Raw genomic sequence first — 57671 nt, 5'->3', positions numbered from 1 at the left:
CAATGTTAGGACTCGTAATACTTTTAATGAATGTCCACCAATTGTAAAGAAATCATCATGCACTCCAACTTTTGAAATTCCTAATACTTCCGCCCAAGCGTTCGCTATTTGTTTTTCTGCTTTATTAGAAGGTGCAACATATTCTTGTAGACGAACCGGTTCATACTTTTCTTCTAACTGAGCTAACTTCTTAACATCAATCTTTTTATTAGGTGTAAGTGGTAATTCATTAATATAAATTAGTTTAGATGGCACCATATAATCTGGTAATTGCTCTTGTAACTGATAAACTAATTCTGGTATTTCTTTTTTATTTAAAGTTGTATAGAACGCGATTAAATATTGGCTACCTTCCTTACTCTTCTTAGCAAAAACAGCATTTTCTTTTATATTATGATTTTGAGAAATTTTACTTTGGATTTCTCCTAGTTCAATACGATGTCCTCTAATTTTTACTTGATCATCTTTCCGATGTAAAAACTCTATATTTCCATCCTCTAGCAACTTAACGATATCACCCGTTTTATATATATTAACTATAGGATTAAAAGGGTTCGGAATAAAAGCTTCAATTGTTTTATTAGGCTTATTAAAATACCCTTTTGCTAATCCTACTGAATCTATATATAATTCACCAGGTACACCTATTGGACAAAGATTCATATTCTCATCCAAAATCATAACTTGATAATTAGAACATGGTTTACCAATGGGAATACTCGCAACATCCTCATTTAACTGACTAGGTATTTTATAAGTTGTCGTCACTACTGTACATTCTGTCGGTCCGTATACATTATGAATTTCAACATTTGTACCTATTCTTTCTCTCCACAATTTAATAACCTCTACAGGCAACATTTCACCGCCAATCGCAATTCTTTTTAGGGAAGCTAGCTTATATATATCTTCTTCTGCTAAATAAGTTGCTACTTGTCGAACAAAAATTGTTGCTAATGCCAAGATCGAAGTTGCTTTCACTTTATAGATTGCATGTGCAAATGCTTCTACAGACAATCGCTCTTCCTCTAATAATACATACAAGTTTCCTCCGCAGAATAAAGAAGCAAATGACTCCCATACAGAAGCATCGAAACTAAAGGAAGGAAATTGGGCAAATACATCCTCTTCTGTCAATTCATATTGCTTTTGCATCCAAGTGTACAGATTAACAACGCCTCTATGTGCTAACATCGTTCCCTTTGGATTCCCTGTTGAACCAGATGTATAAATCATATAAGCTACATCATCACAATGAATAGACAACTTTACATCTATATCTTCACAAGTTTCACTATCATACATTGAAACTGTTTGAACCCCATCACATGTTATAGGCGTCTCTTTCATCAATATAACTTTCGCTTGGCTATCTTGAATAATGTACTGTATTCTACTTTCCGGATAATCTGGATCAATCGGAACATACGCTGCACCAGCTTTTAATATAGCTACCATACTTACTACTGTGTCTATGCTACGTTTCATAAATATTCCAACATAGTCTCCTAATTGGACGCCGTTTTTAATTAACATATGAGCTATTTGATTACTTTTTTTATTTAGCTCCTCATAAGTTAAAGTACCTTCCCTTGAAGATAAAGCTATACGATTTGGAAATTGAGTAACAGTATTATAGAACATATCGACGATACTTTTCTCAGGATATACTGCTGTCGTATCATTCACTTGACTATAAAGTGCCATCTCGGCCTCTGTAATAACATTAAAATTATTTATATATTTATTCGTATTTTGTGATGTATCGATTAAAACACCTTGTATTTGTTGTACATAACGAGTAATCGTTGTCTCTTTCCAATTAACACTATTAAATATTATTTCTACGCTTTGCATATTTTTACTAAATACAAATTGTAATGTATTCGTGTCTTGTAGCTCATAATATGTTTCACCAATAATAATAGGTGACATTTCATATAATGTATTACCGTTTTGAAACTCTTCTATTTCTTCCTCATTCATTTCTTTAATTTGTTCCAGTTGCTCTTCAATCTGTAAATTCAAACTTTCATAGGAGAGAAAATTAGAAATTTCAATAGTAATCGGAAATAAACTTCCTCTTACATGATAAAGCACGACAATATGTTTTTCTTTAGAAATATGATATAACCACGTTGCAGTCGCTCCTATTAAATCTACAATGTGAGTCAAATTTGGAAATAGTTCAGTTTTTCTTTTTACCCCAAATTCTGTTCCTTGCACATCTTTAGGTATTTTAATACTTCCTTCTACTTTTCCTAAAAATTCTTTTACCATCTCATTATAAGAAATTGCTAATTTCATATTTATGTAAATTCCTCTCTCAAATATAATAAAGGTGTGAAAATTCACACCTTTTTCATCCCTTATTAACGGGCAAATTAGTTCAATTCATAATCAAAGGGGGGGATCCCCCTTTGATTATAATTGATCTTTCTTCTTATTCACTTTTAAACTCACCAATTAGCTCTTGTAATTCCTGAGAAAGCCAACTTAAAGAAGTCGCTAATTCTGCAATATCTTGTACTGATATTTCTTGCTCTTTCATGCTTTCTTCAACATTACTACTGCTGCTGGCATAAGTATTTGCAATATGTGATAATTCATTTACGACTTGAACAATATTCTGGCTATTTTGTAAAATGTCACTCGAATTACCAGAGACAGCTTTTACTTGATCTGTAACAGATTGCGCTGATTTTGAAATTTTTTCAAAGAAATCTCCACTACTTTGAACAAGTGAAATTCCAGTTTCTACTTCTTTTGAACCTTTTTGCATTGAAACTACAGCATCTTCTGTCTCAGCTTGTGTTTCACCAATTAATTTCGCTATATCTTTTGCAGACGCTTCAGTTTGTTCTGCTAATTTTCGTACTTCATCAGCAACAACTGCAAACCCTCTTCCAGCTGCTCCAGCACGTGAAGCCTCAATAGAAGCATTTAAAGCTAATAAATTTGTTTGATTTGAAATACCTGTAATTACAGTTACGATATCACTAATTTCTTTTGACCTTGTTTCTAACGAATAAATGATGGAAGATAAATCCTGTACTGCATTTTGGATTAAACTCATTTGATTAATAATTTGTCCAATCACTTCATTACCTTCAATTGAATGTTGCTCCATACCTTCAGAAGCAACCGCAACTTGTTTTGCAGCCCCAGTTATCTCTTCTACCTTATCTTCCATTCCATGTACAATTCCTAAACATTGTTGTACTGAAGTTTTTTGAGACTGTGCCCCTACTCTTAAACCTTCAATAGAACTTGCAATCTCTTGAACTGCCATACTGTTTTCCTCTGTACTCGCCGACAATTCTTGTGAAGAAGAAGAAACTTGCTCAGCAGTTTGCCTTACTTTATCTATAATCCCTTTAAATTTTTCAATCGTGTTATTGAAATAAACATTAATAATTCCAATATCATCTGGTCTTTCTTTTAATTTAATACTTAAATCACCTTCACCAATTTTACGTAATCCTTCTCGTAAATCTTTTAATGGAGCTAGCGAGTGACGCACGATAAAGAATTGAGTAATAGTCGCAATTGCTAATGAAATAATGATAAAGAGTAAGCCCTGTATCATAAACTTCTCTTTTGTAATAGGAACAATGGAAGCATCTAAGTCAGCCGCAATAATTGCAACAATATTGTTTTCTCCATCTGTAATTGGTTCTAATATTGTCACCCACGAACCTATTTCATCTTCATATACTTCTGTCATTTGGGCCTTTTTCGTATCAATGACCTTATCGTATGCCTTCATCCAATGAGCGGGTTGTTCATAATAATCTCCCGGCTTTATAGGGAATGCATTTGTTAACTCTGTAGTCAAACCAACGAGTTGTAATTCTCGCTTTTCATTCGGCTTTGCTCCTGTAACATACGTTTGTCCAACACTTTTCAATTCTTTTGACACTTCATCTAATTTCTCTGTTAACTTTTCTTTTTTCACTTTTTCGGCTGTAGGATCTTTCGCCATGTCTCTAACTAATTCTACATCCAATTTTTTCAACACTATTTCTCCTGTTTCAATAGACTGTCTTTCAAATAAAGACATCATACTATTTTGAAACATGTTGAAACTTAACGCGCCCATACTTCCAACAAGTGTCAAAATAACTAATACGGTTAATAAGACGTTCTTTTGAAGGAACGATAACTTATGCCAATATTTTTTCATTAATATCCACCTTCCTTAATGATTCTAAACAAAAAAACAAAATATATGAATATTTTGTTTAAAGATGTTTCTCAATATGTTCGAGAATAAAAAAAAGCCAATGTAAACGCATTGGCCAAGACCAACCCTATCCGTCCGGTAACTGGCTAGCATAGCCTTTCGACCTTAGCTCCTGTAGTTTTGCGTCCTCATGTTTCCATCAGTTTGCCTTTCTCGCTGAACGAGTTGAACGATATGGGAGTTCTATGAGAATCATATATTCTCTATCAAAGGTTACAACATATAAATCAAAATGTCTACTTATTTAGAGATATAAATACAAATTTTTAACGAATTGCTTTTTCGAAATAATTTCAAAAAGTACGTGAATGTTACTTTTTTTGTGTTATATAATAAAAAATGTATAAATAACAAGGATTTCTTCGGGTATTTATTTAATTTTCATTCAAATTAAACTATTCGAATATATCTTAACTAATGAATTTCGGAGGTAGTTTATCATGTTTTGGCTACAATTTCTTACCTTGTTACTCTGTATTTTTATTGGTGCACGCCTAGGCGGAGTTGGTTTAGGAGTAATGGGTGGAGTTGGTATGGCAATACTCGTTTTTGTCTTCCACTTACAACCGACCGCGCCTCCTATCGATGTAATGCTTATGATTTTGGCAGTAATTACAGCCGCTGGTGCTTTGCAAGCTGCTGGAGGAATGGACTATCTTGTTCACCTAGCTGAAAAAGCATTACGAAAAAATCCAAAGCGTATTACTTTTTTTGCTCCAATTGTTACTTATTTATTCACACTATGTGCAGGTACTGGTCACGTTGCCTATTCTGTACTTCCTGTTATTGCAGAAGTCTCTCGTGAATCAGGGATTAGACCGGAACGCCCAATGTCGATTGCCGTAATCGCTTCTCAACAAGCAATTACAGCTAGTCCAATTTCAGCTGCCACAGTTGCTCTTTTAGCAATGTTAGCTGACTATAAAATCACTTTATTAGATATTTTAAAAGTGAGTATTCCTTCTACTTTCATTGCTTGTATGTTAGCAGCATTCGTTGCTAGTAAGATGGGAAAAGAATTAAATGAAGACCCTGAATACTTAAAACGATTAAACGAAGGAATGATTCCTAAGCTTGAAGAGAAAAAAGAATTTGTAGGTGTAAAGGGCGCAAAATTATCAGTTATCCTTTTCCTTGTAGGAACCTTCCTTGTTGTACTTCTTGGTTCATTTGAAGCACTTCGTCCAGGATGGATAGTTGATGGGAAGTTAGCTCGTCTTTCCATGCCGAACACAATTGAGATGGTTATGTTAACTATCGCGGCTCTTATTATTATTTTCTGTAAACCAAATGTAGAAAGCATTGTGTCTGGTAACGTCTTTAAAGCAGGTACAACAGCAGTTGTTGCTATTTTCGGTATCGCTTGGATGGGAGATACTTTCTTTAATGGAAACTTAAATATGATTCAAGGATCTATTCAGCATTTAGTAACAAGTGCACCTTGGCTATTTGCCATCGCACTATTCATTCTATCTATTTTACTGTACAGCCAAGCAGCAACAGTACGTGCCTTAATGCCACTTGGACTATCCCTTGGTATTCCACCAGCACTACTGATTGCAATGTTCCCTGCAGTAAACGGATATTTCTTCATTCCAAACTATGGAACAATCGTTGCTGCCATTAACTTTGACCGTACCGGTACAACAGGTATTGGTAAATACGTATTAAATCATAGCTTTATGATTCCAGGCTTAATTGCAACATTTACTTCTATCGGAATTGGAATGCTCTTAATTTCAATTATGTTTTAAAGAAAAAGCACAAACCTTTATTTAAAAAGGTTTGTGCTTTTTTACAGGCTGTGGAGAAAGTCTGTTTTTGTGTCTGAACCTCTTTTTATGTGTCAACACTGATAAAAAGAGGTAAAGGAGAGATTTTTTATGATGGGTGCTTTAAAAAATCATCGTGATGAACGTGTATCTGTTTCTGTAGAAGAGTTGGTTCCACAAGATCATTTCCTTCGTGCGATCGAAGCGACAATTAGTTTTGATTTTATTGAAGAGAAGTTACGCCCTTATTACTGTGAAAACAATGGACGTCCGTCAATCCATCCTATCGTTTTATTTAAAATGATGTTTATTGGATATTTTTACGGTATTCGTTCGGAGCGTCAATTGGAAAAAGAGATTAAAACGAATATCGCCTACCGTTGGTTTTTAGGGTTTTCTCTATCAGATACTATTCCGGATCATTCTACAATCAGTTGGAATCGTCGTACTCGCTTTATTCATACAAATATTTTCGAAGAAATTTTTGATGAGATCGTGAGGCAAGCGACAGAGCACCGGATGGTGGGAGGACGTGCGCTGATGACAGATTCTACGCACATTAAGGCCAATGCTAATAAAAATAAGTTTGTACATAAATATAAAAAAGAAAAGGCAAAGTTTTATATAGATGAATTAGAAGCTGCGGTAATTGAAGATCGTGAGGTACACGAAAAAAAGAATTAAAACCCAGAAAGGAAAGTGATACTCCCACTAAAAAAACTCGTATAAGTACTACGGATCCAGATAGTGGATTTTTAATGAGAGATGGAAAACCGAACGGTTTTCATTTCTTAGACCATCGTACGACTGATGCGAAGTACAATATTATTACAGATACTTATGTAACGGCTGGAAATATGGCAGATTCCGAGCCATATTTAGCGCGTCTACAAGCTCAAATTGATAAATTCGGATTTAAAGTGGAAGCTGTAGCTCTTGATGCAGGCTATTTTACAGGGTATATCTGTAAGAAATTATCGGAGAGAAATATATTTATGGTGATGGGGTATCGCCGATTTGGAAAACGAAATAAAGAAGTACCAAAAAGCCAATTTAAATATGTAGAAGAAATGAATGCATTTGCTTGTCCGATGGGGTGTATTTTAGAGTATGCGACAACGGATCGTGAAGGATATCGTCACTATAAATCCAACCCAGAAGACTGCGCTGTTTGTCCGCTACGTGAGGTATGTTTTTCAAAGAAACAAAAACAAAAAGTTATCACTCATCATATATGGGAGAAATATAAGGATATCGCTAGAAAAAACAAACTAACAGTTACAGGGAAAAAGTTGTACAAAGTACGCTGTTCAACTATAGAGCGAAGCTTTGCGGATGCCAAAGAACTACATGGCTATCGATATGCTCGATTTCGGGGGCTGAAGTCTGTCCAAATGCAGGCTTATCTCACCGCAACTTGTCAAAACATGAAAAAAATAGCCCTCCATCTGACCAAAAAAGGTCTGGTGGAGGGCTATTTTTTTGAAACTCTATTATTTTATGTTGTTTTTATTCGCTAAAATCAAAATGATTCCAGAGTGTGGGGAACCCTAAAGGGTTTCCCAACACTCTGAGAAAAAGCACAAACCTTTATTTAAAAAGGTTTGTGCTTTTTTAATCAAACGTTTGTTTAAATTTTTTGGGCAGTCTACTTCTCGATGTAGCACTTAAAATACTACATGTCCTTTTCTACAAACTTCTCTTTACTTCTTCAGCTAATTTTCTCGTACTTTCATATGCAGATTCAGCTAAACTAATTGCTGAAACAACTGAAATACCATCCGCACCCGCTTCTATAACTGCCGCTGTATTTTCAATTGTAATCCCACCAATACCAACGATTGGCACTGTAATTCCTTGTTCTCTAAAATAAGCTAATCCTTTCGTTCCTTGAACCGCTTTCGTATCTTTTTTCGTACTCGTTGGGAAAATAGGTCCAACGCCTAAATAATCTGCTCCGTTTTCGATTGCAAAGCGTGCTTCTTCAATTGTATGAGCAGATACGCCGATAATTTTATCTCCCATTTTTTCACGAACAGATGTAATTCCTTCATCATCTTGTCCTACATGAACACCATCTGCATCTAATTCAATGGCTAATTCTACATCATCATTTACAATGAAAGGAACACTATATTCCTTACAAAGCGTCTGCAATTCTTTTGCAAAGCGCACTCTATCTTCTCCGATTAAAGAACCTTCCCCCTTCTCGCGAAACTGAAAAATTGTCACTCCACCATCTAACGCTTCTTTCAATACAGCTAGAGGATCCCTCGTGCAGTTATTACTTCCCATAATAAAATACACTTGTAATAACTTAGACATCTTCTTTGTTTCAATGCGCATCATGTGTTTCATCCCCCTTACTCTAACTCCTCAATCTTTCCATACTTCTCAATATCACCAGCAGTAGTATTCGCTAACTGATTTAAAAATTCAATTTGGAAACTACCAGGTCCCTTTTCCACGGTCTTAGCAGCTGCCAGTTCCGAAGCTACACCATAAAACGTTAATGCTGCTACTGCTGCTTTTACATAATCTTTTTCCACTGCTACAAATGCTCCTATTACAGACGTTAGTAAACAACCTGTTCCCGTAACTTTCGTTAAAATAGGGTGACCGTTTCGAATAAGAACAGTTCTCTCTCCATCTGTAACAACATCTTCTTTTCCAGTAATAACCGCAACTGTATTTAATTCGTCTGCTGCCTGCCTTGCAATACCTACAACATTGCCATTTCCAGTACCAGCGTCTACCCCTTTAATTTCCCATTTCTCATTAATAACGTTTGCTATTTCAGCCGCATTGCCGCGGATAATTGCTAAATCTATTTCAGCCGGAATATGTCTCGCAACTTCTGTTCGATACGAAGTTGCTCCTGCACCAACTGGATCAAATAGTACTGGCACATTGTTCACATTTGCTGATTTACCAGCAAGTAACATCGCTTCTACTTCCTCAGGACGAAGTGTTCCCATATTTAATACTAACGCTCCAGCAATGCTCGCCATTTCTGCTACTTCTTCTTTTGCATACGCCATTACAGGCGATGCCCCAAGTGCCAACAAACCGTTAGCAGTAAAATTTGTTACAACAACATTTGTAATATTATGAACGAGTGGATTAGATTCTCTCACCAAATCCACTACTTTACTAATTTCTTTCATATTCATCCTTTTCATCTCCTAACTATAATGATGGGAGATACACAAAAAGACACTTTGCGCGTACGCAAAGTGCCTGAACATGTGCTTTTACACTCTCCCTACGCTGGCATTATCCAACAGGTTCAAATGGTCAATGACGGACTAGTAGCCATACTCTCAGTTTGTATCCACAAACTCCCATGTGTTTCTTATTCATCTACTTCAAAGTCTACTCTTATTCTAGTAAAATAACAAGTTCTTTACTTTTCTATTTAATATAGAAGCAACTGATAAAGTGAAACTTTAATCAGTTGGGATTTTGTTCACTCCATTAAAAACAGCTCAAATATGGAGCGAAACTGAATCTCAAGAAGATGTATGCTATATTTAACTTATGGAAATTTGAAAGGATGTTTTTAATATGTCAAAAAGCGTTGTAATCGCTGAAAAACCTTCCGTTGCACGAGATATCGCTCGTGTACTGAAGTGTGATACAAAAGGAAACGGCTATCTTGAGGGTAATAAATATATTGTAACTTGGGCTTTAGGTCATCTCGTTACATTAGCAGATCCAGAAAGTTATGATGTGAAATATAAAAAGTGGAATTTAGAAGATTTACCGATGCTACCTGAGCGTTTGAAATTAACGGTTATTAAACAAACTGGTAAACAATTTAATGCTGTAAAAAGTCAGCTACTTAGAAAAGATGTAAATGAAATTATTGTAGCAACAGACGCTGGACGTGAAGGGGAATTAGTCGCACGCTGGATTATCGATAAAGTTAAGCTAAATAAACCAATCAAACGTTTATGGATTTCTTCTGTAACCGATAAAGCAATTAAAGATGGTTTTGCAAATTTAAAACCAGGTAAGGCATATGACAATTTATATGCTTCAGCAGTTGCGCGTTCAGAAGCTGACTGGTATATCGGTCTTAATGCAACTCGCGCTTTAACAACTCGCTTTAATGCTCAGTTAAATTGTGGCCGTGTACAAACGCCTACTGTCGCTATGATTGCTAGTCGTGAGGATGAAATAAAGAACTTCAAAGCTCAAACTTACTACGGCATCGAAGCTCAAACAATGGAGAAGCTCAAACTTACTTGGCAAGATGCAAATGGCAATAGCCGTAGTTTTAATAAAGAAAAAATCGATGGTATTGTAAAAAGTTTAGATAAACATAATGCTACTGTTGTGGAAATTGATAAGAAACAGAAGAAGTCATTCTCTCCTGGTCTTTACGATTTAACTGAATTGCAACGTGATGCAAATAAAAAGTTCGGTTACTCTGCTAAAGAAACATTAAATATTATGCAAAAATTGTATGAACAGCATAAAGTACTAACGTACCCTCGTACAGATTCACGCTACATTTCATCTGATATCGTTGGAACACTTCCAGAACGTCTAAAAGCATGTGGTGTTGGAGAATACCGTCCCTTCGCACATAAAGTATTACAAAAGCCTATCAAACCTAACAAATCATTTGTTGATGATAGTAAAGTAAGCGATCATCATGCGATTATTCCAACAGAAGGATACGTTAACTTCTCAGCATTCACAGATAAAGAACGCAAAATTTATGATTTAGTTGTAAAACGTTTCTTAGCTGTTTTATTCCCAGCATTCGAATACGAGCAACTAACATTACGTACCAAAGTTGGTAGTGAAACGTTCATTGCACGCGGAAAAACGATTTTACATGCTGGTTGGAAGGAAGTATACGAAAATCGATTTGAAGACGATGATGTAACTGATGACGTAAAAGAGCAGCTTCTGCCTCACATTGAAAAGGGCGATACATTAACTGTAAAGTTACTTATGCAAACATCAGGCCAAACGAAAGCACCTGCACGCTTTAATGAAGCAACTTTACTTTCAGCAATGGAGAATCCTACAAAATATATGGATACGCAAAATAAACAACTTGCTGATACGTTAAAATCGACTGGTGGATTAGGTACTGTAGCGACACGTGCTGATATTATCGACAAGCTATTCAATTCGTTCTTAATTGAAAAACGTGGCAAAGATATTCATATTACTTCAAAAGGCCGTCAGTTACTTGATTTAGTACCAGAAGAGTTAAAATCCCCTACACTAACTGGTGAATGGGAACAAAAACTTGAGGCTATCGCAAAAGGTAAGCTGAAAAAAGAAGTATTCATTTCTGAAATGAAGAACTATACGAAAGAAATTGTTTCTGAAATTAAATCGAGTGATAAAAAATATAAACATGACAACATTTCAACGAAGTCTTGTCCAGATTGCGGTAAACCAATGCTAGAAGTAAACGGCAAAAAGGGAAAAATGCTCGTATGCCAAGATCGTGAATGTGGTCATCGTAAAAATGTATCTCGTACAACAAACGCTCGCTGTCCACAATGTAAGAAGAAACTAGAATTACGTGGTGAAGGTGCAGGCCAAATTTTCGCATGTAAATGTGGCTATCGTGAGAAATTATCAACATTCCAAGAGCGACGTAAAAAAGAATCTGGAAACAAAGCCGATAAACGCGACGTTCAAAAATATATGAAACAACAGAGAAAAGAAGAAGAACCATTAAATAACCCGTTCGCAGACGCATTAAAAAAATTAAAATTTGATTAAACAAAAAGGTTCCTACCTCTATCGGTAGGAACCTTTTATTTTAGTGAATGATTTTACTTCCTTTTGCATTCTCAACAAATTTTTCACTTGATTTGTTAATTGGTGTTTTCAGTAATAACGCAGCAACAATCATAACTACTACGAAAGCACTTAACACAAGTAAATCTCGCGTTACGATATCCCATAGCATTCCGCCTACTGTTTCACGAATTGCACTAATTGCATATGTGAACGGTAAGAACGGATAAATTGCTTGGAAGAACGCTGGTGTCATTTGGATTGGGAATGTTCCGCCCGATCCTGCTACTTGTAGTACAAGTAAAATGATCGCCATCGATTTCCCAACGTTTCCGAAAATAGAAACGAGTGAGTATACGATACAAACGAAGACTCCACCAATAAATAAACTAAATAACACAAACCAGAACTTATCGACTACGTACGTACCGAGTAAGAATATATCTCCCATCGATACGATAAACGCTTGTGAAAGACCTATCGTTAAGAATGTTAATAAACGTCCGAAGTAAATTTCATGGCTCTTATAATTCGCGCCCTCTTCGTGTACTTCTACTGTTAATAATGAAACCATTAATAATGCGCCTACCCATAATGCAAGCACTGTATAGAATGGTGACATTGCTGAACCGTAGTTCGGCATCGCAAATAATTTATTCTCTTTTAAATTTACTGGATTCGCAAAGTAATCACTTTGCTTTTCAACATCATTTTTCAATAAACGTATGATGTCTTTTAAATCCTCTTCAGATTCAAAATCACGAATTTTATCTGCTAATTCTTTAATCTTTTTCTCAGTAGCTGGCATTTCAGCTTTAATGTCTGCTAATTTCTTTTTACCATCTACTAAGCCTGTTGATGAATCTTCTAGTAATTTTTTAACATCTGGAAGCTTTTTGTCTGCCTCTTTTAAAATTTGAGATGTGTTTTTAGACATCTCTTTTGTGCGAGCAATTGCTGCATTGAAATTTGGAGTGATTTCTGAGTCATATTTAGCTAAAATGTCACCAATTTGACCCGAAACACTTTTAGACACTTGATTAATACTTTCAATAACATCAGCTGCTGGTTTTTGACCTTTATTAATAGCGTCAATTCCTTTATCAGTTAACTCCATTCCTTTTTGCAAACCATCTTTTGCTTTATTTAACTTAGAAATTGTACCATTAAGGTTTTTATCACTATTCACATCAGCTAACACTTTATTTGTACTTTCCAGAACTGGAATCATGTCATTAACTAAATTCCAACTTGCTTTAAACTGCCCATTTAATTCATTTAAGGCTACTTTTGTAGAATCTAAGCCGTTAACACCTTTATTACTTAAATCTTCTTTTGCCTTTTCAAGACTGGTTTTTAGTTTTGCATAATCCGCTACAGCCTGATCATAGTTCTCTCTACCATTGTTTAATATCTCATTAGCCTTATTTATATCTTGATTTAAATTGCCTCTAAGCTGCTGAGCATCTTCTTTTACATTGTCAGCCTTATTTTTCAATTGCTCAGCTGTGCTTACTGCTTTTTCAAAATCTGCTACAAACGTCGCATTATAATCTGCTTCTGCTTGATTTACCAAGTTATTTATTGCATCTAACTTTTTATTAGCAGCATCTCTGACATCTTGTTTCACTTCTTGCCCTGTACCAATAATATTAGCGATATCTTTAACGCCGCCATTTGCATTTTCTATAGCTGATTTAAGATTCGTTAATTTATCTATTCGTTTTTGGAAGAAGTCTTTTCCAGAATCAGTTGGTGCAAATTCCTTAAATTTAGTAAAGACATCAATTAAATATGAAACACTATCTGCACGACCTTGAAGATTTTCAGAAACCTTATTAAGGTCTTGTTTTGCTTTTTCTGGATCAAAATTACCATTTTGCAATCCGTTTATAACGCCTTGTGCATAAGTTGTTCCGACACGTATTGAACTAAAAACATTATTTACAGTTTGATTAATATTTTTAGCAATATTTTTATATCCCTCGCCATTCACTTGCGGTAACTCTGGAAGTGTTGGTATTTGCGGAATGGTTATATTCGGTAAGTCTGGGAACTTGGATGGATCTGGAAGTGCCAGATTGAAATCCAATGATGGATTCTTTAAGAAATCCGTAATTGCCGCGGCACCATCTAAACCTTTTTGCATTACCATTAAATTATTCTTAATAGTTCCCGGAGCGCGATTCAATGTTTCATCATTTCTCGCAAAGAATTTATCTAAATTCCCTAACGCTTCTTGCCCATCATTCATAACACTCTCTACAACTGGCAACTCTTTTTGCGCTACTTTCACAACATCTTCTGCTCGAGTTGCATCATCTAATGCCTTATCCATAAGTGTATTCATTTCTGGGAACTGCGCTTCTAACTTAAATACAAGATCTTTTACTTTTTCGATACTTGGTAAGTTTGTTTCTAAATCGATTCCAAGGTCATTGAAAATTTTAAAAATCTCACCGTTTGCTGTTTTTACAAAGTTTTTACTAATTTCTTCTGTAATACCTGATGCACCTTTTGCTGTAATCTTCGGTGCAATCGCGTTTACTTTTTCATTCACATAGTAATCCAGTTCTGGTTTTTTAGGATTTTCATCCAGAACAGTTGCAATTTTTTCAGAGAAGTCTTTTGGAATCGTAATACTTGCATAATAATCCCCACGCTCAACTCCGTAAATTGCTTGTTTTTCATCTACAAATTTCCAGCCAAGATTTTTGTTTTTCTTAAGGGAGTCTACAATCTCTTTCCCGATATTAATATCTTTCCCTCTTAAATTAGAACCTGCATCTTGGTTAGAAACTGCAATGGGAACCTCTTTTGTATTTCCATACGGATCCCAAGAAGCTTTAATGTTAAACCATGCATATAACGATGGTAAAATCATTAATCCTAAAACAATAACAATTGCAGCCCAATGTTTGGCTACATTCCGTAAATCTGTCTTATAAATACGCCAAATTTGTTTCATAGAAGTTATCACCTAATTATATATTTTTCCTTCTTTAGAAAATGATACATGCATTTTGCAATTATATCACTTTCTACATCGTGTATTAACCAAAAACGTACTATTTTTTCCCATTAACTTTCACTTACTTTATTATATAACGAAGTGAGTCAAAGTATGAATACAAAATGACCAAATCGGTTTTACATTCAATAATAACAAATATATATGAAATGTCATAAAAAATACAAGTATTTTCTCTTGGAAATACTTGTATTCCTAAAAAAATCCTCACAGCTTTTATTCACTGTGAGGATTTCTTCTATTATATATCCAATTGCACCTCTACACCGAAATGATCTGAAATTACATTTCTGTTTGTACCATTAAAAACAACTTTTGAAGAATGAACTTTTTTACTTTGGTTACACAATATTAGATCGATTCGCAAATTATGTTTATTTTCATCCCAACCAGCAATCACGCCTTGGACAGTCGTTCCTTCATCCTTCTCTATTGCTAATTCATATGTGTCATACAACCCTTTTTGCATCATATACTCATAACCTTCGCCTTCCAACCGAGCATTGTTATTAAAATCCCCCATTAAGAAGGCGAGCTTATTGCTATCTACACGCTCCATCAAACGATCGACTTGACCTTTGAATGACTCTTCTTCATCATTCCACCAACCGAGATGGCAAGAGTAAAACGTTATATCCTTACCATTATAAGCAATTGTTGTACTTACAATTTTACGCGTTTTCCAATACGTTGTATCCTCGTTTTCTGAAATGAAGAACGTATCTTCTTTTATAATATTATGCTTCGTTATAATCGCTAATCCTTCTTCGTACACGTCATAACCAATATGAGAGAAACCCCAAGTAATATTGTAATCTTTTACATGTAGCGCTTTTAACTCTTCTAATAGTAAAAGTCCAAAATTATCTTCTTTCTTGTTACCGCATACATTTTCAGCTTGTATGGACTGACTTACTTCTTGCAATGCGATGACATCGTACTCTTCTTCTTGAATTACTTTAGCAAGGTATTGTATCTTTTCTATTTGATTCTCTTCTTGCCAAGAATGACAGTTTAAAGTTAGCAATTTCATATTATTACGCACCTAACATATCTTGAATGTCTGACTTTAATACGTCAGCTTTCGGACCATATACCGCTTGTACACCTTTATCTTTTACAATAAGCCCTAAAGCACCATTTTGTTTCCACTGTGCTTCTGGTGCAACAACATCTAAATCTTTTACTGTTACACGTAAGCGTGTCATACAAGCATCTACGTCAGCAATATTTTCTTTTCCACCTAATAAATCGATAACTTTTGTTGCTAATGAACCGTCTTGTACATTTCCTGTTCCTTCTGATGCCTCATCTTCATTATCAATATAGTTACCTGCACGCCCTGGTGTTGGTAAGTTGAATTTTTTAATTAAGAAATTAAATAGTGTAAAGTTAAGACCGAAGAACAATAATGAAACAATAACAAAGTTGATTAAGTCTCTTGTTAAACCTGCGTTAACCATCATTGGTGTACGAGTAATTAACTCAATAAATCCAAATGCGTGAACACGTAAGTTAATTAAATCAGCTAGCGCGAATGCAAGTCCTGTTGTAATAGCATATACAACATATAATACTGGAGCAATAAACATGAACATGAATTCAATTGGTTCTGTTACACCTGTTAAGAATACTGCTAATGCTGCTGATAAAAACATTGGTTTATATTTTGCACGCTTTTCTTTATCAACGTTACGGAACATCGCAAATGCAATACCCATTAACGCTGCTGTTGAGCCGATAACTTGTCCAGCTTTGAAACGAGCTGGTACAACGTTATTTAATAAATCGTTATATGCCTTCGTATCTCCATTTGCTAATAAATTATTTAAATCTGTAATCCATGCAAGCCATAATGGATCTTGTCCTGCTACAACTTGTCCAACTTTTGAACCAGTTAGCATCGTATATGTTCCGCCTAGCTCTGTATAGTTCATCGGAATCGTTAACATATGGTGTAAACCAAATGGTAATAATAAACGCTCTAACGTTCCATATACAAACGGTGCAACAACTGGTGCACTATCTTTTGAAGCTGCAATCCAGCGACCAAATTCATTTAACCCACTTTGGATGAATGGCCATAGAAGTGATAATACAATTGCAGTAACTGTAGACCAAAGAATTACAACGAATGGTACAAATCGTTTTCCATTAAAGAATGCTAATGCCTGTGGCAGTTTATTATAGTTATAATATTTGTTATATAGATTAGCTCCTAAGAAACCTGTGATAATCCCCACGAAAACTCCCATGTTTAATGCTGGTGCACCAAGTACAGAAGTAAAGTAATCTTTTACAAGTAAATCTCCTGCTATTACTGAAGAAACTGTCGCTTTTGAATCCGCTAACATTTGAGCGTTTACTCCAAATATAGCTCCTGTAATTCGGTTTGTTAAGACGAATGCTAATAGCGCTGCAAATGCACCACCTGCACGATCCTTCGCCCAAGATCCCCCAATTGCTACTGCGAATAAGATGTGTAGATTTGTAATGATTGCCCAACCGATGTCTTCCATTACGCGAGCGATTGTATGAACTGCGTTAACATCCCCAGCAGACATCCCAATTAACTTACCGATGGAAATCATTAAACCAGCTGCTGGCATTACAGCTACAACAACTAATAAAGCTTTCCCGAACTTTTGCCAAAAATCAAAAGACGTAATTTTCATCTGTTCTTCCTCCCCTTTATTTATAAAAACATAATGATTTAAATTATAATTTCTGTCCCTTTCATGAAAACGATTCCTTATATCACTTTTCTCTCCCTTTACGCAACCGTTTTCATAAATCTATTTTAATAAAAGCGTTTTCACATTGCAATAGAAATTTATTTTTTTTCATAAAAAAAGATGCTCAAAGAGCATCCTTTTTTATTACGAAATGCGATAAACCCTTGTTTCATAAGGTTTTAAAGCAATTGTTGTTACTTCTTCATGTTCCGCAACTTCATAGTTATTTAAAAGCAAACGTTTGCGTTCTAGTGCAAATAAATCCTCATTATACACTGCTTCCTCTTTTGAGATATTACTAATTACAATGACTTTTTCATCCTGTAACGTACGTGTATATGCATAAATTTGTGGATCGTCTTCTAAAAGTAAATCGTACGTACCATAGTTCAGTACATCGTGCTCTTTTTTCAGGGCAATCATTTTCTTATAGAAATTGAAAATAGACTTTTCTTCATTTTTTTGCTTTTCAACATTAATTTCTTTGTAATTTGGATTCATGCTAAACCAAGGTGTACTTGTTGTGAAACCAGCATTCATCTCATCATTCCACTGCATAGGTGTACGTGAATTATCGCGGCAAGAAGCCCATATAATCTCCATCATATCTTGATGTGGTACACCCTCTGCAATTTTCTCGCGATATAAATTTTTAATTGCTACATCATCGTAATCTTCAATATTTGGTAACTGAACATTTGTCATACCAATTTCTTGTCCTTGATAAATAAACGGTGTACCGTGCATAAAGAAATACATCGCTCCTAGAGCTGTTGCACTTTCACGCCAATATTGTTTATCATCTCCCCACGTTGAAACGATACGTGGTTTATCGTGATTCTCAATATATAAAGCGTTCCATCCTTTATTTTCTAATCCTTTTTGCCATTTCGTTAATACTTTTTTCAATCCTACAACATCAAGGTCTTTCTTCTTCTCTGCATCCCATAAACTTAAATGTTCAAACTGGAATACCATATTGAACTTACCTTGCTCTTCTCCAACCCAAAGCTCAGCATCTTCAACCTTAACGCCATTTGCTTCACCAACAGTCATAATATCGTACTTAGAGAATGTATTTTCTTTTAGCTCTTCTAATAAAGGTTGAATACCTTTCACATTCATATGTTTATCAAAAGATGGCACATATTTTAACTCTTTTGGATTGGGCATATCCTTGAGGCCTTCTTCTTTTTTAATATGACTGATCGCATCAACACGGAAACCATCAATACCTTTATCAAGCCACCAATTAACCGTATCATATAGTACTTCGCGAACTTCTTTATTCTCCCAGTTTAAATCTGGTTGTTTACGTGAGAATAAATGTAAATAATATTGTTCTGTTTCTTCATCATATTCCCATGCCGAACCATTAAAAATACTTTCCCAATTGTTTGGCTCCGCACCATCTTTACCATCATGCCAAATATACCAATCACGCTTCGGATTATCTTTAGATGAACGTGATTCAATAAACCATGGATGTTCATCACTCGTATGATTAATAACTAAATCAATAATAAGCTTCATATCACGCTTATGAACTTCATCTAGTAAAGCATCAAAGTCTGCCATTGTACCAAACTCATCCATAATATCTTGATAATCACTAATATCATAACCATTATCATCATTAGGTGACTTATACATTGGACAAATCCAAATTACATCTATACCTAAATCTTTTAAATAATCCAGTTTTGCAATAATACCTTGTAAATCTCCAATACCATCACCATTTGAATCCATAAAGCTTCGTGGATAAATTTGATAAGCAACTGCTTCTTTCCACCATGTCTTATTCATAGTCCTTCTCTCCTTTTGCATCCCATCGGAATTTTTATGCAAACGTTTTCGTAACACTATCATAACAAAATATGAACAGTTTGCAACTGTTTTCATTGAACTCTATGTAGATTCTTTATTCTTATGCTTTATTTATTTCTCACAAAGGTAAATCTCATTCTTCACCTCTCCTTGTCCACGCGTATTACAGACATTTTTCATATATTAATAAAAATCTCTGATTATTTTAGAAAGGAGTAATAAATTGAAGCAAACAAAATTAACAGGTCGTATCGTTGTTCCCGCAGATTCTGACTACGACGTAGCCCGAATGAATTTAAATTTAAGTATTCCAAAACTCCCTTGTATTATTGTTTTTTGTCAAAATAACAAGGATGTCTGTAACGCCTTAAGATGGGCACGTGAACGTCATATACCATTTCGGTTAAGAAGTGGACGTCATAGCTATGAAAATTTTTCTCTTTTAAATAGAGGACTTATTATTGATGTGAGTGAAATGCATCGCATTACTGTTAATACAGAGAAATTAACAGCAACAATTGAGGCTGGTGCAAATCTTGGCACTGTTTATAAAGAACTTTGGAATTACGGTGTTACAATTCCTGCTGGTACAAGTGCAAGCGTTGGCATTGTTGGATTAACACTTGGTGGTGGCATCGGTATGCTTTCGCGCTTATTGGGATTAACATGTGATCAATTAATGGAAGTGGAAATGGTACAAGCGTGCGGAAAATTTGGTGCAAAACTCATTCGTGCAAACGAACAAGAAAATTCTAACCTTTTTTGGGCGTGCCGTGGTGGTGGCGGTGGAAACTTCGGAATTGTTACTTTCTTAACTTTTCGAGTCCACCCTATAAAAAATGTATCAATTTTCTCAATCACATGGGAATGGGAAGACTTTATTGATGCATTTCAAGCGTGGCAAAACTGGGCACCTCATGTAGATGAACGTCTCACTTCATCGATCGAATTATTCGCCAAACAACGAAATAAAATCGAAGCACAAGGCGAGTTTGTCGGTTCTCCCTCTGAACTCTATTCCCTATTATCCCCTCTTCTTGAAACTGGTAGCCCCTCTCTCTTTATAGAAGAAGTTCCTTATATAAAGGCTGTTGAATTTTTTAATGGCGGTAACATCCCTGAAAATTTCAAGCGCTCTGGTTCCTATGTCTATAAACCTATTCCCCTTAAAGGCATTCAAATCATGCAATACTTTCTTTCTCATGCCCCAAATAAAGATGCTAGTATTTGGCATCAATCGCTCATAGGTGCTGTTGAAAATATTTCGCCGAATGAAACGGCTTATTTTCATCGTAAAGCAATTATTGCTCAAGAATACATTACCTCTTGGAAATGCGATGATGAAGAAAATCGAAATATACGCTGGGTTAAAGATTTACGAGAAAGCTTAGATCCTTATACACTAGGTGACTATGTGAACTGGCCCGATATCGACATTAAAAATTGGGAAACTAGTTATTATGGCTCTAACTTTCACAGATTGCGTAAAGTAAAAACCATGTATGATCCTTGTAATGTTTTTCATTTTCAACAAAGTATTCCTCCTTTTCATACGTGAAAAAAGGGGATAACATAAAAAAAATCACCCAATATACAGTTACCTCGCAGTATGTTGGATGATTCAAGTTGATTTTCTATATCGTTTCAAATCCTTGCTCCTACTCTTAAACTTTTACTTACAGATTAATTGTATTTCGTATCATTTTCATGCAATGAATGTAATTTAATATTTGGTACTTTATCTTTTTCAATACCTCTATTATAAGAAACAGGAACTTGAAATTCGAATTGCTTTGTCTCATGTTTTTGTAAATAGACTGGTTTCGGTACTGGATAGCTTTTTGAATTCTCGTTTGCATTATCATATAAAACAACTTTTAATGCTTGTGAATGATTACGATAATTTTTTAAAGTAACAATGCACTTCTGTTGGATATTCTCTCCATTTTTCTCCATTCTACACTGGCTATCTTCTTTTTTATATTCTATTGCTTCTACCCCTGTTTTTCCTGCGTAGTACCATGTTTTATTCAATGTCTGGAGGATTGTATTTAAAATAAACGGCATCATTAAAATCAAAATACTAATGCCTACTACTTTTATCTTATTCATTTTTCTAAATGTACTAGACTCCTTTTTTCCTAGCCATTTTAAAAATAATATAAATGCAATTACATGTAGTATGAAAAAAACAATCCATATATTTGAGACTTTATAATCCATATAAACATACGTATGTATCGGAATCTTATAGACATTGAATAGTTTTTCCCCAATTAATTCATTATCATTTGGAATTTTTAATAATAACAAAACCCCTATACTGTAACAAATAGCTACTAATCGATCATACTCAATACGAATCATTCTTTCTCCCCTTCACTTTGTTTTTTATTATCGATTTTAGCTATTATTACCATACTATACAATCTTTTTATAGAGGATAACGTAAAAAAGTTCCTTATAAATATATAAAGAACCTTATTAATATACATTATGAATTAAAAAATCAATATACAATATTCACATAGAGATTTCTTCAAAATATGTTGGATCATGTATTGTAATTTTTTTATCTAAAATTGTAACAATGCTATCATTTTTTAATTGTTTTAATACGCTGCTAACTGTCTCTCGAGATGTTCCAGATATTTTGGATATTTCAATTGTTGTAAGTGGACATGAAATTACAATCTTTTCCCCACTCTGTTCTCCTAAATCCTGCATTAAATAATTTAACGTTTGGATAACCCGATCTTGTGCATTAGGAATTGTAATATTTTGCACTCGATTTTCGTTCAATTTTAATATAGATGATAATTGCTGAACAACGTACATCAATTGCGTTCTGCTGGATTTTACCATATCTTCAAAGATTACCGTTGGAATATAATATACTTCCACATCCGTCATTGCTTCTGCTGTATAGTTATATCCTCTGTCTGTAAACATACCACCATAAGGAAAAATAGAATACCGCTTTACATAGTCATCGTATAATAAGTTCCCATTTTGATTAACCCGCTCTAACTTTACAAACCCCTCTAACATGAAGTAAATTCTTTCCCTTGAATCTCCTTCTAAAAATAAAAATTGACCTTTTTTATAAGTTCGCCAATAAACAAACTCTGTTAAGCCTTTCAATTTTTTTTCTGTTAAATGAGCAAATAATTCGAACTGCTTTAAGTCTTTCACTACGTTCCGTCTATTCATAAAATTCCCTCTCTCTTGCTGTATGTTGGAGCGAAAAATCAAGAAAGCGTATTCAATTTGAATTTTATCATAATTAACTTATATATTCAGATTTCACCATGAAAACTTTATGAACAATGAGTACAAAAAATATTAGTAAAAAAAGAATGAAGTTATTAACCTCATTCTTTTTTTACTAATAAGTAGCGTACATAATAATTTAAACATACATGCATACATTCTGTTTTGAAATAATAGTACCAGCTTTTTCTTCTAGTGCTTCATATACTTTTTCTAAAGATGTAATAATTGTTTTTCTTTTTGGATTTGTAGTAACAAAATTAATAGCAGCTTCAATTTTTGGAAGCATACTTCCCGCAGCAAATTGTTGTTCTTCAATATATTCTTCTAATTGATTCACTGTGACATGCTCTAATTTTTTTTGATTCGGTTGATTATAATTTACATACACATGATCAACTGCAGTTAAAATAACGAGCGTATCGGCATCTACTAATTCTGCTAATTTCTGCGCAGCGAAATCTTTATCGATAACCGCTTCAGTTCCTTTTAACCCTTCTTCGGAATCAATTACTGGAATTCCACCTCCGCCAACAGCTATCACTATGTTTCCATCTTCGACCAAAGAATTAATCACTTTATGTTCATGAATACTTACAGGCTTCGGTGATGGAACAACACGTCTCCACCCTCTACCAGCATCTTCTTTAAACACTGCTTTTGTTTCATCCATTAATCTTCTGGCCTCTTCTTCTGTATAAAAAGGACCAATTGGTTTAGTTGGATTTTTAAATGCCTCATCTTTTTTATCCACAACAACGCGCGTTATAACCGTTGCTACATCTTTGTTTATATTCCGTTTTTTCAATGCCTTTTCAATCGCATTTTCCATCCAATATCCAATCATCCCTTGGCTCATTGCCCCACAAGTATCTAATGGCATTGCAGGTGTCTTTTCCGTTTCTGCAGCTTTTTGCTGTAATAAAATATTCCCCACTTGTGGGCCATTTCCATGCGCAATTACTATATCCACATCATTTTCCATTATTTTCACAAGTTGTTCCGCCGTTTTTTCCAACGCTTCTTGCTGCGCTCCCGCAGTAGCTTCTCCAGACTGTATCGCATTTCCCCCTAGTGCAACTACAATTTTTCTTCGTGCCATATTTCAGCCCTCCAGTTGATTTCGCTTTCACAGCGCTTTATAAAGTAATACTGCCTGTAATTAATCCATAAATCGCAAAGAATGCTAAAGCACCAATTGCTACGGATGATGCTAATTCCACTCGAGTAAATATTTGCTTCGAACTCTTTTGCTTTTGAACATTGTAAAAAATAAAAATACCTGGCGCATATAAAGTCATTGTTAATAATAAATACTCTAAACCAGCTGCATAAACTAACCACACACCATAAATACTTGCTATCAAACCAATTATTATATTTTTATTTCGATCTACTTCTTCAGATTTTAAGCTATGCTTCAGTTGATAAAATGCTGAAAAAGCATATGGGATTAAAATGGCTGAAGATGCTAAAGAGAATGCAAAGTTATACGCCTGATCAGAAACGACGAATGTTAACAAGAATATTTGAATTAAACCATTTGTTATCCATAATGAATTTACTGGAGCCTTATTTTTATTTTCTTTTGCGAACCATTTTGGAAATACTCCATCTTTAGCCGCTAAATATGGAATTTCAGAAGCGAGCAAAGTCCAACCTAACCAAGCACCTAATACAGAGATGACCAAACCTAAATTTATAAAGATAGCACCCCATTTTCCAACAACACTTTCAAATAAATAAGCCATAGCTGGATTCTTCAAACCAGCAATATCTGCTTGCTGCATAAGTCCAAGAGACAATAATGTGATTAAAATGTAAATAATGAGTGTACCAATTAAGCCAATAACCGTTGCTTTCCCTACATCACTTCTATTTTTTGCTCGACTGGATAAAACAACAGCCCCTTCTACACCAATAAATACCCATAGAGTTACAAGCATTGTACTTTTAACTTGGCTGCCAACTGCTCCCCATGAAAAAGAACCAGTTTGCCCCCAAAATCCATCTAAGAACGTATCAATATGAAACGCGAAGATTCCTATGACAATAAATACAAATACAGGTACTAATTTTGCGATTGTAGTTACTAAATTCACAAGTGCTGCTGATTGAACTCCACGTAAAATTAACATGTGAACACACCACAATAATACGCTTGCACCAATAATGGATTCTACATTTTGACCGCCTTCAAAGATCGGGAAGAAATATCCTAATGAAGAAAATAATAATGTACCGTAAGCTACATTCCCAAGCCAAGCAGATAGCCAGTATCCCCACGCACTATTAAATCCCATAAAATTACCAAATCCTGCTTTTGCATAGCTAAAAATACCACCATCTAAATCTGGCCGTCTTACAGTTAGATTTTGAAAAGATAATCCAAGTGCAATCATCCCAATTCCTGTTATAACCCAGCCAATAATAATGGCTCCAGCACCAGCACCTTTTGCCATATCACTCGCTAAATTAAAGGCTCCACCGCCAATCATAGACCCAACTACAAGAGCCGTTAGTGTAAACAACCCTAATTTCTTATCTTCACCCATTCCACTCACCTCTCTTTAATTGCAATAACAATACAAAAGCAATAGTGAATGATAGTGTCTAAAGGAGGAGAAAGAAGAAAGGAAGACTCCCTTTCTTCTTTACTCCATGTTTCCTAAAGTAGCTGCCATAACCGCTTTAATTGTATGCATTCTATTTTCAGCTTGATCAAATACTTTTGAATGTTTACTGCGGAATACTTCGTCAGTTACCTCCATTTCTTTCAATCCATATTTCTCATAAACTTCTTCGCCATACATCGTTTCAACATCATGAAATGCAGGTAAACAATGTAAGAAAATCACGTTTTCATTCCCTGTTTCTTTAATCATTTTCATATTTACTTGATAAGGTTTCAATAACTCGACACGTTCAGCAAATTTTTCTTCTTCCCCCATAGACACCCATACATCTGTATAAATTACATCTGCACTCGCAACAGCTTCTTCCACATTACTTGTTATCATTACCTGTTCATTATATTTTTTTGCTAAATCAATTACTTCTTGTGCAGGCCATAAAGATTCCGGTGTACAAATACGTACATCCATTCCAATGATTGCTCCACCAACTAGTAAGCTATTAGCAACATTATTTCGTCCATCTCCAACGTAAACGAGCTTCACATTTTTTAATTTCCCTACATGTTCTCTAATTGTTAATAAATCTGCTAGTGTTTGTGTTGGATGCCACATGTCTGTTAATCCATTCCAAACTGGCACACCAGAATTTTGTGCTAAAGATTCTACAGTTTCATGACTAAATCCACGAAACTCAATTCCGTCAAACATACGCCCTAACACTTTCGCGGTATCCTCTACGGATTCTTTTTTCCCAAGCTGAATATCACCTTTCCCTAAATATTCAGGATTCGCCCCTAAATCTGTACATGCTACTGTAAATGCACAGCGCGTACGAGTGGAGGTTTTTTCAAATAAGAGCGCTACATTCTTATCTTCTAAATAATGATGCGGGATACCATTTTTCTTTTTCTCTTTTAATTCTGCTGCCAAATCTAGAAAATATAACAATTCTTCTTGTGTAAAATCTTTTTCTGCTAGAAAGCTTCTTCCTTTTAAATTTGGTCTAGTCATTAACATACTTCATCCCTACTTTCTCCATTATTTATACTAAATATCTTTACGAACAATTGGCATACTCATGCAACGTGGACCCCCACGCCCACGAGATAATTCCGAACTTAGCACCTCAATCACTTCTATACCGTGTTCCCGTAATAACGTATTGGATACATAGTTGCGATCATATGTAACAACTACACCTGGCGCGATTGCTAATGTGTTCGAGCCATCATTCCATTGTTCACGAGCAGAAGCAATTACATCTCCTCCTCCACATGGAATAAGAACTAATTCACTTAAGCCTAATACCTCTTTTAACGCTTCCATTAAAGAATTACGATGTGTAATTTTAAGAGTTTCCTCATCTGTTCCTTTTTCTAAAATATAAATATTCATATTCCCTTTTGGCCCTTGAATGGCTGGGTGAATTGTAAACTTGTCATAATCAACCATTGTAAATACTGTATCTAAATGCATAAATGCTCGGCATTTTGGAATTTCTATTGCTAACACTTTCTTAATTTTATTTTGTCGGCTAAAGAGATTTTTAGCTAAACGTTCAATTGCTTTAGCTGAAGTACGAGCAGATACTCCAATCGCAATTGTTTCTTCATTTAAAATTAGCTCGTCGCCACCTTCAATTGGAAATTTATAATCACGATCTAACCAGATTGGTACATTATGTTTTACAAATCTTGGATGATATTTAATGATGTACTCCATGAATAATGATTCACGTCTACGCGCTGGTTCTCTCATCTTATTTATCGTTAAACCATCGCCCACGCTAGCTGCTGGATCACGAGTAAAATATAAATTAGGCATTGGATCTAAGTAAAACGGATAGTGATCTTCCATTAATTCATATAAATGTGTCTTCTTACTTGTTTCAATTTCGTTTTTCCGTACACCGCCCATAATTTTTTGAATTAATTCTTCATTTGAAAAGGAGAGTAAATATTCTTTTAAAGTTTGATGTGCAACATTTACGTCGGCCTGTCCTTCTTTTAAAATACGATCAACAAATTCTTCTCGAAGTTTTTTATCTACTAACGCCTCAGCAGCTAGTTTTTCTAAATATAGAACTTCAACACCCCGATTGCGTAACGTTTGTGCAAAATAATCATGCTCTTTTTGAATAATTGGCAAGTATGGAATATCGTCAAATAATAATTGCTGCAAATAATCTGGCGTCAAGTTTTCCACTTCTTTACCCGGTCGTTTTAATAAAACCGTTTGTAATTCCCCAATTTCTGAAGTAACATGTATCGGATGTTTCATTTGTTGTACCTCCTTTTAAATATGTTTGATGTCTTACAAGTACATAATAAATGCTCTGCACTTTCATCTTTGTGAAAGCATCCACATTATCATTGTGAAATATTAAACAAGTAATTTTTTTAAAATCATACGAATATGTATTTTTATAACAAACTATCTCGCTTTCTCAATAAAAAATACATATATTACGCATATATGTTGAATATTTAACTTCCGTATTTAAACAAAAATCCTGTTTTTAATTTTATTAAAAACAGGATTTTTGTATCTAAATAATCAAATTTAATCTTTCTTCTATAATCTCCCTATCTGATTTCGACTGTGAAATTATAAGGCATGTATCATTTCCACATATACATCCTATTTTTTCTTTCCAATCTAACTCATCAAATAAAACACCAATAACATGTGCATTACCAGGTAATGTTTTAATAACCATTAATTGATCTACACAATCAATTTTTACAACAACCTCTCGTAATTTTTTCTTTAACTTTATATCAGTTTGTAAATGCTCTTCTGTGAAAACTTTATATATCATTAATCCTTCTTGAGAAGGTACCTTCGTTAAGTTTAACTCACGAATATCGCGAGAAACCGTAGCTTGTGTTACTAATACATCTTTTTTTGCTAACAATTCTACTAATCTTTCTTGCTTATCTATTTCATACTCCTTTACAAATTGTTTAATTAACCGTTGTCTTTTTTCTTTTTTCATAAAAGACACCCCTTTTAATATTATAGCTCGCTATAATTTTCATCCGAAAGGGACAGAAAAGAATGTTGCGGAAACGTTCATAGTTTAACTGTAAATATTAAATCAAGCTAAATAAAAAAGAGAAGAACAGCATTCTGTTCTTCCTTTTACATTGAAAATCGTTCAATTGTTTGTTTCAAATCAGTTGCTTGCTTCTCTAAATCCTTTAATAATTGATCGATTACTACCATATTTTTAGACTGTTGTAGCGTCACACGCGCCACTTCTTGCGAACCGGCTGACGTTTCTTCAGCAATTGCTGCTACAGCTTTTGTTTGTGCTCCTGTTTGATGAATGTGGCTCACTTGTTCATTCATATAACTACTGATTTGCTGAGTTGCATCGGCTACTTCCATAACACTTGATGACATTTCTTTTAAAATTAATTCCGTAGCTTCCCCACGTTTCGCCTCTTCTTTAGCTATTTTCACTTGTTCTGTCATTTTCATTGCAACTTGTTGTACTTCATCTTGCATATTTCGTAATAACTGCGATATGTTTCTTGCAGAATGATCGCTTTCATCAGCAAGTTTCCGTACTTCTTCCGCAACAACCGCAAAGCCTCTCCCATGCTCTCCTGCGCGAGCTGCCTCAATAGAAGCATTTAGTGCTAATAAATTCGTTTGGCTAGCAATCGCACTCACAACAGACACAATATGTTCTACTTGTTTCATTCGTTCTTCTAACTTCTGTACATTTTGCATTGAATCTTCATTTTCTTTTGCCAATGTTTGAATACCTTGAATTAAAGACGTAAAGACACGAGTACTATGCCCTAAAGCTTGAACCATTTCTGAAGACAACGTATCAGACTGCTTCGCTTTTTCTTCTACTTCACTTGCAATAGACGTCGTTGTATCAACAGCAGAAACAATTGCTTGAATTGATGCCGCTGATTGCTCAGCGCCTGAAGAAATCTCTGCAAGTGTCTCAGATACACCTTGCGCTTGTCTCGTTGCTTCGCCTGTTTGTTTTCTAATCTGCTGTACTTGATTATTTGTATACGAAAATGTTGTATCAATATTTTTTACCATGCCCCTTAAGTTTCCTAACATCATATTAAATGCAACACTTAAAGATTTAATTTCATCATCTGTCTTCGGTAATGGAACATCTTCACGAATATCACCCTCAGCTGCTTTTCTTGCCGCTTCCTCTAACTTGCGAAGTGGTTTAATTAAAAATACGGCTGCTCCATATGCTAAAATTCCAGACCATACTACCCCTAATAACATAACGATAATATTATATACAGTTTGACTTACATAACTTTGAAAATAATCGTATATCACGTAAATAAAAAATATACTTGTTGAATATGTAATGAAAGCTAAAACTGTAGTGAATAGCATAAGTTGTGTACGTAATCCAAAAGAAAATGTTTTCCTTTCTTTTTCCATCTTCCCTTTCCCCCTTTTTATAAGCAATATAAATACTACCTATATATTATTATCCATATTTTCATTATAGAAGGATATAGAGATTTTAAAAAATATTATTTCTTTGAATATCAAATTGCATGAAAAAAATAAAGGATTCTGACAATTTATGACTAATAACAGAAATAAGGGGCAACATTTGTAAAATATATTTTTAACTGGGGGTTTTGTATGATTCAGGTTCGAAATCTAGTAAAGTCATTCGGTTCACTTGATGTGTTAAAAGGAATTGATTTAGAAGTAAAAGAAAAAGAAGTTGTTGTTTTAATTGGTGCCAGTGGTTCTGGTAAAAGTACATTACTTCGCTGTCTTAACTTTTTAGAAATGTACGATGAAGGTGAAATCCACTTACAAGGTGAGCGAATTGATCCAAAGCATTCAAATTTAAATAAAGTCCGTGAAAATGTCGGTATGGTTTTTCAGCACTTTAACCTCTTTCCTCATATGACCTCACTAGAAAACATCATAGAAGCACCTATTCACGTAAAAAAATTAGAGAAAGCAAATGCAAAGGATATTGGAAATCAACTTCTCCAAAAAGTCGGCCTTCAAGATAAAGCGGATGTAACTCCTCATCTTCTTTCAGGTGGTCAAAAACAGCGCATTGCCATTGCACGAGCTCTTGCAATGAGCCCTAAGATTATGCTATTTGATGAGCCTACCTCAGCTTTAGACCCTGAACTTGTTGGAGAAGTATTGCAAGTTATGAAAGAACTTGCTGAAGAAGGGATGACAATGGTTATTGTTACTCATGAAATGAATTTCGCAAAAGATGTAGCTGATCGCGTCATCTTTATGGACGATGGAAAGATTGTAGAAGATGCTCCGCCAGCACAATTCTTTTCAGCTCCATCACATGAACGAGCAAAACAATTTTTACGCAACGTTTTATAATGTAACTTCTGTTTCAAACGAAAAGGAATACATTCATACGGTGCACAACTAATCATCCAAATAAAATATTTCAATAACATACTGAAAACCATCCGTATGATCAATATATAGGAGGGGTTTTATGAAAAGAAAACTATTAACCATTGTTGCGAGCATTACACTATGTACATCCTTCATACTAGGAGCTTGTAGCAAAGAAAGCTCTACTACTTCATCAAATGGTGAAAAAGAATTTCGCTATGCGATGAGTGGATTATACAAACCTTTTAACTATAAAGAAAATGACGGCAAACTTGTCGGCTTTGATGTAGAAATCGGCGAAGCTCTTGCTAAAAAGATGAAAATGAAGGCTACGCCAGTTACAAACCCATGGGAAACGCTAATTCAAGGTCTTCAAGCGAAGAAATATGATGTAATACTGGGTAGTATGGCAATTACAGAGGAGCGCTTAAAAGCTGTTAGTTTCTCAAATCCATACTATCGTTCTGGCGCCCAAATTTTTGTGGCTAAAAAGAATACCGCTATCTCTTCTCCAGAAGATTTAAAAGGTAAGAAAATTGGTGTTGTAAAAGCTAGTACCTTTAAAAATCTTGTTGCAAAATATACAGATCAAATCACAGAATATGACAGTGATATTACTGCTCTTATGGATTTAGAGCCTGGGCGTGTTGATGCAGTAATTACGGATCAAATGGTTGGTCTACGTATGATAAAAGAAGGAAAATCGAATATAAAAGAAGCCGGAAAACCATTAAATCTTGATGAAATGGGAATTGCTATTCGCAAAGATGATAAAGAAATGGTTGAGAAAGTAAATAAAGCGTTAGATGAAATCATTAAAGATGGTACGTATGAAAAGATCAGTAAAAAATGGTTCGGGCGTAATATTCTTGGTGAAGAGGAAAAAACGAAGTAAGTTAGCCATTCAAAAGATTCATAAACAGTGCCCCACTGATTAAGTGTTCATTTTATGTGGGGCATTTCATTCTCTACTAAAATCTATACAATATGAGGTGAAACGCATGTTTGAAATTTTTATCTCTTCCTATCCCACACTCTTAAAAGCTACTATTGTCACATTACAATTAACATTAACTTCCCTAGTACTCGGTTCATTAATTGGATTATTATTCGCTTTCTTTCGAATCTCTAACAATAAAGTTTTAAATAGTATCGCTCATGTCTACATTGCTATTATTCGTGGTACACCTTTAATTGTTCAAATTGCCATTCTCTATTTTGGAATTACATCCGTTGTTGTTTTCACTCCTTTTTGGGCAGGAGCAATCGCTTTAGCAATTCATAACGGTGCATATATTACGGAAATTTTCCGGGGATCCATTCAATCCGTTGACCGGGGACAATTAGAAGCAGCTCGCTCTTTAGGCATGCCTTATCCTTTAGCTATGCGACGAATTATATTACCACAAGCATTTCGTCTGTCTCTTCCTCCTCTAGGAAACCAATTTATTATCGGATTAAAAGATTCTTCACTTGTTGCTTATGTAGGAATGTCCGAATTATGGGGATCGGGTTTATCAATTGCAGCAGGTAACTTCCAACAATTAGATACTTACATAATCGTTGGTGCATACTATCTCGTACTTGTTCTTCTATTTACTTATTTTGTTAATCTTTTAGAAAAACGATTACAACGAAAAGAAACTAACTCCTTCCAAGTCCATAAAAAGAACAAAAAGGATGTTTCTTTATAAGAAAAAGCAAGCCTGAGATGGCTTGCTTTTTCACTGCAAAAGTATATTAATTTTTACTGATTTATTTTTTTAATACTCTCTTTTTCTTCTATATGTTCCTCACGATATGAAATATTATGAGGGTCTAAGCCATTTCCTAAAGAACCGTAGAAATGCTCTCTATGCGGATCAACTAATTCACTTCCGTGATAATACACACGTGGTGTATTCCAAAGTGCTGCCAATGCTTTTGTCATCGGCATTTCGTGATAACGTTCCGGCCACATTTCTTTAATCTTCTCTTTTACTAACGGATAGTATTTAGAGCTCATAGCAGGGAACAGATGATGTTCTGTATGATATGAGAAATTGAAATGTAAAACGTCTACCCAGCGCGGTACTGTTACTGATAAGCAGTTTGCTAACGGATCATTTACTGGAACAATTGGATTTAATCGGTGATTTGTTGCGATATATGCCATTACAATAAAGTTAGCAATTAACAACGGAATGACATATGCAAATAACCATTTTCCAGGTCCCATAATAAACAATAAACTAATCCAAACTGTCCAAGGCAAAAGAAGTTGAAGCCATACAGATTTTTGATTGGATGACTTGAACTCTTTTATAAAATGAAAGAACATTCGAGTCGAATGCAATGTAAATTGAATTGTTAGTGACAGAAAACTAAAGAATGAACGTACATGTAGAGGCATACGATATACCCAACTCAAAAACTTACTCTTCTTAAGTTTCTCAAGTGTCGGCCATGCATCCGGATCATTCTCTTCATGCTGTGTATGAACATGATGCGTTGCATTATGCCACTTTCTCCAAAGCTTTGGCCCTGTTGATAATGGCATAAATGCAATAGCGCCTAAGAAGTCGCGAAGCCATGCCTTTCTTACAACAGTTCCATGTAAAATTTCATGCCCTAAAAATCCTAGTGAAGCAAAACATAATCCAAGAACAATCGCAATTCCTAGATTCGCCCACACATTCAATTCAAATACACCAATCGATATTAATCCCGCCAATGCCACAAGCAAATAAGCCAGTCCACCAAATAAACGAGTAGGCACTGGTTTAAATGCTTTTTTCGGCAAATGTGGTGATACACGTGCTGCATACCACCCAAACGTATGAAGCTCCTTCATCCTTTTGCCCCTTTCTTATGCCGCGCCTTGCGCAACTTACATATATCAATTCTTGCTTCCAGATTGATTTTACTAGATGATCCAAAAAGCATCTATTATAAGGAAAATATACTCACTCTATCGTCACTTATTTTTCGCTTTTATTATCAATGAAAAACATTTCTCTTTTTACCCTCTATCAACCTTTCCACATGATGAATCATAACAATAGAATTTCTATATTGTCAACAACTTTTATGACCTAGTAATAAAAGTTGGTTATATTTTTATAATCATACTTTATTTCACTAAAGAAAACGTATAGATTTCATAAGGATTTACCCACTATATATAGACATTTTCTTAAACGGCATAGACTCTATCTCATTCAATAACTCTCTATGTAATCAACAAACAGAATCATTTGAATTTAGTTTTATATAAATCCTACTTCTTCATAATGCCCCACCTAATTAATTATATTAAAATAATTTATACCCTCTTTTAATAAAAATAGACTTCCTCTAAAACAACACACATGAATTTCATATAATATGGAAATATTAAAAGGAAAATTGTTCTAAAATCAGGAGGTTTCCGCAATGACAAGTGATACATTTCCACAACTGCCGCTATCTTATTGGATTGAATCTACTCAATTTCCTACTTTCCCTCGTTTATCCGAAAATATAAAGACGAAAGTTGCTATTATCGGTGCTGGTATTACAGGTATTACTACTGCCTATTTACTTGCAAAAGAAGGCATCGATGTTGTTTTAATTGATTCTGGTCGTATTTTAAACGGAACGACTGGGCATACAACAGCGAAAGTAACAGCACAACATGATCTTATTTATGATGAATTAATAAATCATTTCGGTGTAGAAAAGGCCCGGCTTTACTATGAATCAAATAATAAGGCTCTACAATTCATAAATAAAACTGTTCAAACATATAAAATCGACTGTAATTTCTCAAATGAAGATTCATATTTATATACAACTACTGATAACGGATTAAGAAATTTATCGAAAGAATATGAAGCTTATCAAAAATTAAATATACCTTGTGACTATGTTCAATCTCTATCGATTCCTATTCCAGTACAATCTGCGCTTGTAATGAAAAATCAAGCACAATTCCATCCCCTTCTTTATTTAAAAACACTTTTAGAAAAGTTTGTGGAGATGGGCGGAAAGGTCTACGAACAAACAACAGCTATGGATGTGGAAAAGGGCGATTATCCACAAATAATTACAAAAGAGGGCCATCATATCACTTGTGAATATGTCGTCTCTTGTTCACATTTTCCTTTTTATGATGCGAATAGCTTTTTCTTTACGCGAATGTACGCAGAACGCTCCTACGCTCTTGCAATAAAAGCAAAAACGGAGTATCCAGGTGGCATGTATTTAAGTATTGATGATCCAAAGCGCTCCTTACGCTATATAACAAACAATGGAGAAAAATTAATTTTGATTGGCGGAGAGAGTCATAAAACAGGTCAGGGAATAAATACGATGCTTCATTATGAAGCACTCTATTCTTTTGCTGAAGCCACTTTTGGAATAGATGAAGTTCCTTATAGATGGTCAGCACAAGATTTAATTACTCTAGATAAGCTTCCTTATATCGGACATATTAACGAAAGAAATCCAAATATATTTGTTGCAACTGGATATCGCAAATGGGGAATGACAACTGGAACTGCTGCCGCTCACCTACTGAAGGACTCCATCCTAAAAGTTCACAGTCCCTATAAAGAACTGTATGCACCATCACGCTTCCATGCAAATCCAGATATAAAAACGTTCCTCTCCCAAAACATTGATGTTGCGAAACATTTAATTGCAGGAAAGATTGAAACCGCATTACGTAAGCCAGAAGATCTCGAAGTTGGTGAAGGATCTGTCGTACATGTTAACGGTAAACGAGCAGGTGCTTATAAGGACAAAGAAGGAAAATTACATATCGTCGATACAACTTGTACACATCTCGGCTGTGAAGTTGAATGGAATAATGGTGATTGTACTTGGGATTGCCCTTGCCATGGTTCTCGTTTTTCAATTGAGGGAGACGTTCTTGAAGGCCCAGCAGATCAACCGTTAAAACGAGTTGATAATGAGTAAACAAATAAAGAAGTTCAACAGAATTACTGTTGAACTTCTTTATTTGTTATAAACCCTTTTCAGATAAAATTCGACACAAGGAGGAAAATATTAACATTAAATAAAATAATATATTCATCTACAAATTAAAAGGGGTGAATATTATGCAACCTTCAGCTCCACCTCATCTAGAATCTACAGAAACTATCTTTCCAAGCTCTATTACAAAACTTGTTGTTTTTATTTGTTGGCTAGCCATTTTAGCTGATGGATATGATTTAGGTATTTACGGTGCCGTTCTACCAAAGCTCCTAGAAGACAAAAGCTGGGCGCTATCACCAGCGCACGCTGGTACAATTGCAAGCTATGCTTTATTTGGGATGTTTATTGGGGCTATTCTAGTTGGAACGATTACAGATCTAATTGGGCGTAAATGGACGCTTATATGCTGTTTAGCACTTTTTTCTATCACAATGGGTTTAGCGGCTATCGCTCCTTCTCCTGAGTTATTTGGATTATCTCGATTTATAGGAGGAATCGGATTAGGCGGTGTTATCCCTACGGCTTCAGCACTCACTGTTGAATATTCACTCAAAAAAAGGCAATCTTTTATTTATGCTCTTATGTTTACTGGCTATCCTTTAGGTATCGTGTTAGGTGCTATTTTGTCCATGCTTATGTTAGAAGATTTCGGATGGAGAATTATGTTTGGTATCGGAATGATTCCACTACTCCTCATTCCTTTCATTATTCGCTATTTACCTGAGTCCATTCAATTTTTATTATCACGTAATCGCCAAGAAGAAGTGAAGCAAATTCTTAATCGTTTTCAAGTTGAATTTCATGTAAAAGATAAAACTCATCAAGACCCATCTACTATACGAAAGAAAAATGGATTTTTTACTTTATTCTCAAAAGAATACATAAAAGCAACGCTACTTTTTTGGATCACTTATATAATGGGAATGTTTTTAATATATGGTTTAAACACTTGGTTACCACAGATGATGCGCCAGGCAGGATATCCTCTTGGGTCTAGTCTGTCATTTCTACTTATGCTAAATATTACCGCAGCTATCGGCGCATTATTCGCTGGAGCAATTGCTGATCGTATAGGAGCAAAAATTGTTATTAGCATCTCTTATCTTATGGCAGCCATATGTATCGGACTATTAACAATCAAACCATCTGTTACAATCATTTATCTTTTAATTGGCCTTGCTGGTATTGGATCAGTCGGTATTACTCAAATATTAAATGCATATGTAACACAATACTTCCCATCACATATCCGAGCTACCTCCTTAGGCTGGGGACTGGGGCTTGGCCGAGTTGGTGCAATTGCTGGCCCTATTCTCGTCGGTATTATTATGACAATGCAATATGACTTAGCATGGAATTTTTACTTATTCTCCTTTGCAGGTCTTATCGCAGCTATATCTGTTTTCTTCATTCCTACAAAATAAAAGAGCACAAACTTACTTGTGCTCTTTTTCATATGCTTCAAACAACATATCTCGAAACAATGTATTTAAACTCTCAATATCGATTCCTGATCCCTTTTCAATTCCTTTTACATATTCCTGATAGTAATGAATTTGTTCTTCTAAAAATTGATTTAGCACCTTAATTTTCAATCCAACATCTAATTCAGTACCTGCTTTTTTCTTTATTAACAACTTTTCAATTTCATCTAATACGCTACGTTCTAATGATAATTCTGTAATCAATCGGTCAAATTCTACAGGAGGTAAAGTCGTTTTCTCTTCTAGCCACTTACAAGCTAAAATGGGACGTAATACATAAAAGTACTTTTTCAGCTTTACATTCTCACCTTGCAAAAATTCACGATAATTTTTCGACGCCATATGTAAATAATGATATATCGTTGCTTTTGGATCAAAATTCTTCTCACTCATCTGTTGAAGTAGTTCTGGAAAATTAGAGTTTTTCGAATAAAAAATTGGTGATCGAATCCACTCAAGTAAAGCAGGATTCGACTTCGCGAATAGTTGCAACGCCTTTTTAATATCCCAACCACTTATATCTAAATCATCACTAATTGGATATTCAATTACATCTCGTTTGTCATGAATTGATAAATACCATTCTACCGGATGTATATAAACAAACCTAACATCATAATCGCTATCTTTCGATGGAAAACCCCAAGCACGACTCCCTGATTCTACCGCAAATAAAATTTTCACATCATTCTCTTTTTCAATTCTTTCTAACTCCAACTCGATTTTCTCTCTCATTGCATAACACCTCCATTTTTTGATTATTTCCTTGGAAATTCGACAAATACAATACTAATTTTACTACATACCAAAAAAACTGTCAGAAATTACTGACAGCCTAATGAAACGTCTATTGTTGCTTTTCGATTACAGTAGTAGCAATTCGTTCAAACTCTTTTTGAATCTCCTCTTTATATGCATCTACTATTGAAAAATCCATAGCAGCAATATAAATTCGTTCTAATTTATCACGAACCGATTTTGCTTTCGCTAAGAAAGACATCGCCTCATTCATTTTTGCTTTATATTGAATGGAGACATCACGAATTTCCTTCGCATATTTCTCATCCGTCCCTGGCGTAACAATAAGGGCATACATATCAATAATTTCATCACCCTCGCGACTTGGAAAATATTCATGTGGTGCAGTGCTATCAAAAATTGCAAAGCCTAATTCTCTTACGATAACCATATCAAGACTATTCGGGTCAAATCCGCAATGATATACTTCAACTTCAAACCCTTTTTCTTCAGCTGCCTTAGCTAACTTTTTGAGCATCGTTGATTTTCCAGAACCTGGGCGCCCTTTTATAAAATAACGATGTGGTAACCCTTCTGTTAAATTAGGGACAAAATCAACTGCTCCTTTCGGTGTAGCAGCTCCTAAAAAACGATGTTTTACAAGCGATTGTCTCCCGCTTTTATCTGCAAATAATTTCTGGATTAGCTGATTGGTTAGTTCATTTGCTTTATTAAAATCTATATTATCAATATATATCTTCTCCCACTCATCATGTATAACCAATGCCTCTTTAAAACGTGCGTAAGCAGAATGAAAAGCTTTGCTTGCTTCTGAAACAAATCTTTCAATTTCTAACTTCTGCTTTCTTAGTTTATCTGAGTCCCAAGCAATTCCTAAATTTATATACTCTTCAACAACTCCTGGCATTTTTGGCTCAATAACATGCGGCGATGTCCCATCAACAATTCCTGCTTTTAATTTTGGGATAATTACACCATCAACCGATTTATTGTCAGAAGAACAATGTAAAAATTCAATATCATATCCTTTTTCAACCCATTCACGACCGATTGCCTTTATTAAAGAAGATTTCCCCGTTCCTGGGCCACCCTTTAAGATAAATAATCTGTCTAACCCTTTTAAATTCTCTTCGTATAAATTATGAAATCCCCTAGCTGTATTACCACCAGCATAATAATTCAATACATTTCCTGTCACTGCACTCACTCCTTCGCAGCATTCTATTTACATAAGCTACAATATGCGCGTAGCTTTATTTGGGTGAATACCTATTTTGTATTGCACGCAAAAAGGAAATGAATTACAATTTAACTATCGGAAAATTCCAATTTCAAAAATTAAATACTTCTTTATCCAGAGAGGCAGAGGGACCGGCCCTTTGAAGCCCAGCAACCTCAGTTTATACAAACTGAATAGGTGCTAATTCCTGCAAAATGCATTGCATTTTGGAAGATAAAACTCAACTAGCATGTAAAGCTCACCTTTCTTGATATTGAAGGGTGAGCTTTTTATTATTTGAAAAACATATATTGGAGGTATGTAAAATGAAAGTAATTGATCTATCGCAAACATTTGAAAATAATATGTCTCAATTTCCTGGAACACCTAAAATACAACTAGAAGCTGTTACAAGTGTTGAAGAATCAGGATATCAAGTTACAGATTTTCATTCTGTCGTTCATGTTGGCACGCATTGTGATGCCCCTGCGCATTTTATTTCAGGCGCAACGACCATCGATCAATTACCGCTGGATCAATTTGTAGGCGAAGCTGTTCTTATAGATGTAACACATATTCAAGAGCGAAAATTACCTAAGGCAGTATTGCATAATACTGACATAAAAGAAGGTGATATTGTTATTTTTCATTCTAATCTATCCACTAAATGGAATACAGAAGCTTATGAGAAGGAAGCATTTTATCTTTCTGAAGAATTAGCTAAAGAACTAGTGCGATTAAAGGTAAAATCTATCGGTTTAGATTTCATTTCTCCTGATGAAGTCACAACAGAAACATCACCGATTCATCACATATTACTAGGGAATAATATTTATTTAATCGAAAACTTAACAAATCTAGATGCTATCGAAGCAAAACGTTTCTTTTTCTCAGCCGCACCTTTAAAAATTAAAAATAGTGACGGTGCTTTCGCAAGAGCATTTGCTGTTATATTTTAAACACAACCTATAAAGTGAACCTTTAATCAGTGGGGGTTTTGTTCATCCCACACCTAACTTCTTTGCTTCCGCTGAATTTTGAGGTGGGGGTCTTACTGCCCGGCAAATAGCGGGATAAAAAAAGCAAAGGCCACTACTGGTCTTTGCTTCTATATTTTCTATTTAAATTAAGAAAGAATTGTTCCACACGGGGACGCACCCAAGCTAAACAATCTATCTCTTTCTTCTTTGTGCAAGCTATCTCTTCTCCATCTACCATTTCAACAAGTTCTAGTTCTAACAGTTGTCTCGTGAATGCTAACATATTCACTTCTTCGGATGGATACTCTTCTTTTAATTTCTCCTCAATTTCTCCCAATAAAAAACCGTCACGCATCATTGCCAATGCATCAATCCAAAGTGGCGGCATTTCATATTTTTCTCCTGTAATTGTATCTTTTACAATATAATTCTTTTGCTCTTTTCGAAATTGAATCGTGTGTAAACATACAGTCGAATTTAATGTTAATTCCATCATACCACCTCTTTCATAATATCTGCATAGAAAAAAGGATGCGCGTGCACCCCTTCTTATCTTTTCATAACACTACTGAACCGTTACATGAGCAATCAATCTCATGTCGATATTTTCCTCCATTATAAACGAAGTATTTTATAAAAAAAACCCTTCTTGAAACATTTTATAAAATGTTTATATTTACACAACAAGAACACTTTTCTGAAAAATCTTTTCTCCCAATACATTAAACGGTCGGCAGAAAAATTTCGACTTTCGTTCCTACTCCTAGACTACTTTGGATCGTGATACTCCCTTGATGTTCCTTAATAATTTTATATGTAATCATTAATCCAAGTCCTGTACCATTCTCCTTTGTTGTGTAAAACGCCTTTCCAATTTTTTTCAACTTCTCATTCTCTATACCAAATCCTTGGTCTTCAACAGAAATACACAAATGTCCTTTCGTTTTTTGATATGCACGGATATGAATTTCTCCACCCTCTGGCATTGATTCTATTCCATTTTTAATGATATTTAATAACACTTGTTTTAATTGCTTATCATCACCGTTTATAGCCGGTAAATTCCCATCTACTTGTAAATGACATTTAACTCTATATTGCGTTGCATAACTTTCCATTAGATGCACAACATATAGAAGGATGTCTCGTATATTACACCTTTCATAATTTGTTGGCTTTGGTTTTCCTAACAACATCAATTCACTAACAAATCCATTAACCCTTTCAATTTCTTGTAACATAATGTCGTAGCTCATCGTATCAGCTGGATTTCTTTCTTTTTGCATTTGCGTAAACCCTTTTAACGCTGTTAACGGATTTCGAATTTCATGGGCAATTGTTGTAGACATAGTCCCAATCACAGCTAAATTTTCCGTCTCTTTCATATTGTTCATCATTTCAACCACTGTTCTTACATAAGATTGAAATCGTTTTAATAAAGAATGTGAAATAATGAAATAGAATACACATAAAACAAGTGGAATTACCACTTTTAAATCTTGTAATAGCAATGTGAAAAATACGTACTTTCCAATTACACTAAAGGAAACTAAATAAAAGTATTTTCTATTCACGAAAACTGGGGCAAATAAAATTAATAACATTTCTACCATACTACCATGTTCAAAAGGTCTATCCGTTCGCAAATAAATCATTAAATTATTAACAAGATTGATAAACATGTACCCAAATAAAAATAAATATTTTACAGAATATACATACCCTCTTTTTTGAAGATATATAGAAATAGGAAATATTGCTATTACAAATATAGGCACACCTATCCCAAGACTACCTTCTGGCCAACCTACCGCTGTTCCACTAATATTCATAGCAGGATACACAAAATAATATATAGCGTCATATAAAAAGAATATAATATAGAATAATAATATAAATACCTTTAAGGCTCTTCTTTCTTCATAAATCAAGCTCTTGTATTTGTTCATATAAAAACTCCCCTTGATCGATACAAAAAACTTTCATTGTTATCTCCTTAAAGTATAAGTATGAAATTGCTTTCAGGGCAATATTTAACCTTATAATACTAAAAGGAAGGAGATCTCTCCTTCCTTTTGGTAACAAATTACACCCATCTTACCCTGTCATGTAACAATCCATCAGTAAAATTATTATGCCCCATTACACAATCCTTCATATATAAATTTAAATACTCACCGTACTTACTTTCTGTATTTAATAACAACTCCTCGACGTAATAAGCACCTTGTTCAAATTGATCTAAAAGTAAACTGGACAAGCCCGCATAAATCCCGCACCCTACCTGAAAATACGTTGCATTCGTTTTATATTTACGAAAAACTTGGCTACTATTCATCACATTATACATATATGTCTCACTATTTTCATAAACGAGTAACACACCGACCAAGTCCTCTCCAGCAACCTCTTCTTCCGCTGGATTAAACACTTTACGATTCCAGTTCCATAAATCTTCTACTTGATCTAAATTCTGTCTAATTATATTTGTTGTATACTCATTAATTCGGTAAAGAAAACCAACTTCCATATTAAAGTTTTTCCCTAAAATTAATACTTCCTCATGTGGCATTAAACAACCATAGAATTCTTTTTCTCCTAACTTCACTTTATACTCTGAAGCATATACATCTTCATAAAAGTAAAGAGGACGATGATGACTCATATACATCGGATAACTCCAGATTGCTTCATCTAAAAATCGCTCTACTGCCCATGAAGCATAAAGTGTATGTGGCTTTATAAGCGCTGTATCATTCAAAAACGACGTGTCATGTTCTACAATATAACATGCTCTTGGCCTTTCGTTTGGTCGTTCCTTCATAAGTTCAACAACCATCCATTGAACAACACCTGGATTCATACCTGAACCTATAATCGCTTTTGTATTTGTAAATTTCTCTTTCTCCTTCTCAAACCTTGTATATCTTTCCGTAAGCTGAAAGCCGATTAAGCTATCGTCCTGATCTACGGCCTCATTTTCCAAGGCTGAATTAATATAACAAATTCCTAGTTCATTACAGCAGCTTAATACTCTAATTGTATCTGCCCCTGAAACATCAATCACAACACTCGTTCTTTTTTCTTTTAAATGTTGTTTAAATTCCACTACATTTTGAAGGTTTATTTCATATAAATATAAGCGACCTTTCAAATTCGAAAACAACTCATCATAATAAGTCCTATCTTTTTGTTTTATATCCACCAAATGAAATTTGGCATTCTTTAATACTTCATAAATTGGATCTTTTTCATTTGCTATCGCTTGATTTAAAATTGCTAAAACTGCTTTTGCTGCTCCACCAGCACTACCAAGCAATGTAATTGATAACGAATTCGGAAACTGCTCCACAAACAAAACCCCTTTAATAAATTAGTTGAGCAGCTCCTCCTCAAAAAATAAATTGAATACATAAAAGATAGCTCGTACATATTTCTTTATAAATTAGTACAAAATTATTTTTAAAAAGATCACACTATAATATATTTATATTCAATTCATTTTTCCCCTCATATCCAAATTAAACTAAATAAATAGGCTCGACCTTTTCTTCTGCATATAAAAGAAAAAGTCAGCCCTTTCAACTAATCTACGGACAATGGACGGATTTTACATGTTGAATATTCATATACATTTTTGCATCACGTGCTTTTGATATTTCAATATGACCTTCATCAATTTTCGCCATTTTTCCAATTTTATTGGACTCCTCACCTAAATCAAACACCATAATTTTCCCAGTCATTTTAATAAGCTGTTCTTCAAATGTTCTAGCTAACGTAATATTTAACGGATTTACGGGGAGTTCATTTTTATTGAGGGCGTACGGTACTTGGTTTTCTTTATACGGAATTAACCATTTTAAATGCTTTAAAGATATATATACCGTTTTATAAACCGGACTATAAAAAACAATATAGTCGTTCATCACACTTGTAACATAACCATGTATTGGAGCATTTCCTGCTACATAAACTTCTGTAAAAATACCTTTAGAAGTACTTAATACTTTTCTCAAAGAAATTGAAGGGGATTCCCTCTTAATTACAGAATCAACATCTGGTTTTGATATTTCTTCATCATATGGTCTTAAAAATTTATAGTATTGTACATGATATAAAGATATATATACGTAATCTTGTCCATTGTAAAGAACAACGATATCATTTCCTACATCAATTAATACACCTTTAAATCTTTTTTCACCGATTAATTTAACATATATATTTTCTCCAATACTTTTGTTTAACTCATTCATCTATATCCTCCTTCCTATGAATTTCTTCTTACCTGTCTTCCATTTCTAAAAAAATAATCAGGGCAAAGTTCTGTTTTAATAGTAAGTAATTCCTTTTCATACTATCGAAATAAGAAATTGTTCTTCTCTTTCCCTCATAATGCCCCTCTTATTTATTAAACATTATTCATCTTCATTCTTTTTACATTTCACTACTTGACTCACACTCTTAATATGATAATTAATGATATAAATAACTTCATCACCGTTTACTAGCGTAATATATTCTTCATGCACTTCACTTAATAGGCCTTCTACACACTCTGGGCCGCCACGATTAATCTTTACCCACTTATACTTCAAGTCACGTAATACATCGACAAAAGTATCATCATCAGAGCAGAAACATGAAACATAGCCATCGCCACATTTACTTTCTTTCACTTTCTTAACTAGACTCTTCACATGTTTCAATTGGTAATATACTAATTCACCAAGAGGAAGTTGTAATGTAAGGTAATCTCTTCCTAACGATACAAGTACCCCCACTCGACTCTCTGGTCCACGAAGATTTACTTTTACAGTCTCACCGACTAAGCCTTTAATTTGTTCACAGCATAATATACTTTCCAAATTTGTATCCTCCTTTCTTATTATCTTCCTCTACTTGACTGTCTTTGTGCGCGAGCTCGACCCGAATTATTACTTTCACTATCACTATCGCTTTCACTGTCGCTTTCTTCGCTCTCTCTACAAGGTACTGTTACACTCTTAATATGAGATACTGCAACTAATATAACTTCTTCTTTTACAATTAGTGTCACAAATTCACAAGAAACATCTTGTAAAATACCTTCAACTTTCTCTGGGCCACCACGATTAATTTTCACCCAGCAATATTTGAAGCTTTGAAGTAACTTTTCAAAGTCATCTTCACATTCACATTCCAACCATCTGCAATCATCTGCTTTACAATCTTTCGCATTTTTTGTAATACTTTTCAGATGACGAATCTGATAGTAATAGAGCTCTCCTTTTTCATTCTTTAATACAAAGTAATCCGAACATACAGCGACTATTGTCCCTTTTTGAGATTCTGGACCACCCCTGTTTACTCTCACAAAAGATCCAATTAAGTCTTTCAGAAAATCACAATGAAATAAACTCACGAGAAAACCCCTTCCATTAATTTATAAGCTTTTGCACTGATAGTATATGTATCTGTACAGGTTACGTTCTCTATGTTTGTCCTAGCTAGAAAAAAATATGCTTTTAACATGGTAGACTACTACCTATCAAAAATATAAGAAATTCTGCGTGCCCATTAGGATTTTGATACATTTAAACAAAAAATCCCGTATGAAGATACATTTCTGCATATCTTCATACGGGATTTCCCTAAGTTTAGTCTTCGTCTTTAACATCCATATCTTCTGGAATTGGTTCATTTAATATTTCTTCCACTAACTGCTTATATTTCTCCATTTGTTCTAAATGTGTATTGAATTGTTCTTTATTTACTAAATATTGCTCTCCATCGAATAGCGCACGAATTTTCTTTTGCTGAATTAACTCTTCAATATACGATTTCGGTAAATTCAAATACTCCGCAGTCTCTTCTACTGTTATATACAATGCGTTCATTCCTTTATTATTTTTTCATCTATACTGTATCTTACTTTATTTTTGTAAACAAATAAAAAAGATTTTGTAAATGCAGTTCAAAAAGCAGGTAGATGCATTCCATATATTGTATAGTATTATATAGTAAGAATTTTTTAAATATAGAATGGTATTACCCATTTACACAAAGGAGAGTTAACATATGGCTACTCGTCACATCATTACAATGTTAGAAAAAACACTACAAGTTGAAACAGAAAACACAATTTCTCATTTGAATGTATCTTTATCTGATCGTTTTCTTTCTCAAAGCACAGCAATACATGAAAACAATTGTTATCATACAATTGGTGAATGGTACAAAAATCATTTCTTATTCCAACAAGATGATTTCCTTTGGGCTAAATATGCTTTCTATGACGCATATTGTGAAGCCATCAAAAAACAAGGCCATCTTACAAAACGCGTCCGTCAAATATTAGAATCATTGGCTCGAAAACACGGAAAACAGTATATTGCTTCTATACTAAATATGCCATTTCCTAATGAACGCGCTAAAGGGACAGCGTAATTTAGCCATGTTCTGCGTAAGCAAAACATAGCTAAATTGTTGTCTAGGATGCTTTACCAATAAAATGTTCATATCATATGAACTGATGAAACCGGTGTCATTATAATGATTGAAAATATAGTAAACAGGAAAACCCCCACGTACATCTCTCATCCACTTGAATAGAGAAATACGTGGGGGTATACTTGTTCCTTATTATTTCATCATCTGCTTAATCAGTTCGCGATTTCTCTTCTTAAATACTTCATTATGAGAAGAAACCATTCCGTACTCACTTGCATCTGGTTGGATAAATTGTTTTGCTTTATTCACAGCATTTCCAGCATCTTGGAATGCACCTGCAATTAAGTGTAGTTTCCCTTCGTGCTTTAAAATATCTCCAGCAGCATATAATCCATCTACTGAAGACTCACTATTTGCATTACCTGCAATATAATAATTATCTATAATTGCAACGTCTAACTCACTATTTTCTAATAATGTAATGTCGCGTTCATATCCATGATTAATAATAACTTCATCAATAGGTAAATGAGAAACCTCACCTGTTTCATGATTTGTTAATTCTACATATTCGATCGCTTCATGATTATCACCAGCAATTAATTTTGTAATCGATGTATTAAAGAAACACTCCGCTGAGCTGTTCATAAGTTGTTTTACTTGTGCTTCATGACCAGATAATTCTTCTTTTCTATAGGTTACATACACTTTTTTCGCAATTGGTTCCAATTCATTTGCCCAATCAACAGCAGAATTGCCTCCGCCGGAAATAATGACCGTCTTACCTTTGAAACGCTTTAAAGATTTCACTGTATAATTTAAATTCGATACTTCAAATCGCTCAGCACCTTCAATAGATAACTTTTGCGGTTTCAATATACCACTTCCTGTTGCGACGATAACTGTTTTTGAAAAGTGTTCTTCGCCATTGCTTGCTTTTAACGTAAAAGTGCCATCTTCGTTACGAATAATCGATTCTACTTTTGCATTTAATACCACTTCTGGCTTAAATGTTAGCCCTTGCTGTACAAGTTGTTCAATTAATTTATCACCTGTAACTGGCAGCAGCCCTCCTACATCCCAAATCATCTTCTCTGGATAAACATGTATTTTTCCACCTAACTGTGGTTGAAATTCTATTATTTTCGTTTTCATTTCTCTGAGTCCACTATAAAAAGCTGAATAAAGCCCTGCAGGTCCTCCGCCTATCACGGTTACATCAAACAATTCTTCTTGATTCATTCGTGTCACTCCTCAGCTACTAGTTGTTGATTATCATTCTCAATAAAATATAACCTGTTTCCGCAAAATTTACAATCAAAATTACTATTGACAATACACCTATATAAAATTATATTATTTAAAGAATCAATAGTGATAATCATTATCAATTTGTTAATAATTAGCAAATTGAGATTACATCTTCTTTTATTAATATGGTTAATACTATATTATAAAATCTCATATTCAAGATTTTTAATAAATTATTTTGCATTACCACTACTCTTTCAAAAATATTACAGTTAAACAAATTATTGTATACACATATCATCTATGCTAAAGGAGAAAGACGATGAAAAAGTTATTTATTTCACTAACAGTTCTTTTCGTTCTTGTTATGAGTGCTTGTAGCAATGGCTCTACAGACAAAAAGAACGATGCAAAAGGTAGCAAATCAGAAACAATTACATACCAATCTGAAAATGGTAAAGTAGAAGTTCCTGCAAATCCAAAACGCGTTGTTGTATTATCATCATTCGCTGGTAACGTAATGTCATTAGATGTAAATCTTGTTGGGGTAGATTCATGGTCTAAACAAAACCCACGTTTTGATAGCAAGCTTAAAAATGTTGCTGAAGTATCAGATGAAAATGTTGAAAAAATCGCTGAACTAAATCCAGATTTAATCATCGGTTTATCAAATATTAAAAATGTCGATAAGTTAAAGAAAATCGCTCCTACTGTAACATACACTTACGGAAAAGTTGATTACTTAACACAGCATTTAGAAATTGGTAAGTTATTAAACAAAGAAAAAGAAGCAAAAACTTGGGTTGATGACTTCAAGAAACGTGCACAAGACGCTGGTAAAGAAATTAAAGCAAAAATCGGTGAAGATGCAACAGTTTCTGTTGTAGAAAACTTCAACAAACAGCTTTATGTATACGGCGAGAACTGGGGCCGCGGAACAGAAATCCTGTACCAAGAAATGAAATTAAAAATGCCTGAAAAAGTAAAAGAAAAAGCATTAAAAGAAGGTTACTACGCATTATCTACTGAGGTATTACCTGAATTTGCTGGTGATTACTTAATCGTAAGTAAAAATAAAGATACTGATAACTCATTCCAAGAGACAGAATCATATAAAAACATCCCAGCAGTAAAAAATAATCGCGTATATGAAGCAAACATGATGGAATTCTATTTCAATGATCCACTTACATTAGATTTCCAACTAGACTTCTTCAAGAAGAACTTTCTTGGTAAATAATACAAACATGAGGAATTCTTAATTTAAGAATTCCTCTTCCTTTATTCTATGAACAGAAAAGATGTGAAACGAATGACCAAAGATCATGAAAATCCACGTTCTATAGCTTTTACATACAAACTAATTTTAAGCTTAATTGCATTCTTTCTTATTTTTATGGTTGCAATGGTATTAGGTGCTGCAGATACTTCGATAAAAGATGTATGGTTAGCACTCACTTCCTCCGCTAAAGGAGACAAAATATCTATTATTCGAGAAATACGTTTACCACGTGAAGTTGCTGCTATTTTTGTAGGAGCTGGATTAGCCGTTTCTGGAGCAATTATGCAAGGATTAACACGAAATCCACTTGCGGACCCTGGATTATTAGGGCTATCTGGTGGAGCAAATGCTGCGCTTGCACTAACACTTGCTTTCAATCCTTCCATCAGCTATCTTTACTTAACGTTAGCTTGCTTTATCGGTGCTGCAATTGGCGCAATTATGGTATTTGGAATTGGTATAGTGAAAAAAGGCGGCCTTTCTCCTCTTCGAATTGTATTAGCGGGCGCTGCAGTTTCAACATTTCTACTCGCAATTTCAGAAGGAATTGGCATTTACTTTAAAATTTCACAAGATGTATCACTTTGGACTGCTGGGGGCGTAATTGGAACAACTTGGAGCCAATTAAAAATTATTATTCCAGTCATTTCAATTAGTATCTTTATCGCTATCTTCCTAGCAAAAAAATTGACAGTTCTTAGTTTCAGTGAGGAAGTGGCTATTGGACTAGGTCAAAAAATTATTGTTATTAAAACTATTTTATTTATCATTATTATCTTACTTGCAGGTGCATCTGTAGCGCTTGTTGGAAATATGGCATTTATCGGTTTAATGGTACCTCACATGGTACGCCCAATTGTCGGTCCAGATTACCGATTTGTTATACCGATGTCAGCAATTGCTGGAGCTTCCTTTATGCTACTTGCAGATACAATCGGACGTACTATTAACGCTCCGTACGAAACACCAGTTGCGGCAATTGTCGCGATTGTAGGGTTACCATTCTTCCTATTCATTGTACGTAAAGGAGGAAAAACATTCTCATGATGCAATCTATTTTAAGAAAACAGCGTCTCATTATACTCGCTTTACTTATAGTAATCATCACAACCATTGTAGTTGGAATGGGACTTGGTTCAGCATCTTTATCTTATGATCGACTACTCCCAACATTAATGGGGCAAGGGACTTTTAAAGAGGAGTTCGTTTTATACTCTTTAAGACTACCTAGAATTGTTATTACATTATTAGCTGGTATGGCTCTCGCTTTATCAGGGGCTATATTCCAAGGAATTACCCGAAATGATTTAGCTGAACCTGGTATTCTTGGTATCAACTCTGGGGCCGGTGTTGCTGTTGCTATTTTCTTTTTATACTTTCCAATAGATGTAGGTTCATTTCTTTACTTACTACCTGTAGTTGGATTTATCGGAGCATTTCTGACAGCTGTTCTAATTTACGTATTTTCATATAGTAAATCAACTGGACTTCAGCCAATCCGATTAACATTAACCGGTATCGGTTTTGCATTTGCACTATCTGGAACGATGATTGTCCTTATTTCATCCGCAGATCGTATGAAAGTAGACTTTATTTCAAAATGGATTGCCGGAAATATTTGGGGAGATGACTGGATCTTCGTTTTAGCAATGCTCCCATGGTTAATCGTATTCATTCCGTTTATTTTCTATAAAGCAAATCGATTAAACATTTTAGCATTAAACGAACCAGTCGCAATTGGCGTTGGAATTGAAATTGAAAAAGAACGCAGATACTTATTAGTTGCAGCCGTTGCACTTGCAGCTGCAGCTGTTTCCGTAACAGGAGGAATTAGCTTTATCGGATTAATGGCTCCTCATATCGCGAAATCTTTAGTAGGTCCAAGACATCAAATCTTCATGCCTATCGCCCTTTTAATCGGCGGATGGCTATTATTATTAGCAGATACAATTGGACGAAATATCGTTGATCCTAATGGCATTCCAGCAGGTATTGTCGTTGCTTTAATTGGGGCTCCTTACTTTATGTATTTGTTACTTAAAAAAGCGTAAAAAACACCCTCAAGATCTTTTCTTGAGGGTGTTTTTGTTTCATTCTACTGCTGCCCATACCCTTCAAACTTCTTCGCCAAATTCTCCATCTCATCTTCTGGCAAAAGCTTCGGTTCTCCGACGCTTTTCGTTTGATAATAAATTTGAGCACAAAACTCAATCTCTTCTGCAACAGTAAATGCCATTTTTATATTATTTGCACCAGCAATTAAACCGTGATTTGCAAGTAGCACAGCACGACGATCAATCATGCCTTCAAAAGCAGCATCCGCTAATTGCTTCGTACCAAATGTTTCATACGGCGCACAACGGACATTCGGGCCTGCAAAAGCAATTAAATATGACACAGCAGGAAGCTCCCATCCTAATGATGCAATCGTCTTCGCGTAAGGAGAATGTGTATGCACAAGCGCATTTATATCTTCACGCTTCCTATAGTAAATAAGGTGCATATCTAATTCACTTGATGGTTTTCTCTCTCCTTCTACTACTTCACCATCTAAGTTTAATATAACTACATCTTCAGGCTTTGTTTCATAATACTCTAAACCACTTGGGCTAATCGCAACAAGACCTTGTTCACGATTAAAGATACTAATATTACCGCCCGTTCCCTTTGTTAAACCACTAGAAATCATTTTCTTTCCATACGCTACAATTTCTTCTCTTTCTTTTTGTAATAACATATACATCCCCCTAAGTATGAAGCTTATGATGACTGACTTTTATATTTATCTACTTATTGAAATAGCTTTTTTAAATTCTCCGTAAACGGTGCCTTTACAATCCCTTTTTCTGTAATAATCGCTGTTACATTTTCATGTGGAGTAACATCAAATGCTGGATTATATACTTTACTTTCTTTCGGAGCTGAATATTGTCCAAAGCGATTAATCACTTCAGAAGCATCTCTTTCTTCAATCGGAATTTCTTTTCCTGTCGATGTCTTTAAATCAATTGTCGGTGTTGGCGCTGCTACATAAAACGGAATGTTGTAGTACTTAGCTAAAATAGATACGCCTAATGTGCCAATTTTATTTGCTACATCACCATTTGCTGCCACACGGTCGCATCCAACGATTACTGCATCAATCTTCCCTTGTGACATGACCATAGCTGCCATATTATCCGTAATAACAGTAACGTCAATACCCGCTCGCTGCAGTTCTAATGCTGTTAACGTTGAACCTTGTAATCTAGGACGCGTTTCATCCGAATAAATTTTTAAATTCCATCCTTTTTCTTTCGCTAAATACATTGGAGCCGTCGCAGTACCATACTTAGTCGTCGCTAAAGCACCTGCATTACAATGCGTTAATACTCCCATTTCATCATGGAATAATGTTAATGCATGCTCTCCAATTTGACGGTTAATTTCTTCATCTTCTCTATGAATTTCTTTTGCCTCTTCTAGTAATCTATTTTTCAACTGTGAGATTGATAAGTGAGCATTATCTGTCGCTACACTTTCCATTCTTTCAAGCGCCCAAAATAAATTTACTGCAGTCGGTCTTGATGTCGCCAAGTATGTACATACCTTTCTTACTTCATCCATAAATCCTTCTTCCGTACTTTCAGCAAATTCCTTTATCCCTAAATACACTCCATAAGCAGCTGAAACACCAATCGCGGGTGCACCTCGTACTTTCATTACTTGTATTGCATCCCACACACTTTCAGCTGTTTTAAAAGATTCATAGACAATTTCATTTGGTAATAACGTTTGATCTAACAAAACTAAAGCATCATCTTTCCACTGAATTGGTATTAATTGCTCTTCCATCATATTCTCCCCTTACTTCGCGTAGTGCGTTGACTGTTCTTTTAACGTTTCTACAAAACTTGTACCCGTTCTATATTGATTCGCTCGTAAAATAAAATGCTTCGCTACTTGAAGACAAATTTGCTCCGCTCTAGCACGTGCTTCCTCATTCTCAATACAAGTAATATCTTTTACTTTCGCTAATCCAACAATACGGCGAATTAATTCCAGACCTGTCACTGCAGCCGTATCCTCTAATACAGATTGCAAATAGACTTCGCTAAAGCCTTCTTCTTTCGCCATAATCTCGGTCACATGAATATCCCAAGCATCTAAAAACTTCTTCTTAAATAAATCAATTATCTCTACCATCGTAGTTTGTAACCAATCCATATACGTATCTTTCTCAGCTCCAGGTGGCATCGTTGCATCTGCATTCACCCAAGCAAACATTAAATTCGCCATTACATTCCCAACGTCATATCCCATAGGTCCATAAAAAGCAAACTCAGGATCAATAACCTTTGTAGAATCATCTCTTACAAAAACAGAACCAGTATGTAAATCACCATGAAGTAATGCCTGTGCATTCGTCAGAAAAGAAAATTTACGTTTCGCTACTTCCATACGAAGCTCTTTATCACTATAAATATGTTCCCTAATCCATCCCTCATTTAACGGAAATAACTCATTACGCTTATTATGATTGGTAAATGGTTCTGAATATACGAGGTCCTCTGTAATCTCACATAATTCAGGATTTATATAATTCTTCACAAGTTCCTTCTTCTCTTTATGATTCATTACAACATCCGATGTTAATAAAAGTGTATTTACCATAAAAGTAGTTAAATCATCCGCAAGCCTCGGAAATATTTGATGATTTATAAGTGCTGTACGTAATATTGTGTGATCCGATAAATCTTCCATTACGCAACAATTCATCACACTATCAAATAAATACACCTTAGGAACAAGTCCAGGTGCTAACTCCTCCTCTAACTGCAAAACATCTGATTCTATACGAATACGATTCGTCGACAACTTAAACTCCTCTGAAATGCGAGCTGTATCCCCAGCTTGCTTTACGATGACAGACATGGTCTCTTTTTCATCCCAAACGCGGAACACATAATTTAAATTGCCATCACCTATTTCTTTACACTGTAACCCCTTTGCATTTTCAAACTTAGATAATTTCTCTTTCACATATGCAATCACATCTTTAGCTTCCATTAAAAAATACTTCGTGAACTTAGACATGGTTTCCCCTCCACACTAATTGTAAGCGTTTTCTAAAAGCTATAAAAAATAATAGGTTGAATTTTTTCATCCTATAAATATGTATTCTTCTTTTTGAAAGGTATATCTAGGTTTTATTATATCTTGTTAGCACTTTGAGTCAATGTTTCTAACTATCATCGTAATATACTTCCTAATTATATATTTGAGATGACAAAAATTGTTCAAAAAATTTCCGATTCATTTTATTTTATTTATCACAAAATTCTTTGTAAAATAGAAGTAAGCAGTTCCTTTTCAAATAAATAACTTCTAAGAAATATTTCCTTCCTAAGAACTTATACTTACACCATATCTCTAACATACACACTACTCTTTCAAACAATCATTGAAAATTTATAAACTTAAAGTTACCTTTCAATTCCCTGTTAGTCTTAATTGAGAATAAATATTAATTAAATTGGTATAAAGTTGGTTTATTCTCTTGACAAAATAACCACTTCTATATGATAATTAATATCGAATTAGAATTATTATAGTTAATTAAAAAATATATTTTATGAGCACACTATTTTTTGATGCTCAAAACCAACATTTAGGAGGAATTTTAACATGTTATTAATCGGCACAGAAGTAAAACCGTTTAAAGCTAATGCTTACCATAATGGAGAATTTATCCAAGTTACTGACGAAAGTTTAAAAGGAAAATGGAGTGTAGTTTGTTTCTACCCAGCTGACTTCACATTCGTTTGCCCAACTGAACTTGAAGACTTACAAAACCAATATGCAACTCTAAAAGACTTAGGCGTTGAAGTATACTCTGTATCTACAGACACTCACTTCACTCACAAAGCATGGCATGATAGCTCAGAAACTATCGGCAAAATCGAGTACATCATGATTGGTGACCCAACTCGCACAATCACTACAAACTTCAACGTTTTAATGGAAGAAGAAGGTCTTGCTGCTCGTGGTACATTCATCATCGATCCAGACGGCGTTATCCAATCTATGGAAATCAATGCTGACGGTATCGGCCGTGACGCAAGCATTCTTGTTAACAAAATTAAAGCTGCTCAATACGTACGTAACAACCCAGGTGAAGTTTGCCCAGCTAAATGGCAAGAGGGTTCTGCAACACTTAAACCAAGCCTTGACCTTGTAGGCAAAATCTAAGGAGTTCGATCAAAATGATACTAGATGCAGATATAAAAACACAACTATCCCAATACCTTCAGTTAATGGAGAACGATATTTTACTTAAAGTAAGCGCAGGAGACGATAACGTATCTAAAGATATGTTATCTCTAGTAGACGAATTAGCTACTATGTCATCTAAGATTACAGTAGAAAAAGTTGAATTAGAGAGAACACCAAGCTTTAGCGTAAACCGCCCTGGTGAAGACACTGGTGTCGTATTCGCTGGTATTCCATTAGGACACGAATTTACATCACTAGTGTTAGCTTTACTACAAGTAAGTGGACGCGCTCCAAAAATTGAACAAAAATTAATCGATCAAATTAAAAACATTCAAGGCGAATATCATTTTGAATCTTATATCAGCCTAAGTTGTCATAACTGTCCTGATGTTGTACAAGCTCTTAACGTAATGAGCGTTCTAAACTCTAGTATTACACATACTATGATTGATGGCGCTGCATTCAAAGAGGAAGTCGAAAGCAAAGACATCATGGCAGTACCAACAGTTTACCTAAACGGCGAATCTTTCGGAAGCGGTCGTATGACACTTGAAGAAATTTTAGCTAAAATGGGTAACGGTCCAGATGCATCAGAGCTTTCTGATAAAGATCCATACGATGTTCTTGTTGTTGGTGGCGGCCCTGCTGGTGCAAGTGCAGCAATTTACGCAGCACGTAAAGGCATCCGCACTGGTATCGTTGCTGAGCGCTTCGGTGGTCAAGTAATGGATACTATGGGCATTGAGAACTTCATCAGCGTAAAAAAGACTGAAGGTCCTAAGCTAGTAGCAAGCCTTGAAGAGCACGTAAAAGAATACGACATCGATGTAATGAATCTACAACGTGCAAAACGTTTAGAGAAAAAAGAACTTATTGAAGTGGAACTTGAAAACGGCGCTATTCTGAAAAGTAAGAGCGTAATCGTTTCTACAGGTGCTCGCTGGCGTAACGTTGGCGTACCGGGTGAAGCTGAGTTCAAAAATAAAGGTGTAGCATACTGCCCACACTGTGACGGTCCATTATTTACTGGAAAAGACGTAGCAGTTATCGGCGGAGGTAACTCTGGTATTGAAGCAGCTATCGACTTAGCAGGTATCGTTAAGCACGTAACTGTTCTTGAATTCATGCCAGAATTAAAAGCTGATGCTGTATTACAAGAGCGTCTTAACAGCTTACCAAACGTAACTGTTCTGAAAAACGTTCAAACGAAAGAAATCACTGGTACTGATAAAGTAAACGGTATTTCTTACATCGATCGTGAAACTGAAGAAGTTCATCACGTTGAATTACAGGGTGTATTCGTACAAATCGGTCTTGTGCCAAACACAGACTGGTTAGGCGAAACAGTTGAACGCGCTCGCGGTGAAATCGTAACAGACAAGCACGGCGCTACAAACGTACCAGGAGTGTTTGCTGCAGGTGACTGTACAAATAATCCGTACAAACAAATCATCATCTCTATGGGTTCAGGTGCAAACGCAGCTTTAGGTGCATTTGATTACTTAATCCGTAACTAATAAAAAACAGGTGCCTTGGCACCTGTTTTTTATTACCCTAATGTATAAACTAAAAACCTCTCATTCCCATTCTTCTCATAAGCCCCAGGCAACCTTACTTCTTTCTTCAGCTTAAACGCAGTCTGATTTTCTAAGAAGAAAATATAGTCCTCAGAAGGATAATATAAAATAATATCCACTTCTCTCCCCGTTTCTTCTACTGAAAGCAAAATGTTATTTACTACATTCATAAACACTTGTACAGAAAATGGATTAAAGAAATAAAAACGGTTATCGCGTGGATCAACCTCATATTCCTGCGCTAAACAACATTGGAATTGAATTTTCCCCTTACTGTTTCGTGCCTTTCGGGCATAACGATCTCGATTATCCATCGCTTCTTTATAAAACTCTTCATTCATTTCAATTCCAACTGCTGATGCACCACATTTATGATGCATATAAAAGTTTAATCGCCCTTTTCCGCACCCAAAGTCTACAATTCGGTCGCTACTTCGTATTTCATATTGATTCAATAACTCATCTAACCCGCTATACGGCGTCGGTTCATAGCGGTGATAATGCATAGACTTGTTAAACCCTTTTTGCTCACCGACTGTTTTTATATGTAAAACTGCATCGTAATATTGTTCGTTCATTCGTTTTCTCCTATTAAAAAATGGTACTTATTATTATACACCATGTACTGGAGGCTCATTTTTTATCAAATTAATAGGTACGTGAAATTATATTAACGATTTTCTTAATATATCTATCGTAACTTCAAATATATCAACGATTTTCTCAATATATCTATCATAACTCAAAATATATCAACGATTTTTCAAATATATCGATT

At 34.8% G+C, this 57671-nt stretch carries 46 protein-coding genes, 2 pseudogenes and 3 riboswitches (1 of these 51 cut by a window edge); of the genes and pseudogenes, 16 read left to right on the top strand and 32 right to left on the bottom strand.

The annotated features are described in order from the left end of the window. On the bottom strand, positions 1-2307 hold the 5' portion of the coding sequence (locus MHI26_RS02135; protein WP_061666202.1) for a non-ribosomal peptide synthetase family protein. It extends 1275 nt beyond the left edge of the window; only the first 2307 of its 3582 coding nucleotides appear in the window; its start codon is at positions 2305-2307; its stop codon lies off the left edge, out of view. A gap of 136 nt (positions 2308-2443) precedes the next feature. Then, on the bottom strand, positions 2444-4186 hold the full coding sequence (locus MHI26_RS02130) for a methyl-accepting chemotaxis protein (RefSeq protein WP_000761082.1): 1743 nt from the start codon (positions 4184-4186) through the stop codon (positions 2444-2446). Positions 4187-4320: 134 nt separating this feature from the next. After that, a riboswitch (cyclic di-GMP riboswitch) is annotated at positions 4321-4405 on the bottom strand. A gap of 281 nt (positions 4406-4686) precedes the next feature. Here MHI26_RS02130 and MHI26_RS02125 point away from each other — a divergent pair. Further along, a complete protein-coding gene (locus tag MHI26_RS02125; protein WP_061666201.1) occupies positions 4687-6000 on the top strand; it encodes an anaerobic C4-dicarboxylate transporter family protein in 1314 nt (437 codons plus the stop codon). Between the two features lie 129 nt (positions 6001-6129). After that, positions 6130-7538 (top strand): IS1182-like element ISBth7 family transposase gene (locus MHI26_RS02120; protein WP_097821175.1). Its coding sequence is split into 2 segments (ribosomal slippage): positions 6130-6688 and positions 6688-7538, totalling 1410 coding nucleotides; the frame shifts between segments, so codons are not numbered across the junction. Between the two features lie 169 nt (positions 7539-7707). Here MHI26_RS02120 and thiE read toward each other — a convergent pair. Together thiE and thiM are read right to left on the bottom strand one after the other, a co-directional pair. Continuing rightward, positions 7708-8367 carry a thiamine phosphate synthase gene (thiE, locus tag MHI26_RS02115; RefSeq protein ID WP_061666200.1) on the bottom strand — a complete coding sequence of 220 codons (660 nt, stop codon included), beginning with the start codon at positions 8365-8367 and terminating at the stop codon, positions 7708-7710. 14 nt (positions 8368-8381) lie between these two features. Continuing rightward, positions 8382-9191 carry a hydroxyethylthiazole kinase gene (thiM, locus tag MHI26_RS02110; RefSeq protein ID WP_061666199.1) on the bottom strand — a complete coding sequence of 270 codons (810 nt, stop codon included), beginning with the start codon at positions 9189-9191 and terminating at the stop codon, positions 8382-8384. A 72-nt stretch (positions 9192-9263) separates the two neighbouring features. Beyond that, positions 9264-9376: riboswitch (TPP riboswitch) on the bottom strand. A 209-nt stretch (positions 9377-9585) separates the two neighbouring features. Here thiM and topB point away from each other — a divergent pair. Beyond that, positions 9586-11775 (top strand): DNA topoisomerase III, encoded by a 2190-nt coding sequence (topB, locus tag MHI26_RS02105; protein WP_061666198.1) that lies wholly within the window; start codon positions 9586-9588, stop codon positions 11773-11775. A gap of 40 nt (positions 11776-11815) precedes the next feature. On the opposite strand, the gene MHI26_RS02100 is transcribed toward topB, so the two are convergent. From MHI26_RS02100 to MHI26_RS02085, 4 genes are all read right to left on the bottom strand, one after another. After that, the gene (locus tag MHI26_RS02100; RefSeq protein WP_061666197.1) at positions 11816-14761 is read right to left on the bottom strand and encodes a YhgE/Pip domain-containing protein; all 2946 of its coding nucleotides are present in this window, start codon (positions 14759-14761) and stop codon (positions 11816-11818) included. 304 nt (positions 14762-15065) lie between these two features. Further along, a complete protein-coding gene (locus MHI26_RS02095; RefSeq protein WP_061666196.1) occupies positions 15066-15857 on the bottom strand; it encodes an endonuclease/exonuclease/phosphatase family protein in 792 nt (263 codons plus the stop codon). A 4-nt stretch (positions 15858-15861) separates the two neighbouring features. Next, positions 15862-17499: a PTS transporter subunit IIBC gene (locus MHI26_RS02090; protein ID WP_000705567.1), complete on the bottom strand. Its 1638-nt coding sequence runs from the start codon at positions 17497-17499 to the stop codon at positions 15862-15864. 204 nt (positions 17500-17703) lie between these two features. Continuing rightward, positions 17704-19368, bottom strand: coding sequence for a glycoside hydrolase family 13 protein (locus tag MHI26_RS02085; protein WP_061666195.1), 1665 nt, complete (start codon positions 19366-19368; stop codon positions 17704-17706). Between the two features lie 244 nt (positions 19369-19612). Between MHI26_RS02085 and MHI26_RS02080 the strand changes: the two genes are divergently transcribed. After that, complete coding sequence (locus tag MHI26_RS02080; protein ID WP_061666194.1) at positions 19613-20947, top strand: FAD-dependent oxidoreductase; 1335 nt, start codon at positions 19613-19615, stop codon at positions 20945-20947. 125 nt (positions 20948-21072) lie between these two features. Here MHI26_RS02080 and MHI26_RS02075 read toward each other — a convergent pair whose 3' ends face one another. From MHI26_RS02075 to MHI26_RS31525, 9 genes and pseudogenes are all read right to left on the bottom strand, one after another. Continuing rightward, a complete protein-coding gene (locus tag MHI26_RS02075) occupies positions 21073-21756 on the bottom strand; it encodes a hypothetical protein (protein WP_061666193.1) in 684 nt (227 codons plus the stop codon). A 156-nt stretch (positions 21757-21912) separates the two neighbouring features. Then, positions 21913-22602, bottom strand: a complete 690-nt coding sequence (locus MHI26_RS02070; protein WP_001081913.1) for a Crp/Fnr family transcriptional regulator — start codon at positions 22600-22602, stop codon at positions 21913-21915. Between the two features lie 199 nt (positions 22603-22801). Continuing rightward, the gene (arcC, locus tag MHI26_RS02065; RefSeq protein ID WP_061666192.1) at positions 22802-23764 is read right to left on the bottom strand and encodes a carbamate kinase; all 963 of its coding nucleotides are present in this window, start codon (positions 23762-23764) and stop codon (positions 22802-22804) included. Between the two features lie 37 nt (positions 23765-23801). Then, entirely contained in the window at positions 23802-25217 is a 1416-nt protein-coding gene (gene arcD / locus MHI26_RS02060) for an arginine-ornithine antiporter (RefSeq protein ID WP_061666191.1), read from the bottom strand. A 99-nt stretch (positions 25218-25316) separates the two neighbouring features. Beyond that, positions 25317-26315: an ornithine carbamoyltransferase gene (gene argF / locus MHI26_RS02055; protein ID WP_000930285.1), complete on the bottom strand. Its 999-nt coding sequence runs from the start codon at positions 26313-26315 to the stop codon at positions 25317-25319. A gap of 30 nt (positions 26316-26345) precedes the next feature. Then, on the bottom strand, positions 26346-27578 hold the full coding sequence (gene arcA, locus MHI26_RS02050) for an arginine deiminase (protein ID WP_000682341.1): 1233 nt from the start codon (positions 27576-27578) through the stop codon (positions 26346-26348). A gap of 268 nt (positions 27579-27846) precedes the next feature. Next, positions 27847-28296, bottom strand: coding sequence for an arginine repressor (gene argR / locus MHI26_RS02045; RefSeq protein ID WP_000711828.1), 450 nt, complete (start codon positions 28294-28296; stop codon positions 27847-27849). Positions 28297-28442: 146 nt separating this feature from the next. After that, positions 28443-29015: pseudogene (locus MHI26_RS31530) on the bottom strand (methyl-accepting chemotaxis protein); the annotation flags it as partial. A gap of 369 nt (positions 29016-29384) precedes the next feature. Beyond that, a pseudogene (locus MHI26_RS31525) lies at positions 29385-29570 on the bottom strand (HAMP domain-containing protein); the annotation flags it as partial. Between the two features lie 375 nt (positions 29571-29945). On the opposite strand from MHI26_RS31525, the gene MHI26_RS02035 reads away from it, so the two are divergent. From MHI26_RS02035 to MHI26_RS02025, 3 genes are all read left to right on the top strand, one after another. Beyond that, positions 29946-30668, top strand: a complete 723-nt coding sequence (locus MHI26_RS02035; RefSeq protein WP_000616920.1) for an amino acid ABC transporter ATP-binding protein — start codon at positions 29946-29948, stop codon at positions 30666-30668. A gap of 121 nt (positions 30669-30789) precedes the next feature. Further along, a complete protein-coding gene (locus MHI26_RS02030; protein WP_061666190.1) occupies positions 30790-31584 on the top strand; it encodes an ABC transporter substrate-binding protein in 795 nt (264 codons plus the stop codon). Positions 31585-31627: 43 nt separating this feature from the next. Further along, positions 31628-32383, top strand: coding sequence for an amino acid ABC transporter permease (locus tag MHI26_RS02025; RefSeq protein WP_116366276.1), 756 nt, complete (start codon positions 31628-31630; stop codon positions 32381-32383). A gap of 53 nt (positions 32384-32436) precedes the next feature. On the opposite strand, the gene MHI26_RS02020 is transcribed toward MHI26_RS02025, so the two are convergent. Beyond that, complete coding sequence (locus MHI26_RS02020; protein ID WP_000661220.1) at positions 32437-33522, bottom strand: fatty acid desaturase family protein; 1086 nt, start codon at positions 33520-33522, stop codon at positions 32437-32439. A gap of 581 nt (positions 33523-34103) precedes the next feature. Here MHI26_RS02020 and MHI26_RS02015 point away from each other — a divergent pair. Both MHI26_RS02015 and MHI26_RS02010 read left to right on the top strand, forming a co-directional pair. Next, positions 34104-35630: an FAD-dependent oxidoreductase gene (locus tag MHI26_RS02015; RefSeq protein ID WP_000199984.1), complete on the top strand. Its 1527-nt coding sequence runs from the start codon at positions 34104-34106 to the stop codon at positions 35628-35630. 143 nt (positions 35631-35773) lie between these two features. Beyond that, on the top strand, positions 35774-37075 hold the full coding sequence (locus MHI26_RS02010; RefSeq protein WP_001183076.1) for an MFS transporter: 1302 nt from the start codon (positions 35774-35776) through the stop codon (positions 37073-37075). Between the two features lie 12 nt (positions 37076-37087). Here the strand turns inward: MHI26_RS02010 and MHI26_RS02005 are convergent, their stop codons facing one another. Further along, positions 37088-37870, bottom strand: coding sequence for a nucleotidyltransferase domain-containing protein (locus MHI26_RS02005; RefSeq protein WP_001208235.1), 783 nt, complete (start codon positions 37868-37870; stop codon positions 37088-37090). A gap of 112 nt (positions 37871-37982) precedes the next feature. Beyond that, positions 37983-39092, bottom strand: a complete 1110-nt coding sequence (locus MHI26_RS02000) for a PRK06851 family protein (RefSeq protein ID WP_000147468.1) — start codon at positions 39090-39092, stop codon at positions 37983-37985. A gap of 149 nt (positions 39093-39241) precedes the next feature. Continuing rightward, positions 39242-39354, top strand: a riboswitch (SAM riboswitch). 85 nt (positions 39355-39439) lie between these two features. On the opposite strand from MHI26_RS02000, the gene MHI26_RS01995 reads away from it, so the two are divergent. Beyond that, positions 39440-40072 (top strand): cyclase family protein, encoded by a 633-nt coding sequence (locus tag MHI26_RS01995; RefSeq protein WP_000862977.1) that lies wholly within the window; start codon positions 39440-39442, stop codon positions 40070-40072. Between the two features lie 133 nt (positions 40073-40205). Here MHI26_RS01995 and MHI26_RS01990 read toward each other — a convergent pair whose 3' ends face one another. The 7 genes from MHI26_RS01990 to MHI26_RS01960 all read right to left on the bottom strand — a co-directional run bounded on the left by MHI26_RS01990 (position 40206) and on the right by MHI26_RS01960 (position 45975). Further along, on the bottom strand, positions 40206-40586 hold the full coding sequence (locus MHI26_RS01990; RefSeq protein WP_000424116.1) for a hypothetical protein: 381 nt from the start codon (positions 40584-40586) through the stop codon (positions 40206-40208). 229 nt (positions 40587-40815) lie between these two features. Beyond that, positions 40816-42042 carry an ATP-binding protein gene (locus MHI26_RS01985; RefSeq protein ID WP_001046098.1) on the bottom strand — a complete coding sequence of 409 codons (1227 nt, stop codon included), beginning with the start codon at positions 42040-42042 and terminating at the stop codon, positions 40816-40818. Positions 42043-42179: 137 nt separating this feature from the next. Further along, positions 42180-43445, bottom strand: a complete 1266-nt coding sequence (locus MHI26_RS01980; RefSeq protein WP_061666189.1) for an S-adenosylmethionine decarboxylase related protein — start codon at positions 43443-43445, stop codon at positions 42180-42182. 238 nt (positions 43446-43683) lie between these two features. Then, positions 43684-44352: a hypothetical protein gene (locus tag MHI26_RS01975; protein ID WP_001004280.1), complete on the bottom strand. Its 669-nt coding sequence runs from the start codon at positions 44350-44352 to the stop codon at positions 43684-43686. 162 nt (positions 44353-44514) lie between these two features. Then, positions 44515-44964, bottom strand: a complete 450-nt coding sequence (locus MHI26_RS01970) for a hypothetical protein (protein WP_061666188.1) — start codon at positions 44962-44964, stop codon at positions 44515-44517. 20 nt (positions 44965-44984) lie between these two features. Further along, entirely contained in the window at positions 44985-45500 is a 516-nt protein-coding gene (locus tag MHI26_RS01965) for a hypothetical protein (RefSeq protein WP_000051530.1), read from the bottom strand. Positions 45501-45735: 235 nt separating this feature from the next. Continuing rightward, positions 45736-45975: a helix-turn-helix domain-containing protein gene (locus MHI26_RS01960; protein WP_001998970.1), complete on the bottom strand. Its 240-nt coding sequence runs from the start codon at positions 45973-45975 to the stop codon at positions 45736-45738. A gap of 181 nt (positions 45976-46156) precedes the next feature. Here MHI26_RS01960 and MHI26_RS01955 point away from each other — a divergent pair, with 181 nt between their 5' ends. Further along, positions 46157-46525, top strand: a complete 369-nt coding sequence (locus tag MHI26_RS01955) for a hypothetical protein (protein ID WP_000235474.1) — start codon at positions 46157-46159, stop codon at positions 46523-46525. Between the two features lie 195 nt (positions 46526-46720). Here MHI26_RS01955 and MHI26_RS01950 read toward each other — a convergent pair whose 3' ends face one another. Next, on the bottom strand, positions 46721-47770 hold the full coding sequence (locus MHI26_RS01950) for an NAD(P)/FAD-dependent oxidoreductase (protein ID WP_001070936.1): 1050 nt from the start codon (positions 47768-47770) through the stop codon (positions 46721-46723). Positions 47771-48101: 331 nt separating this feature from the next. Between MHI26_RS01950 and MHI26_RS01945 the strand changes: the two genes are divergently transcribed. The 3 genes from MHI26_RS01945 to MHI26_RS01935 are packed head-to-tail and all read left to right on the top strand — an operon-like array spanning position 48102 to position 51112. Continuing rightward, positions 48102-49019 (top strand): iron-hydroxamate ABC transporter substrate-binding protein, encoded by a 918-nt coding sequence (locus MHI26_RS01945; protein WP_061666187.1) that lies wholly within the window; start codon positions 48102-48104, stop codon positions 49017-49019. Between the two features lie 48 nt (positions 49020-49067). Beyond that, positions 49068-50108, top strand: coding sequence for a FecCD family ABC transporter permease (locus MHI26_RS01940; protein WP_061666186.1), 1041 nt, complete (start codon positions 49068-49070; stop codon positions 50106-50108). Continuing rightward, positions 50105-51112 (top strand): FecCD family ABC transporter permease, encoded by a 1008-nt coding sequence (locus MHI26_RS01935; RefSeq protein ID WP_000983750.1) that lies wholly within the window; start codon positions 50105-50107, stop codon positions 51110-51112. The genes MHI26_RS01940 and MHI26_RS01935 overlap by 4 nt, the downstream gene beginning before the upstream one ends. Positions 51113-51156: 44 nt before the next feature. On the opposite strand, the gene MHI26_RS01930 is transcribed toward MHI26_RS01935, so the two are convergent. The 3 genes from MHI26_RS01930 to mtnK are packed head-to-tail and all read right to left on the bottom strand — an operon-like array spanning position 51157 to position 54137. Beyond that, positions 51157-51798 (bottom strand): L-fuculose-phosphate aldolase, encoded by a 642-nt coding sequence (locus MHI26_RS01930; RefSeq protein WP_000926555.1) that lies wholly within the window; start codon positions 51796-51798, stop codon positions 51157-51159. A 53-nt stretch (positions 51799-51851) separates the two neighbouring features. Then, a complete protein-coding gene (gene mtnA / locus MHI26_RS01925) occupies positions 51852-52898 on the bottom strand; it encodes an S-methyl-5-thioribose-1-phosphate isomerase (protein ID WP_061666185.1) in 1047 nt (348 codons plus the stop codon). A gap of 9 nt (positions 52899-52907) precedes the next feature. Continuing rightward, positions 52908-54137: an S-methyl-5-thioribose kinase gene (mtnK, locus tag MHI26_RS01920; RefSeq protein WP_061666184.1), complete on the bottom strand. Its 1230-nt coding sequence runs from the start codon at positions 54135-54137 to the stop codon at positions 52908-52910. A 591-nt stretch (positions 54138-54728) separates the two neighbouring features. Between mtnK and ahpC the strand changes: the two genes are divergently transcribed. Both ahpC and ahpF read left to right on the top strand, forming a co-directional pair. Further along, positions 54729-55292: an alkyl hydroperoxide reductase subunit C gene (ahpC, locus tag MHI26_RS01915; RefSeq protein WP_000924420.1), complete on the top strand. Its 564-nt coding sequence runs from the start codon at positions 54729-54731 to the stop codon at positions 55290-55292. 14 nt (positions 55293-55306) lie between these two features. Further along, positions 55307-56833 (top strand): alkyl hydroperoxide reductase subunit F, encoded by a 1527-nt coding sequence (gene ahpF, locus MHI26_RS01910; protein ID WP_000599512.1) that lies wholly within the window; start codon positions 55307-55309, stop codon positions 56831-56833. Between the two features lie 32 nt (positions 56834-56865). On the opposite strand, the gene MHI26_RS01905 is transcribed toward ahpF, so the two are convergent. Next, a complete protein-coding gene (locus tag MHI26_RS01905) occupies positions 56866-57471 on the bottom strand; it encodes an SAM-dependent methyltransferase (RefSeq protein ID WP_061666183.1) in 606 nt (201 codons plus the stop codon). Between the last annotated feature and the right edge of the window lie 200 nt (positions 57472-57671).

The sequence above is a fragment of the Bacillus sp. FSL K6-1218 genome (assembly GCF_038006445.1).
GTDB classification, from domain to species: Bacteria; Bacillota; Bacilli; order Bacillales; family Bacillaceae_G; genus Bacillus_A; species Bacillus_A thuringiensis_S.
The sequence above is the reverse complement of the archived record's forward strand: the minus strand, read 5'-3'. Positions and strand labels throughout refer to the sequence as shown.

Coding starts and splice junctions, on each gene's coding strand:
- MHI26_RS02130 (WP_000761082.1), bottom strand. CDS start 4,186: ATGAAAAAATATTGGCATAAGTTATCGTTCCTTCAAAAGAACGTCTTA.
- MHI26_RS02125 (WP_061666201.1), top strand. CDS start 4,687: ATGTTTTGGCTACAATTTCTTACCTTGTTACTCTGTATTTTTATTGGT.
- thiE (WP_061666200.1), bottom strand. CDS start 8,367: ATGATGCGCATTGAAACAAAGAAGATGTCTAAGTTATTACAAGTGTAT.
- thiM (WP_061666199.1), bottom strand. CDS start 9,191: ATGAATATGAAAGAAATTAGTAAAGTAGTGGATTTGGTGAGAGAATCT.
- topB (WP_061666198.1), top strand. CDS start 9,586: ATGTCAAAAAGCGTTGTAATCGCTGAAAAACCTTCCGTTGCACGAGAT.
- MHI26_RS02100 (WP_061666197.1), bottom strand. CDS start 14,761: ATGAAACAAATTTGGCGTATTTATAAGACAGATTTACGGAATGTAGCC.
- MHI26_RS02095 (WP_061666196.1), bottom strand. CDS start 15,857: ATGAAATTGCTAACTTTAAACTGTCATTCTTGGCAAGAAGAGAATCAA.
- MHI26_RS02090 (WP_000705567.1), bottom strand. CDS start 17,499: ATGAAAATTACGTCTTTTGATTTTTGGCAAAAGTTCGGGAAAGCTTTA.
- MHI26_RS02085 (WP_061666195.1), bottom strand. CDS start 19,368: ATGAATAAGACATGGTGGAAAGAAGCAGTTGCTTATCAAATTTATCCA.
- MHI26_RS02075 (WP_061666193.1), bottom strand. CDS start 21,756: ATGATTCGTATTGAGTATGATCGATTAGTAGCTATTTGTTACAGTATA.
- MHI26_RS02070 (WP_001081913.1), bottom strand. CDS start 22,602: ATGAATAGACGGAACGTAGTGAAAGACTTAAAGCAGTTCGAATTATTT.
- arcC (WP_061666192.1), bottom strand. CDS start 23,764: ATGGCACGAAGAAAAATTGTAGTTGCACTAGGGGGAAATGCGATACAG.
- arcD (WP_061666191.1), bottom strand. CDS start 25,217: ATGGGTGAAGATAAGAAATTAGGGTTGTTTACACTAACGGCTCTTGTA.
- argF (WP_000930285.1), bottom strand. CDS start 26,315: ATGTTAATGACTAGACCAAATTTAAAAGGAAGAAGCTTTCTAGCAGAA.
- arcA (WP_000682341.1), bottom strand. CDS start 27,578: ATGAAACATCCGATACATGTTACTTCAGAAATTGGGGAATTACAAACG.
- argR (WP_000711828.1), bottom strand. CDS start 28,296: ATGAAAAAAGAAAAAAGACAACGGTTAATTAAACAATTTGTAAAGGAG.
- MHI26_RS02035 (WP_000616920.1), top strand. CDS start 29,946: ATGATTCAGGTTCGAAATCTAGTAAAGTCATTCGGTTCACTTGATGTG.
- MHI26_RS02030 (WP_061666190.1), top strand. CDS start 30,790: ATGAAAAGAAAACTATTAACCATTGTTGCGAGCATTACACTATGTACA.
- MHI26_RS02020 (WP_000661220.1), bottom strand. CDS start 33,522: ATGAAGGAGCTTCATACGTTTGGGTGGTATGCAGCACGTGTATCACCA.
- MHI26_RS02015 (WP_000199984.1), top strand. CDS start 34,104: ATGACAAGTGATACATTTCCACAACTGCCGCTATCTTATTGGATTGAA.
- MHI26_RS02010 (WP_001183076.1), top strand. CDS start 35,774: ATGCAACCTTCAGCTCCACCTCATCTAGAATCTACAGAAACTATCTTT.
- MHI26_RS02005 (WP_001208235.1), bottom strand. CDS start 37,870: ATGAGAGAGAAAATCGAGTTGGAGTTAGAAAGAATTGAAAAAGAGAAT.
- MHI26_RS01995 (WP_000862977.1), top strand. CDS start 39,440: ATGAAAGTAATTGATCTATCGCAAACATTTGAAAATAATATGTCTCAA.
- MHI26_RS01990 (WP_000424116.1), bottom strand. CDS start 40,586: ATGGAATTAACATTAAATTCGACTGTATGTTTACACACGATTCAATTT.
- MHI26_RS01985 (WP_001046098.1), bottom strand. CDS start 42,042: ATGAACAAATACAAGAGCTTGATTTATGAAGAAAGAAGAGCCTTAAAG.
- MHI26_RS01975 (WP_001004280.1), bottom strand. CDS start 44,352: ATGAATGAGTTAAACAAAAGTATTGGAGAAAATATATATGTTAAATTA.
- MHI26_RS01960 (WP_001998970.1), bottom strand. CDS start 45,975: ATGAACGCATTGTATATAACAGTAGAAGAGACTGCGGAGTATTTGAAT.
- MHI26_RS01955 (WP_000235474.1), top strand. CDS start 46,157: ATGGCTACTCGTCACATCATTACAATGTTAGAAAAAACACTACAAGTT.
- MHI26_RS01950 (WP_001070936.1), bottom strand. CDS start 47,770: ATGAATCAAGAAGAATTGTTTGATGTAACCGTGATAGGCGGAGGACCT.
- MHI26_RS01945 (WP_061666187.1), top strand. CDS start 48,102: ATGAAAAAGTTATTTATTTCACTAACAGTTCTTTTCGTTCTTGTTATG.
- MHI26_RS01940 (WP_061666186.1), top strand. CDS start 49,068: ATGAACAGAAAAGATGTGAAACGAATGACCAAAGATCATGAAAATCCA.
- MHI26_RS01935 (WP_000983750.1), top strand. CDS start 50,105: ATGATGCAATCTATTTTAAGAAAACAGCGTCTCATTATACTCGCTTTA.
- MHI26_RS01930 (WP_000926555.1), bottom strand. CDS start 51,798: ATGTTATTACAAAAAGAAAGAGAAGAAATTGTAGCGTATGGAAAGAAA.
- mtnA (WP_061666185.1), bottom strand. CDS start 52,898: ATGATGGAAGAGCAATTAATACCAATTCAGTGGAAAGATGATGCTTTA.
- mtnK (WP_061666184.1), bottom strand. CDS start 54,137: ATGTCTAAGTTCACGAAGTATTTTTTAATGGAAGCTAAAGATGTGATT.
- ahpC (WP_000924420.1), top strand. CDS start 54,729: ATGTTATTAATCGGCACAGAAGTAAAACCGTTTAAAGCTAATGCTTAC.
- ahpF (WP_000599512.1), top strand. CDS start 55,307: ATGATACTAGATGCAGATATAAAAACACAACTATCCCAATACCTTCAG.
- MHI26_RS01905 (WP_061666183.1), bottom strand. CDS start 57,471: ATGAACGAACAATATTACGATGCAGTTTTACATATAAAAACAGTCGGT.